41 protein-coding genes (1 of these 41 only partly in view) are annotated in these 44,491 nt (G+C 65.6%); 26 read left to right on the forward strand and 15 right to left on the reverse strand.

The window, feature by feature from the left end; translation table 11 throughout:
• A protein-coding gene (locus VSR34_RS19020) for a LysR family transcriptional regulator (protein WP_028209723.1) crosses the window boundary here: on the forward strand, positions 1–732 show its 3' portion. Its footprint begins 189 nt before the window's first position; the window shows 732 of its 921 coding nt (coding positions 190–921); its start codon lies off the left edge, out of view; its stop codon occupies positions 730–732.
• A 48-nt stretch (positions 733–780) separates the two neighbouring features.
• Here the strand turns inward: VSR34_RS19020 and VSR34_RS19025 are convergent, their stop codons facing one another.
• Positions 781–1,605 carry an IclR family transcriptional regulator gene (locus tag VSR34_RS19025; protein ID WP_036044736.1) on the reverse strand — a complete coding sequence of 275 codons (825 nt, stop codon included), beginning with the start codon at positions 1,603–1,605 and terminating at the stop codon, positions 781–783.
• A 628-nt stretch (positions 1,606–2,233) separates the two neighbouring features.
• Between VSR34_RS19025 and cyoA the strand changes: the two genes are divergently transcribed.
• From cyoA to pcaF, 5 genes are all read left to right on the forward strand, one after another.
• On the forward strand, positions 2,234–3,130 hold the full coding sequence (cyoA, locus tag VSR34_RS19030) for a ubiquinol oxidase subunit II (protein ID WP_042288435.1): 897 nt from the start codon (positions 2,234–2,236) through the stop codon (positions 3,128–3,130).
• Positions 3,131–3,135: 5 nt separating this feature from the next.
• Positions 3,136–5,145: a cytochrome o ubiquinol oxidase subunit I gene (cyoB, locus tag VSR34_RS19035; RefSeq protein ID WP_028209720.1), complete on the forward strand. Its 2,010-nt coding sequence runs from the start codon at positions 3,136–3,138 to the stop codon at positions 5,143–5,145.
• Positions 5,145–5,756, forward strand: coding sequence for a cytochrome o ubiquinol oxidase subunit III (gene cyoC / locus VSR34_RS19040; protein ID WP_036017683.1), 612 nt, complete (start codon positions 5,145–5,147; stop codon positions 5,754–5,756). The genes cyoB and cyoC overlap by 1 nt, the downstream gene beginning before the upstream one ends.
• On the forward strand, positions 5,757–6,077 hold the full coding sequence (cyoD, locus tag VSR34_RS19045; RefSeq protein WP_028209718.1) for a cytochrome o ubiquinol oxidase subunit IV: 321 nt from the start codon (positions 5,757–5,759) through the stop codon (positions 6,075–6,077).
• Between the two features lie 294 nt (positions 6,078–6,371).
• Entirely contained in the window at positions 6,372–7,574 is a 1,203-nt protein-coding gene (gene pcaF, locus VSR34_RS19050; RefSeq protein ID WP_342963196.1) for a 3-oxoadipyl-CoA thiolase, read from the forward strand.
• A gap of 81 nt (positions 7,575–7,655) precedes the next feature.
• Here pcaF and VSR34_RS19055 read toward each other — a convergent pair whose 3' ends face one another.
• The 3 genes from VSR34_RS19055 to gabT all read right to left on the reverse strand — a co-directional run bounded on the left by VSR34_RS19055 (position 7,656) and on the right by gabT (position 11,230).
• Complete coding sequence (locus tag VSR34_RS19055; RefSeq protein ID WP_342963197.1) at positions 7,656–8,138, reverse strand: hypothetical protein; 483 nt, start codon at positions 8,136–8,138, stop codon at positions 7,656–7,658.
• Positions 8,139–8,346: 208 nt separating this feature from the next.
• Complete coding sequence (gene gabD, locus VSR34_RS19060; protein ID WP_036044734.1) at positions 8,347–9,798, reverse strand: NADP-dependent succinate-semialdehyde dehydrogenase; 1,452 nt, start codon at positions 9,796–9,798, stop codon at positions 8,347–8,349.
• 139 nt (positions 9,799–9,937) lie between these two features.
• A complete protein-coding gene (gene gabT / locus VSR34_RS19065; protein WP_028209715.1) occupies positions 9,938–11,230 on the reverse strand; it encodes a 4-aminobutyrate--2-oxoglutarate transaminase in 1,293 nt (430 codons plus the stop codon).
• 127 nt (positions 11,231–11,357) lie between these two features.
• Here gabT and VSR34_RS19070 point away from each other — a divergent pair, with 127 nt between their 5' ends.
• Positions 11,358–12,995, forward strand: a complete 1,638-nt coding sequence (locus VSR34_RS19070) for a PLP-dependent aminotransferase family protein (RefSeq protein ID WP_028209714.1) — start codon at positions 11,358–11,360, stop codon at positions 12,993–12,995.
• Between the two features lie 4 nt (positions 12,996–12,999).
• Here VSR34_RS19070 and VSR34_RS19075 read toward each other — a convergent pair whose 3' ends face one another.
• The 4 genes from VSR34_RS19075 to phnC form a co-directional block, all read right to left on the reverse strand.
• Positions 13,000–13,836, reverse strand: a complete 837-nt coding sequence (locus tag VSR34_RS19075; protein ID WP_028209713.1) for an EamA family transporter — start codon at positions 13,834–13,836, stop codon at positions 13,000–13,002.
• Positions 13,837–14,002: 166 nt separating this feature from the next.
• Positions 14,003–14,890: a phosphonate ABC transporter, permease protein PhnE gene (phnE, locus tag VSR34_RS19080; RefSeq protein WP_342963198.1), complete on the reverse strand. Its 888-nt coding sequence runs from the start codon at positions 14,888–14,890 to the stop codon at positions 14,003–14,005.
• A gap of 8 nt (positions 14,891–14,898) precedes the next feature.
• Positions 14,899–15,885 carry a phosphonate ABC transporter substrate-binding protein gene (gene phnD / locus VSR34_RS19085; protein WP_028209711.1) on the reverse strand — a complete coding sequence of 329 codons (987 nt, stop codon included), beginning with the start codon at positions 15,883–15,885 and terminating at the stop codon, positions 14,899–14,901.
• Between the two features lie 55 nt (positions 15,886–15,940).
• Complete coding sequence (gene phnC / locus VSR34_RS19090) at positions 15,941–16,768, reverse strand: phosphonate ABC transporter ATP-binding protein (protein WP_342963199.1); 828 nt, start codon at positions 16,766–16,768, stop codon at positions 15,941–15,943.
• A gap of 341 nt (positions 16,769–17,109) precedes the next feature.
• On the opposite strand from phnC, the gene VSR34_RS19095 reads away from it, so the two are divergent.
• From VSR34_RS19095 to VSR34_RS19110, 4 genes are all read left to right on the forward strand, one after another.
• The gene (locus tag VSR34_RS19095) at positions 17,110–18,144 is read left to right on the forward strand and encodes a M14 family zinc carboxypeptidase (protein ID WP_028209710.1); all 1,035 of its coding nucleotides are present in this window, start codon (positions 17,110–17,112) and stop codon (positions 18,142–18,144) included.
• On the forward strand, positions 18,141–18,914 hold the full coding sequence (locus tag VSR34_RS19100) for an alpha/beta hydrolase (protein WP_036044731.1): 774 nt from the start codon (positions 18,141–18,143) through the stop codon (positions 18,912–18,914). Before VSR34_RS19095 ends, VSR34_RS19100 begins: the two co-directional genes overlap by 4 nt.
• Before the next feature lie 112 nt (positions 18,915–19,026).
• Positions 19,027–20,094, forward strand: a complete 1,068-nt coding sequence (selD, locus tag VSR34_RS19105) for a selenide, water dikinase SelD (RefSeq protein ID WP_028209709.1) — start codon at positions 19,027–19,029, stop codon at positions 20,092–20,094.
• A 7-nt stretch (positions 20,095–20,101) separates the two neighbouring features.
• Positions 20,102–21,007: a cation diffusion facilitator family transporter gene (locus VSR34_RS19110; protein WP_028209708.1), complete on the forward strand. Its 906-nt coding sequence runs from the start codon at positions 20,102–20,104 to the stop codon at positions 21,005–21,007.
• Positions 21,008–21,193: 186 nt separating this feature from the next.
• Here VSR34_RS19110 and VSR34_RS19115 read toward each other — a convergent pair whose 3' ends face one another.
• Complete coding sequence (locus tag VSR34_RS19115) at positions 21,194–21,466, reverse strand: DUF4148 domain-containing protein (protein WP_028209707.1); 273 nt, start codon at positions 21,464–21,466, stop codon at positions 21,194–21,196.
• 202 nt (positions 21,467–21,668) lie between these two features.
• A complete protein-coding gene (locus tag VSR34_RS19120; protein ID WP_028209706.1) occupies positions 21,669–22,673 on the reverse strand; it encodes a LysR family transcriptional regulator in 1,005 nt (334 codons plus the stop codon).
• A gap of 187 nt (positions 22,674–22,860) precedes the next feature.
• Between VSR34_RS19120 and VSR34_RS19125 the strand changes: the two genes are divergently transcribed.
• From VSR34_RS19125 to VSR34_RS19165, 9 genes are all read left to right on the forward strand, one after another.
• Complete coding sequence (locus tag VSR34_RS19125) at positions 22,861–23,754, forward strand: alpha/beta hydrolase (protein ID WP_028209705.1); 894 nt, start codon at positions 22,861–22,863, stop codon at positions 23,752–23,754.
• Positions 23,755–23,823: 69 nt separating this feature from the next.
• Positions 23,824–25,038: an efflux RND transporter periplasmic adaptor subunit gene (locus tag VSR34_RS19130; RefSeq protein ID WP_028230691.1), complete on the forward strand. Its 1,215-nt coding sequence runs from the start codon at positions 23,824–23,826 to the stop codon at positions 25,036–25,038.
• Between the two features lie 121 nt (positions 25,039–25,159).
• The gene (locus tag VSR34_RS19135) at positions 25,160–28,345 is read left to right on the forward strand and encodes an efflux RND transporter permease subunit (protein WP_028209703.1); all 3,186 of its coding nucleotides are present in this window, start codon (positions 25,160–25,162) and stop codon (positions 28,343–28,345) included.
• Positions 28,346–28,368: 23 nt separating this feature from the next.
• Positions 28,369–29,925: an efflux transporter outer membrane subunit gene (locus VSR34_RS19140; protein WP_342963200.1), complete on the forward strand. Its 1,557-nt coding sequence runs from the start codon at positions 28,369–28,371 to the stop codon at positions 29,923–29,925.
• 338 nt (positions 29,926–30,263) lie between these two features.
• The gene (locus tag VSR34_RS19145; protein ID WP_342963206.1) at positions 30,264–31,010 is read left to right on the forward strand and encodes a MetQ/NlpA family ABC transporter substrate-binding protein; all 747 of its coding nucleotides are present in this window, start codon (positions 30,264–30,266) and stop codon (positions 31,008–31,010) included.
• A gap of 32 nt (positions 31,011–31,042) precedes the next feature.
• Positions 31,043–32,155, forward strand: a complete 1,113-nt coding sequence (locus tag VSR34_RS19150) for an ATP-binding cassette domain-containing protein (protein ID WP_342963201.1) — start codon at positions 31,043–31,045, stop codon at positions 32,153–32,155.
• Entirely contained in the window at positions 32,148–32,804 is a 657-nt protein-coding gene (locus VSR34_RS19155; RefSeq protein ID WP_028209699.1) for a methionine ABC transporter permease, read from the forward strand. The genes VSR34_RS19150 and VSR34_RS19155 overlap by 8 nt, the downstream gene beginning before the upstream one ends.
• 85 nt (positions 32,805–32,889) lie before the next feature.
• Positions 32,890–34,083, forward strand: a complete 1,194-nt coding sequence (locus VSR34_RS19160; RefSeq protein WP_028209698.1) for an acyl-CoA dehydrogenase family protein — start codon at positions 32,890–32,892, stop codon at positions 34,081–34,083.
• 52 nt (positions 34,084–34,135) lie between these two features.
• Positions 34,136–35,461, forward strand: a complete 1,326-nt coding sequence (locus VSR34_RS19165; RefSeq protein WP_342963202.1) for an Nramp family divalent metal transporter — start codon at positions 34,136–34,138, stop codon at positions 35,459–35,461.
• A gap of 119 nt (positions 35,462–35,580) precedes the next feature.
• Here the strand turns inward: VSR34_RS19165 and flhC are convergent, their stop codons facing one another.
• Together flhC and flhD are read right to left on the reverse strand one after the other, a co-directional pair.
• Positions 35,581–36,183 (reverse strand): flagellar transcriptional regulator FlhC, encoded by a 603-nt coding sequence (gene flhC / locus VSR34_RS19170; protein WP_036017677.1) that lies wholly within the window; start codon positions 36,181–36,183, stop codon positions 35,581–35,583.
• Positions 36,184–36,194: 11 nt separating this feature from the next.
• On the reverse strand, positions 36,195–36,515 hold the full coding sequence (gene flhD, locus VSR34_RS19175; protein ID WP_028209695.1) for a flagellar transcriptional regulator FlhD: 321 nt from the start codon (positions 36,513–36,515) through the stop codon (positions 36,195–36,197).
• Positions 36,516–37,363: 848 nt separating this feature from the next.
• Between flhD and VSR34_RS19180 the strand changes: the two genes are divergently transcribed.
• The gene (locus tag VSR34_RS19180) at positions 37,364–37,828 is read left to right on the forward strand and encodes a universal stress protein (protein WP_028230686.1); all 465 of its coding nucleotides are present in this window, start codon (positions 37,364–37,366) and stop codon (positions 37,826–37,828) included.
• 241 nt (positions 37,829–38,069) lie between these two features.
• Here the strand turns inward: VSR34_RS19180 and VSR34_RS19185 are convergent, their stop codons facing one another.
• The gene (locus tag VSR34_RS19185; protein ID WP_342963203.1) at positions 38,070–38,900 is read right to left on the reverse strand and encodes a helix-turn-helix transcriptional regulator; all 831 of its coding nucleotides are present in this window, start codon (positions 38,898–38,900) and stop codon (positions 38,070–38,072) included.
• Here VSR34_RS19185 and VSR34_RS19190 point away from each other — a divergent pair.
• The 4 genes from VSR34_RS19190 (at position 38,899) to VSR34_RS19205 (ending at position 40,319) form a co-directional block, all read left to right on the forward strand.
• Positions 38,899–39,054: a hypothetical protein gene (locus tag VSR34_RS19190; protein ID WP_156123867.1), complete on the forward strand. Its 156-nt coding sequence runs from the start codon at positions 38,899–38,901 to the stop codon at positions 39,052–39,054. The two genes, VSR34_RS19185 and VSR34_RS19190, sit on opposite strands and share 2 nt — an antisense overlap.
• A gap of 45 nt (positions 39,055–39,099) precedes the next feature.
• Complete coding sequence (locus tag VSR34_RS19195) at positions 39,100–39,261, forward strand: hypothetical protein (protein ID WP_167334414.1); 162 nt, start codon at positions 39,100–39,102, stop codon at positions 39,259–39,261.
• Between the two features lie 266 nt (positions 39,262–39,527).
• Positions 39,528–39,962, forward strand: coding sequence for a DoxX family protein (locus VSR34_RS19200; RefSeq protein WP_028209692.1), 435 nt, complete (start codon positions 39,528–39,530; stop codon positions 39,960–39,962).
• Between the two features lie 87 nt (positions 39,963–40,049).
• Positions 40,050–40,319: a hypothetical protein gene (locus VSR34_RS19205; RefSeq protein WP_028209691.1), complete on the forward strand. Its 270-nt coding sequence runs from the start codon at positions 40,050–40,052 to the stop codon at positions 40,317–40,319.
• A 66-nt stretch (positions 40,320–40,385) separates the two neighbouring features.
• Here VSR34_RS19205 and VSR34_RS19210 read toward each other — a convergent pair whose 3' ends face one another.
• Both VSR34_RS19210 and VSR34_RS19215 read right to left on the reverse strand, forming a co-directional pair.
• Positions 40,386–41,858, reverse strand: coding sequence for an MFS transporter (locus VSR34_RS19210; protein WP_028230685.1), 1,473 nt, complete (start codon positions 41,856–41,858; stop codon positions 40,386–40,388).
• A gap of 137 nt (positions 41,859–41,995) precedes the next feature.
• The gene (locus VSR34_RS19215; RefSeq protein WP_342963204.1) at positions 41,996–43,297 is read right to left on the reverse strand and encodes an MFS transporter; all 1,302 of its coding nucleotides are present in this window, start codon (positions 43,295–43,297) and stop codon (positions 41,996–41,998) included.
• A 411-nt stretch (positions 43,298–43,708) separates the two neighbouring features.
• On the opposite strand from VSR34_RS19215, the gene VSR34_RS19220 reads away from it, so the two are divergent.
• Positions 43,709–44,443: a response regulator transcription factor gene (locus VSR34_RS19220; protein ID WP_028209688.1), complete on the forward strand. Its 735-nt coding sequence runs from the start codon at positions 43,709–43,711 to the stop codon at positions 44,441–44,443.
• The last annotated feature ends 48 nt before the right edge of the window (positions 44,444–44,491 follow it).

Raw genomic sequence — 44,491 nt, forward strand, 5'->3', positions numbered from 1 at the left:
GCCTACTACCAGCGTTGCACGCGCCTGCTCGCCGACCTCGAGGAAACCGAGGAGGCGTTTCGCGATACCGATCCGCAGGGCCGTCTGCGCGTGAACATGCAGGGCACGCTCACGCAGTATTTCGTGATGCCTCGCCTGCCCGAATTCCTCGCGCGCTATCCGCGCATCGAACTCTTCATCGGCTCGGGCGATCATTTCGTCGACCTCGTGGGCGAAGGTGTGGACTGCGTGCTGCGTGCGGGCGAACTGGCCGATTCCTCGATGATCGCTCGCCGCGTGGCGCTGCTGGAGCAGGTGACCTGCGCGAGCCCGGCGTATCTCGAACGGCACGGCGACCCGGAGTCGATCGAGGCGCTCGATGGTGCGCATGCGGGTGGCGCGGGACGCCTCGCCCATTGCGCAGTCAACTATGTTTCGCCTGCCACGGGCCGTGCGTTGCCGCTCGAATTCACGACACTCGATGGCGTTGTCGACGTGACGCTGCCGGGCCCGGTGGCCGTGAACAGTGCGGAGATCTACACGGCCGGCGCGCTGGCGGGGCTGGGCATCGTGCAGGTGCCGCGCTACCGCGTGCGCGAGCAGCTCGCCACGGGCGAGCTGTGCGTCGTGCTGCCTTCGCATCCTCCGCCACCATTGCCGGTTTCGCTGCTTTACCCGCAGAACCGCCAGTTGTCGCTGCGCGTGCGCGCTTTCGCAGACTGGCTCGTGCAGGTGTTCGCCGCTGCCGCGTGAGCCTGCCGGGCGGCGCGCTCAGTTCCTTCTCAGGTGCTCGCCTTGCCCTCAGGTACGCCGGGCGACCATGTCGGAGACGCGCGTCGCGGCTTGCTGAAGCGGTTCGAGAAAGGTCTTCACCATCTGCTTCGCCGACGTGCGCTGCGCATTGCCGCTGATGTTCATCGCGGCGATCACGCGGCCCTGCCGGTTGCGGATGGGCGCCGAGATCGAGATGAGGCCGCCTTCCAGTTCCTGGTCGACGATGGCCCAGCCTTGCTGGCGCACCTGAGCGATGATCTTCTTGAGCTCGCCGATGTCGGTGACCGTGCGCGCGGTATGCGCATAGAGCGGCGAGGAGCCGAGCGTTTCGTCGAGCGCGGCTTCGTCCAGCGAGGCGAGCAGCACGCGCCCCATCGACGTGCAATACGCGGGCAGGCGGCTGCCGATCGAAAGGTTGATCGTCATGATCTTGTGCGTGGGCACGCGCAGCACATAAACGATCTCGGTGCGGTCGAGCACGGCTGCCGAGCAGCTTTCGTGCACTTCCTGCGACAGTTCCTCCATCACCGGCTCGGCGAGATTCCAGAACGGCATCGACGTGAGATAGGCGAAGCCGAGATCGAGAATGCGCGGGGTGAGGCGAAAGAGCCGTCCGTCGGCCTCGACGTAGCCAAGCGTCTGCAGCGTGAGCAGGATGCGGCGCGCGCCCGCGCGCGTGAGGCCCGTGGCGGCGGCGACGTCCGTGAGGGTCTGCTCGGGATGCTCGGCGTTGAACGCGCGGATCACCGAAAGCCCGCGCGCGAATGACTGCACGTAGGAGTCGCCCGGCTTTTCGGGAATCTCCTGCTTTTCGGCGGAACGGTCTGGCGAGGCACTGGAAGCAGAATTCATGGATTGGCGGTTCGATCTTGCGGCGGCGCTTGGAAGAGACTATCAAGATAGCGCATGCGATCGGTTTTCGCCAACAGTGGACAGGGAAGGGCGGTGCCGAGCTTCGGCGACGAGCGCGCACGAAAAGCCGCTCGAGCGCCGCGTCGGGATATGCGGCATATGCGCGCAGCAGAGGAATTAGCAGCCGGTTATTTGATTGCAGTCAATTATTTCCCGTTGAAAAAGATAATTGGCCAATGCCAGGAATTTCGGTAAAAGCGAGATAAAAAACCGGTGTTGGGATTCGAATGAATCTGGACACTTTGTGACGTTTTTCGAAGCAGACTGCGCTCGCTCTTCGCTCGCTTTCATCGCCTGCCCGCTCGCCGTCCGCCGAGCGGGAGTCCGGCCCGGCCCGTGGCGGCTGTTCAGGATGCCGAAAGCCGATAGAAAGATAATTGCGGCCTTCCGTCGCGCTTGCCTGGGCGAGCTTTAACCGGCTCGCCACTCCTTAACAAAGATCAAATTTCGCGCATTGTCCTTTCCGTAGAATCGCGCTGAATACGATACGGGAGCATTTTGCGTGGCGAGTTTGCGATGCAAATGTGTTGGGTGTTAGGCGTTTTGGTGGACAACGGAACAGGCAAACATGAAAGACAGAAGAGTCTTTAAAAGGTGGTTAATCCCCCTCGGCAGCGGGCTGCTCGTTTCTCTTGCAGGGTGCAGCGGCAATTTTGCCCTGCTGGACCCGAAGGGCAGCGTGGGCGTGGCCGAAAGATCGCTCATCGCCACGGCCACATGGGCCATGCTGCTGGTCGTGGTGCCCGTCATCATCCTGACGCTCCTGTTCGCGTGGCGTTACCGGGCCTCCAACCGCAACGCGACCTACGCGCCGAAGTGGGCCCATTCCACGGCGATCGAAGTGGTGGTGTGGGCCATTCCCTCCGCCATCATCCTTTTCCTTGCGGTCCTCACCTGGCGCACCTGTCACGAGCTCGACCCGTACAAGCCGCTGGAGTCGAGCGTGAAGCCCATCAACGTCGAGGTCGTCGCGCTCGACTGGAAGTGGCTGTTCGTCTACCCGGACCTTGGCATTGCCTCGGTGAACCAGCTGGCCGTGCCGGTCGGCACGCCGGTCAACTTCCGCATCACGTCGGACTCGGTGATGAACTCGTTCTTCATCCCGCAGCTTGGCAGCCAGGTGTACGCCATGGCGGGCATGCAAACGCGCCTGCACCTGATCGCCGACGAAGCGGGCGATTTCGACGGCCTCTCGTCGAACTACAGCGGCAAGGGCTTTTCCGATATGAAGTTCCGCACGCTCGCCATGAGCCAGCAGGATTTCGACTCGTGGGTGCAGAAGGTGAAGGCGTCGTCGATCCAGCTGTCGATGGACAAGTACGCAACGGTCGCGCAGCCGCAGGAGAAGGCGCCCGTGCAGTACTTCTCGACGGTCGACCCGAAGCTCTTCAACAACATCATCGCGAAGTACAACAACGGCCACGTCACGAACTTCAGTGACCCGTCGTGCGTGACCAAGGGGTAAGCAGCATGTTCGGAAAACTCACATTAGAGGCGATCCCGTTCGATCAGCCCATCATCATGGGCGCGGCGGCGTTCATGGCGCTGATCGTTCTCGGCGTGCTCGGTCTCGTTACCGTGACCGGCAAGTGGAAGTACATCTGGACCGAGTGGCTCACGAGCGTGGACCACAAGCGTATCGGCGTGATGTACATGATCGTGGCGGTGCTCATGCTCGTGCGCGGCTTCGCCGACGCGGTCATGATGCGGATCCAGCAGGCCATGGCGTTCGGTTCGCCCGGCTATCTGCCGCCGCATCACTTCGACCAGATCTTCACGGCGCACGGCGTCATCATGATCTTCTTCATGGCGATGGCGCTCATGGTCGGTTTCTTCAACCTCGTCGTGCCCCTGCAGATCGGCGCGCGCGACGTGGCGTTCCCGTTCCTGAACTCGCTCTCGTTCTGGATGACGGCGATCAGCGCGATCCTCATCAACGTGTCGCTCGTGGTCGGCGAGTTCGCGAAGGTGGGCTGGCTCGCGTATCCGCCGCTTTCCGAACTGCAGTTCAGTCCGGACGTGGGGGTCGACTATTACATCTGGGCGGTCCAGCTTTCCGGCGTCGGTACCTTGATCACGGGCGTGAACTTCTTCGTCACGATCATCAAGATGCGCGCGCCGGGCATGACGCTCATGAAGATGCCGGTGTTCACGTGGACGGCGCTGTGCTCGAACGTGCTGATCATGGCAACGTTCCCGATCCTCACCATCGCGGTGGCGCTGCTCGGCCTCGACCGCTATGTCGGCACGCACTTCTTCACGAACGAGCTGGGCGGCAACGCCATGCTGTACCTGAATCTGATCTGGGCGTGGGGCCACCCCGAGGTGTACATCCTCGTGCTGCCGGCGTTCGGCATCTATTCGGAAGTGATGGCCACGTTCTGCAAGAAGCCGCTGTTCGGCTACAAGACGATGGTCTACGCCTCGTGCGCGATCATGGTGCTGGCGTTCCTCGTGTGGGCGCACCACTTCTTCACGATGGGCGCGGGCGCCGACGTCAACGCGTTCTTCGGCATCGCGACCATGATCATTGCGATCCCGACGGGCGTGAAGATCTTCAACTGGCTGTTCACGATGTATCGCGGCCGTGTTCACTTCACCGCGCCGGTGCTCTGGACGATCGGCTTCATGGTGACGTTCTCGATCGGCGGCATGACCGGCGTGATGATGGCGATCCCCGGCGCGGACTTCGTGCTGCACAACTCGCTCTTCCTCGTCGCCCACTTCCATAACGCCATCATCGGCGGCGTGGTGTTCGGCTACCTCGCGGGCCTGCAGTACTGGTTCCCGAAGGTGTTCGGCCTCAAGCCCAGCGAAAAGCTCGGGAAGGCGTCGTTCTGGTGCTGGCTCGTCGGCTTCTACGTGGCGTTCGTGCCCATCTACGTGCTCGGTTTCATGGGCGCAACGCGCCGGACGAACCACTACGACGTGGCCGAATGGCAGCCGTACTTCGTCGTCGCCGCGATCGGCGCAGCGATCATCGCGCTTGGCGTCGTGTTCCAGGTGCTGCTGTGGGTCATGGCCTTCGTGAACCGCAACAAGGCGGAATGCAAGGACGTGACAGGCGACCCGTGGGATGGCCGCACGCTCGAATGGGCAACCTCGTCGCCGCCGGCGGTCTACAACTTCGCCGTCATTCCGCACGTGGACGATATCGACGCCTTCGCGCACATGAAGGAAACGGGCCGCGGCCTGGGGCTCGCCACGAAGTACACCGACATCCATATGCCGTCCAACACGGCGGCGGGCTTGTTCGTCGGCCTGTTCAGCCTTGTGCTGGGTTTCGCGGCCGTGTGGCACATCACGTGGCTCGCGGTGCTCGGGTTGGTCGGCGCTGTCCTGACGGTCATCGTCAAGAGCTTTGGCAATAACGACGGTTACTACATTCCGGCCGCGAAGGTTCGCGAGATCGAAGAGCGGCGCTTCGGCACCGGCGTCGCCGCGAAGCAGCGCGACATTGTCGCTGAGGAGGCTTACTGATGTTGCAGAAAACCCATGCGGCAACCCTTGCCGAACTCGATCACCACGATCACCCGCAGTCGCACTCGGTATTCGGCTTCTGGATCTACCTGATGACCGACTGCGTGCTGTTCGCGGCGCTGTTCGCCACGTTCGGCGTCCTCAGCCACCAGTTCGCTGGCGGCCCCACGGGTAAGGACCTGTTCGACATTCCGGGCGTTGCCGTCGAAACGGCCGTGCTGCTGCTTTCCAGCATCACGTACGGCTTCGCGATGCTCGGCGCGCACCAGCGCAAGAACGGCGCCGTGCTCGGCTGGCTCGCCGTCACCTTCGTACTGGGTGCGTCGTTCCTCGTGCTCGAACTGCGCGAGTTCTCGCACCTGATCGCGGAAGGCGCCGGTCCGCAGCGCAGCGCGTTCCTCTCGTCGTTCTTCACGCTCGTCGCCACGCACGGCCTGCACGTGTTCTTCGGCCTCCTGTGGATGCTCGTGATGATGATCCAGGTGGTTCGCGCGCCGAAGCTCGGCGAGCAGGAAGTCCGCCGCCTGACGTGCCTGAGCCTCTTCTGGCACTTCCTCGACGTGGTGTGGATCTGCGTGTTTTCTTTTGTCTATCTGGGGAGCGTGCTCTAAATGGCTCATACTCATGCTCAGTCCCACGGCAGCTTCGGCAGCTATGTCGCGGGCTTCATCCTTGCGGTGCTGCTCACGGCGGGCGCATTCGGCGTTGCCCTGCATGGCTCGCTCGACGCCTCCACGGCCCTCATCGCGATCGCCGTGCTCGCCTTCGTGCAGGTGGTCGTGCACCTCGTGTTCTTCCTGCATCTGAACCTGAAGCCGGGGCAGGGCTGGAACGTGCTTTCGCTCGCGTACACGGTGCTGGCCGCCGCGTTCCTGATCTTCGGCACGATCTGGGTCATGCACAACGTCGGTATGCTCATGATGTCGCGTTGAGCGCATGCCTCACAGGCGGGCGCTATGCGCTCGCCTGAGCCTGCGAAGCCGCACGGACACTTGTCCTGTGCGGCTTTTTCGTTTCTGGCACCACGTCCGCACGCTTGACATGCGTCCCGCGAGACGCCTATTATGGCCGTCAAATTGTTCGATTAACGATCATACGTTCGATAGACGAACAAACCGCACGAGGACGTGCGCGCTCGATCTCCCGTTTTTCGCCCGCGCAGTCCGTCAATCTCAATCATCTTTGCATGGGATCGCATCAGTGCCTGCGATCGAAAGGAGACTCACATGACGGAAGCATTCATCTGCGACGCGATACGCACGCCGATCGGCCGCTACGCGGGCGCCCTGGCCCAGGTTCGCGCCGACGACCTCGGCGCTGTTCCCCTCAAGGCGCTGATGGCGCGCAACAAGGACGTGGACTGGACGGCGATCGACGACGTCATCTACGGCTGCGCGAACCAGGCGGGGGAGGACAACCGCAACGTCGCGCGCATGTCGGCGCTGCTGGCCGGACTGCCGCAGGCCGTGCCGGGCTCGACGGTGAATCGCCTGTGCGGCTCGGGTATGGATGCGGTGGGAATCGCCGCGCGCGCGATCAAGTCCGGCGAAACGGGGCTGATGATCGCAGGCGGCGTGGAGAGCATGAGCCGTGCGCCGTTCGTCATGGGCAAGTCGGCAAGCGCGTTCGCACGCGACGCCGCGATCCATGACACGACGATTGGCTGGCGCTTCGTCAATCCGCTGATGAAGCAGCAATACGGCGTCGATTCGATGCCGGAGACCGGCGAGAACGTCGCCGTCGATTACAACGTGAGCCGCGCCGACCAGGACGCATTCGCGCTGCGCAGCCAGCAGAAGGCCGCGCGTGCGCAGGCCGATGGCACGCTCGCCCAGGAGATCGTGGCGGTGACGATTGCGCAGAAGAAGGGCGATCCGATCGTCGTTTCGCGCGATGAACATCCGCGCGAGACCAGCCTCGAGGCGCTCGCCAAACTCAAGGGCGTCGTTCGCCCCGATGGTTCGGTCACGGCTGGCAATGCTTCGGGTGTGAATGATGGCGCCTGCGCCCTGTTGCTCGCCAACGAGGAAAACGCCCGTCGCTTTGGGCTCGTGCCGCGTGCCCGCGTGCTCGGTGTGGCCACTGCCGGCGTCGCGCCGCGTGTCATGGGTATCGGCCCCGGGCCGGCTACCCAGAAGCTCCTCGCTCGCCTGAACATGACCATCGATCAATTCGACGTGATCGAGCTGAACGAAGCGTTTGCCTCGCAGGGGCTAGCCGTGCTGCGCATGCTCGGCGTTGCCGACGACGATCCTCGTGTCAACCCGAACGGCGGGGCGATCGCGCTCGGCCATCCGCTCGGGATGAGCGGCGCGCGCCTCGTGACCACGGCTACGTATCAGCTCCATCGCACGCAAGGCCGGTTCGCGCTCTGCACGATGTGCATCGGCGTCGGGCAGGGAATCGCGATTGCCATCGAGCGTGTTTGATCGTTGTCCGTGTTGATTGGAAAAAGCCGCGAATCTCTCGATTCGCGGCTTTTCTGTATGGTCGAACGCTTTGGCGTTGGCCTAGCTCGGGTCGCCCAGATGCGATGGCGCCTGAAGCGCGGCACGGTCGCTTGCGCGGGCGAGTCCCTGGTCCCGGTCTGCCGAAACGTGGCTGTTGGTGTTGCTCAGGCCCACGCGGCTCATATGGGCGGACGACCTGCCGTCGGTGTGCGCGTGATGCGCCTGCGCGTGGAGCGCAGAACGGTCGGCGGCTCGCTCATGTCCCTTGTCGCGGTCCGCTGAAACGTGGCTGTTGGTATTGCTGAAGGCCGCCTTGCTCATATGGCCGAGCGACATGCCGTCCGCGTGGCCGAAGCTCGAGTGGCCAAGGCTTGCGCCCGTCGCGCCGGCGTGACCACCGCCATACCCGCCGCCGTTCCCGCCACCGCTGCCACCGCTTCCACCCCCGCCGCCACCATTGCCGCCGCCATGTGCGTACACCGAAGCAGATGCGCATGCCAGCAGACAGGCCGCCGCTGCAATGATCGTTCGTGCCTTTCTCACTTTCGTTTCCCCCATTTTTCAGTGCATCGATTGTATGGGGTGCCCAAATCGTAAGGGGCGCGCAATGTGTAATCGTGTGTAATTGCTGTTTCGGGTTTTTGGTATGACGATTTAGCGGGCGCCAGGCGGCTTTGGAGGTATGCGAGTCGCACGGGCGCCCGCGAAGGCGCCCGTCGTTCGTCTGCCCTGTGCGGTCCTGCCCGGCCGCTTACATGCCGGCCATGCACATGTACTTGATGACGACATAGTCGTCCACGCCGTAGTGCGAGCCTTCGCGGCCGAGGCCCGACTGCTTCACGCCGCCGAACGGCGCGACTTCGTTCGAGATCAGGCCGGTGTTGATGCCCACCATGCCGTATTCGAGCGCTTCGGCCACGCGCCACACGCGGCCGATGTCGCGGCTGTAGAAGTAGGCGGCGAGGCCGAACTCGGTATCGTTCGCCATCCTGATCACTTCTTCATCGGACGAGAAGCGGAACAGCGGCGCGAGCGGGCCGAAGGTTTCGTCGCGCGCGACCTTCATCGCGGGCGTCACACCCGTGAGGATGGTCGGCTCGAAAAAGCCGTGGCCGAGCGCATGGCGCTTGCCGCCCGCGATCACCTGGGCGCCTTTCGCGAGCGCGTCCTCGATGTGCGATTCCACCTTCAGCACGGCCGCTTCGTTGATGAGCGGGCCTTGCGTCACGCCCGCTTCGGTGCCGAGGCCGACCTTGAGCTTTTCCACCGCGTCGCGCAGTTTCGCGGCGAACGCGTCGTACACGGCGTCATGCACATAGAAGCGGTTCGTGCACACGCAGGTCTGCCCGCTATTGCGATATTTCGAGGCGATGGCGCCGGCCACCGCCGCATCGAGATCGGCGTCTTCGAACACGATGAACGGCGCGTTGCCGCCCAGTTCGAGCGAGACCTTCTTGACCGTCGAGGCGCACTGGCTCATGAGCAGGCGGCCCACGGGCGTCGAGCCCGTGAACGAGAGCTTGCGTACCGTCGGGTTGCTCGTGAGCTCGCCGCCAATCGCCTTCGGATCGCCCGTCACCACGCTGAAGATGCCGCGCGGCACGCCTGCACGTTCGGCCAGCACGGCCAGCGCGAGCGCCGAGAACGGCGTCGCTTCGGCGGGCTTGAGCACGATCGGGCAACCCGCGGCCAGCGCCGGGCCGACCTTGCGGGTGATCATCGCGGCGGGGAAGTTCCACGGCGTGATCGCGGCGCAAACGCCCACGGGTTCCTTCGTCACGACGATGCGCTTGTCGTTGGCGACGGTCGGAATCGTATCGCCGTAAATGCGCTTGCCTTCCTCCGCGAACCATTCGAGGAACGAAGCTGCATAGCCGATTTCGCCCTTCGCTTCGGCGAGCGGCTTGCCCTGTTCCGTGGTGAGGATGAGCGCGAGGTCGTCGGCGTTCTCCATCATCAGGTCGTGCCACTTGCGCAGGATGCCGCTGCGCTCCTTCGCGGTCTTCGCGCGCCATGCGGGCCATGCGGCGTTCGCGGCGGCGATCGCGCGGCGCGTTTCGGCAGCGCCCATGCGCGGCACCGTGCCGATCAGCGCGCCGGTCGCGGGGTTCCTCACTTCGAGCGTGGCGCCGTCTTCAGCGCCTTGCCATTCGCCGTTGATGAAGGCGTTGTGTTGCAGCAGCGATGCGTCTTTCAGGTTCATGTCTCTACTCCCGATAGCCGTGGATGCAATTCAGTTAGAACAACGAACGGCACAGCGGCAATCGCCGGTGTGCCGTTGCGTGGGTGGCCCGCTCGCGGCGGGCCAGGCGGGCTTTGCGGTGAAGCGGCGCGCTGCAGGCTTACGCCGGCACGCCCACCGCTTCCTTGATCGACTCTTCGAGAATCGCGAGCGCTTCGTCGAACACGTTGTCCTGGATCGTGAGCGGGAACAGGAAACGCACGACGTTCGAGTACACGCCGCACACGAGCAGCAGCAGGCCGCGGTTCAGCGCGGCGGTTTGCACGCGCTTCGTGAAGTCGGCGTCGGCTTCGCTCGTGCCCGGCTTGCAGAATTCCACGGCGTTCATCGCGCCCGGGCCGCGCACGTCGGCGATTTGCGGCACGTCGGCCTTCATCGCCTCGAGCTTCGCCTTGAGCTTGTCGCCGAGCTTCGTGCCACGCTCGCAGAGCTTCTCTTCTTCGATGATCTCGATCACGGCGTGGGCCGACGCCACGGCCAGCGGATTGCCCGCATAAGTGCCGCCCAAGCCGCCGGGCGCTGCCGCGTCCATGACATCGGCGCGGCCCACCACGCCCGACAGCGGCATGCCGCCCGCCAGGCTCTTGGCGATCGTCATGAGGTCCGGCGTGACGTCGTAGTGTTCCATCGCGAACAGCTTGCCGGTGCGAGCGAAGCCCGTTTGCACTTCGTCGGCGATCAGCAGGATGCCGTGCGTGTCGCAGATCTTGCGCAGGCCGCGCACGAAATCGGCGGGCGCCTGGTAGAAGCCGCCTTCGCCCTGAACCGGTTCGAAGATGATCGCGGCCACGCGCTTCGGATCGATGTCGGCCTTGAACAGCATCTCGATGTGCTTGAGCGAATCAGCCGTGCTGATGCCGTGGACCGAGTTGGGGTACGGGGCGTGGTAGACGTCGGCCGGGAACGGGCCGAACGCGAGCTTGTACGGGGCGACCTTGCCCGTGAGTGCCATGCCCATCAGCGTGCGGCCGTGAAAGCCGCCCGCGAAGGCGATCACGCCCGGCCGGCCGGTGTGGGCGCGCGCGATCTTGACGGCGTTCTCGACGGCTTCGGCGCCGGTCGTGAAGAACGCGGCCTTCTTCGCGAAGCTGCCCGGCGCGCGCTGTGCGACCTTCTCGGCCAGCGAGACATACGACTCGTAGGGGACGATCTGGTAGGCGGTGTGCGTGAAGTGGTCGAGCTGCGCCTTGATCGCGGCGACGATCTTCGGATGGCGGTGGCCCGTGTTGCACACGGCGATGCCCGCGGCAAAGTCGATGAAGCGGCGGCCTTCGACGTCCCACAGCTCGGCGTTCTCGGCGCGCTCGGCGTAGAAGTCGCACATCACGCCCACGCCACGCGGGGTGATAGCGTTCTTGCGGCTCTGCAGGTCGGCGTTCTTGCTCACGTTCATCTCCTTCGGAATCAGTGTCGGTTCTCTGGTTGGCTGGCGGACCAGCGGGTAATCCATGTCGCGACTATACTCACGTTTGGCTCTAAAATTCAGAGCCATTCGGTGCAATCTTTAGGAGCCAATTTCGATGCGCGCAAGTGTCCTGTCCGACTGGCTGGCCCAACGGCTCGATCGCGGGAGCGCCCAGCCCGTCTACAGGCAGCTCCACAAGCTGCTGCAGCAGGCGATCCTTTCGCGCGAGCTGCCCGCGGGGGCGCGCGTGCCGTCGTCGCGGCTGCTCGCGGCCGAGCTGGGCATTGCGCGCAATACCGTGACGCAGGTGTACGAGCAATTGGTGCTCGAAGGCTATGTGACGTCGGCGACGGGGCGCGGCACCTACGTGGCCGATACGTCGCCGGACGAGATCGTCGGGTCGGCGGAAATTGGCTCCATCGAAGCGTCAGGAAATAGCGGAATGTTTGGCGCGGCGGCGCGGGCGAGCGGCGTTGCAACTAACAGCCCCGCGCGCCTGCCCAGCACGGCAGCGCCCGGCGCGACGATGGGCAGCGGGCAGGGCGCGCTCGCGACAGACCACCCGCAGCGCTCCGCGGCCACGGCCCGCGCGCTCTCCGCACGCGGCGCGCGCCTGATCGCGAGCGCGGGGGTGTCGAAACGCCAGGGCGGCGCGTTCATGCCGGGCGTGCCCGACGTCTCGCGCTTCCCGGCGCGCATCTGGACGCGTCTGCACAACAAGTACTGGCGCAGCCTGCGCCCCGACCTGCTGACCTACGCGCCCGGCGGCGGGCTCGCGCTGCTGCGCCATGTGCTGGCCGACTATCTGCGCACCTCGCGTTCGGTGCGCTGCTCGCCGGAGCAGATCATCATAACGACGGGCATCCATCAGTCGATCGACCTGGCCGTTCGTCTGCTCTCCGACCCCGGCGACACGATCTGGACCGAAGATCCCTGCTACTGGGGCGTGCGCAGCGTGCTGCACGTCTCGGGCCTCAATACGCGGCCGATTGCCGTGGACAGCGAAGGTCTCAATCCTTCGCCCGCCGATTTCGCGGCGCCCCCGCCGCGGCTCATGCTGGTCACGCCCTCCCACCAATATCCGCTCGGCATGGTGATGAGCCTCGCGCGCCGGCGCATGCTGCTCGAGTACGCGCGCCAGCATCAGTGCTCGATCATCGAGGACGATTACGACAGCGAGTTCCGCTATGGCAGCCGCCCGCTCGCCTCCTTGCAGGGGCTCGATACGGCAGGCCAGGTGATTTACGTGGGGAGCTTCGGCAAGACGCTGTTTCCGGGGCTGCGCGTCGGCTATCTCGTCGCGCCGGAAGCGCTCGCGGAAAGCTTCGCGACCGCGAGCGCCGAGCTTTATCGCGAGGGGCAATTGCTGCAGCAGGCCGTGCTGGCCGAATTCATCGCCGAGGGGCACTTCACCTCGCACATCCGCAAGATGCGCGCACTGTATGGCCAGCGTCGCCAGGTGCTGCTCGACGCGCTCACGCGCCGCTACGGCGACGCTTTGCCCGCCATCGGCGGCGACGCGGGTCTGCACGTCGTCCTGCAGCTGCCCGAAGGCAGCGACGACCGCGCCGTGGCCGAAGCCGCGCTCGCGCGTAATATCGTGGTGCGGCCGCTTTCCGGGTATTACTCGTCGCGCGAGCGTGCGAACGCGGGATTGCTGATCGGCTACGCGTGCGTGCCCGACGAAGAGATCCCGCCGGCGTTTGAGACGCTCGCCGAGGCAATCGACACGACCTTGCCCGCGTTCGCGTGAACGGTCAGAGGCGAATCAGCACCGCCCCGCAGGTCACCAGCGCGCACGCCACCATGCGCCGCGCCGTGAGCTTCTCGTTCATGAAGAGCCAGCCGATCAGCACGGCGAAGATCGACGAGAGTTCGCGCAGCGCGGAAACCATCGCAATCGGTAGAAACCGGAACGCCTCGATCACGAGGCAGTATGCCGTCAGGGCGAGCACGCCCGCGAGCATGCCGCGCGCGACCGCGGACTTCGAAGTGAACATCTGCGCCGCGCCGCCGCGCAGCTTGCAGACCAGGAGAAACTGCGGGACGTTCCAGAGCAGATACACCCACATGATGTAGCTGAGCGCATTGCCGGCGAGGCGGGCGCCGAGTCCGTCGATGACCGAGTACATCGCGATGAAAAGGCCCGTGAGCAGCGCATAGGGCACGCTCTCGCCCGAAAAGCGCATGCCGCGCCGGAACGCGAGCGACATGATGCCGAGCGAGACGAACGCAACGCCTGTTGCGGCGAATGCGTGCAGCTGCTCGTGCGCGAATACCAGCGCGCCCACGAACACGAGCAGCGGCGAGAGCCCGCGCGCGATGGGGTAGATCTGCCCGAAGTCGCCGCTGCGATATGCGCGGATCAGCGTGAAGCAGTACGCGAACTCAAGCACCACCGAAGCCGCGATATACGGCCAGCTCGCCTGTGCGGGCAGCGGCAGCACGCACACGGCGACCGCGCTCACGGCGATGTACGGGATCGAGAACATGCCGAGCAGCCAGAGGCGGTCGCCCGAAAGATGAAGGAAGGCGTTCCAGCTCGCGTGCATGAGCGCCGAGAGCAGGACCAGCAGGACGACGAAACTGGCCATCGGGGTTTTGCGTATCGGTTGAAAGACGGGCGGGCCGTTGCGGCCGCAAGGAAACGATTATTTCACCGAATGCGGACGATTGCCACAAATCGCCACAAATTGACAGAAAACGGGTTGCGCGAGCCGTGTTGCGGCTCGCCCGGGGGATGCACAGTGAGGGGTAGCGTCAGATCACGCGCGCGCGCAGTCGCGCGGAGATGAGATCGATGGCCGTGACCACGGCGATCACCATGATGAGGACGGCACTGGTCTGCTGATAGTCGAACGAGCGGATTTCCTCATACAGCACGACGCCGATGCCGCCCGCGCCCACCATGCCCACCACCATTGCCGAGCGCACGTTCGACTCGAACCGGTAGAGCGCGTACGAGATCCACAGCGGCAGGACCTGGGGCAGCACGCCATAGATGATCTCGTCGAGCGGCGAGGCGCCCGTGGCGCGCACGCCTTCGACCGGGCGCGGGTCGATGGCTTCGACGGCTTCGGCGAAGAGCTTCGCGAGCACGCCCGTGGTGTGGACCCACAAGGCGAGCACGCCTGCGAACGGCCCGAGCCCCACGGCCACGATGAACAGCATGGCGAACACCATTTCGTTGATGGCGCGGCACGCGTCCATCAGGCGGCGCACGGGATGCAGCACCCAGTTGGGCGCGAGATTGTGCGCCGACATCAGCCCGAACGGCACCGCACAGACGATGGCGAGCGCCGTGCCCCACAGCGCGACGGCGAGCGTGACCCACATCTCGCCCACATAGGTGCGCCATTCCGTGAAATTCGGCGGGAAGAAGCCGCGCGCGAACGTGCCCATGTTCGCCGAATCGGAGAATAGGTCGAGCGGGCGCATGTCGGCACCGCGCCAGGTCACGCCCAGCAGCACGAACACGATGGCCCAGAGCAGGAGCGAGGACCAGCTGCGCTTGCCGGCCGCCGCCGTTGTCGCTGCGGCCCGCGCGGGGCGTTGCGCCTCCCCGTGTGATGCGGCGGCAGGCGAAGCCGCGGGTACGTGCCCCGTGGCTTCGCCCTGCGGCGCGACGCGTGAGCTGTCGAAATCCATCGCGCCCATTACTGCTTCGCAGATGCGGCGAGCGCGCCGATCTTCGCGTCGATGGCCGCGAGCTGGCTCTTGCGGTCTTCGTCGGAGAGATGCGTGTCGGCGTTGATCTTCTCCTTCTGCTGGAACAGCGCGACCTGGCGGATCGGCAGCAGCTGCGCGTCGGTGGAGGGCGCGAAGCCGGCGAAGCCCGTGATATCAGCCATGATCTTCTTCTCGCGCGGATCCGTCTTCGCGTAGTGGTAGAAGAAGTCGCGCAGCTTTTGCTTCGTCGCTTCGGGCAGATCCTTGCGGTAGACGAGCGGATCGGACGGGATGAGCGGCGACGTCCACAGCACGCGCACCTGGGCGAAACCGTCCGGGTTCTTCTTCTGGAGCGTGGCGAGCTCGATGGTGTTGTTGGTGGCGATATCAACCTTGTTGTTCACCACGGCGAGCACGTTCGCTTCGTGGCTCGACGGCAAGACCGTCTTGAAGTTCGACGCATTCACCGAAACGCCGTGCTTTGCGAACAGGTAGTAACCCGGAATCAGCGTGCCCGACGTCGAATTGGGATCGCCCCAGCCGAGCGTGAGATCCTTTGTATTCCTGAACACATCGTCGATCGACTTCACGCGGCTGTTCACGTTCGTGATCAGCACCGACTTGTAGCCCGTGTCGCCGTTCGCGTAGAGCACCTTCGCGAAGATCTCGCCGTTCGAGCGGTCCACGGCTTCCATGGCCGAAGCATTGCCGAAGTAGCCGATCTGCACCTTGTTGAAGCGCATCGCCTCGATGATGCCCGAATAGTCAGTGGCGAAGAACGCCTTCACGCTCAAACCCGTCTGCTTGTTCAGGTCGTCGATGAACGGTTGCCAGCGTTGCTTGAGCACCGCCGAAGAATCCGTCGAGATGATGCCGAAGTTGAGGTCTTCCGCGTGGGCGGCCGCGCTGCCGAGTGAGGCGAACGCGACGGCGCCGGCGGCGCACCAGGAGAGCATCGAGCGGAGCAGTGTCATGGGAGCGGTCAGTGGTGAGAGAAAAATGTAACGGGTTGAAGAATGCGTGGTGTTATCAGGCCGCGCGCGGTTGCGCGCCGAAGCGCCGGGCAGCCGAAGGGGCAGCATGCGGTTCGAGCAGTTCGCGCGCGGCGCTGCCGTAAAGCTGTTGCAGCAAGGCGGGCGTGAGCGAGCCCGAAGCGCCGTCGTACACCACGCGTCCGTCGCGCAGCGCCACGGTGCGCGGGCAGTACTCCATGGCGATATCCACCTGATGCAGCGAGACGAGCACCGTAAGGCCGTGTTCGCGGTTCAGCATGCGCAGCATGTCCATCACGCGGCGCGACGATTCGGGGTCGAGCGAGGCGATCGGCTCGTCGGCGAGGATGAGGCGCGCGCGCTGCACGAGCGCGCGTGCGAGCGCCGCGCGCTGCTGCTGCCCGCCCGAGAGATTCGCGGCGCGTTCGGCGGCCTTGTGCGCGATGCCCACTTCGCCGAGCGCGGCAAGCATCAGCTCGCGCTCGGCGCGCGGAAAGCGGCCCGTGAGGCGGCGCCACAGCGGCAGTCGCGCAAGCGCGCCGATCAACACATTCGTTTCGACCGTGAGGCGATGCACGAGATTGAACTGCTGGAACACGAAGCCGATGTCGCGGCGAATGCGGCGCACTTCCCGCACGATCCGTCCGTCCTGCTGAATAGGACGACCAAGGATTTCGATGCGCGAAGGCTGCGGGTCGGAAGCCGTGAAGCCCGCAATATGACGCAGCAAGGTCGATTTACCCGAACCCGACGCGCCGATCAACGCGACCATCTCGCCCTCGCCGACGCGCAGGTTGATTTCGTCGAGCGCCTTGCGGCCACTGTCGAAGCTTTTCGAGAGGCGTTCGATGCGTATGGCGTCCATAACGAACCATCACTGTGTAGTCGAGGGCTCATTCTAGGAAGCGACTGTGACGGTTGAGTGAAGGTGTCGCGACGTCTAGACGACTATACGTATCGAGGTCTTCTGAGGGAGCGATAAATTTGACACCATGTGACAGCCACATGACGCCAAACATCTGTCATGCTCAACATCGAGGGAAGCGGCTATATTGTTGGGCAACGCACATGCTGTCCCTGGTTTTGCCGACTCGTCTTTGACTCATGATTGACACATCGTCGACAAGAACCGCAAGCACAAAGCAGTTGTAGACAATGCGGCCGCGCATCCCGGCCCTGATCCGAACGAGCGACGAAACCGGCGCCATGCAGGCACTGAGCTTCCTACCCGACAGCTTCGCGGAATACGAGGAACTCAAGGAGATTCTCGATGCCGGCGCACGCTGGTTCGATATTCGCAGCGCGGGCGAAGTCGAGGTGCGGGGGCGCACTTTTTCGCTCTACGTGGCGGCGATCGGCTCGCGCGATCCGGCTGCGCCCGCCATCGGGTTCTTCGGCGGCATTCATGGTCTCGAGCGCATCGGCTCGCAACTGGTGCTCGATTACATGCGGGCATTGGTCGGGCGTCTGGCGTGGGACGACCTGCTCGCGCGGCAGCTCGAATCGGTGCGCATCGTCTTCGCCCCGATCTTCAACCCCGGCGGCATGTGGCTCGCCACGCGCGCCAACCCGAATGGCGTGGACCTCATGCGCAACGGGCCGCAAGACGCCGATGGACGCGTGCCCTTTCTAGCGGGCGGCCAGCGCGTCGGCTCGTGGTTGCCCTGGTATCGCGGCAGGCGCGGCGCGCCGATGGAGGTGGAGGCGGCGGCGCTCCTCGAGATCGTCGGCGAAGAGCTCACGAGCCGGCCGCTTTCGTTCGCGCTCGACTGCCATTCGGGCTACGGCTGGAGCGACAGTATCTGGTTTCCGTACGCGCGCACGCGCCGCCTCATGCGCCACTTGCCCGAGATGTACGTGCTCAAGACGATGTTCGAGCGCGCGCATCCGCACCACGGCTACACCTTCGAGCCGCAGAGCCATCAATATCTGCTGCACGGCGACCTCTGGGATTGCGCGTACGACCGCGCGCCCGCGAGCAATGTCTTCCTGCCGCTCACGCTCGAACTGGGCTCGTGGTTGTGGATCAAGAAGAACCCGCGCCAGATCTTCTCCCGGCAAGGCATGTTCAATCCGCTCATGGCGCATCGTACCGCGCGCGTGCTGCGCCGCCACGCGAACCTGTTCGAGTTCCTCACGCGCGCGGCATATTCGGCGCCGCGCTGGCTGCCCGAGGGCGTGACGCGCGACCAGGTGCTGCAAAGCGCGATCGGGCACTGGTACAAAAGGCCGGGCGCATGAGCGGACCGTGGATCCTGCTGCGCGGCCTCACGCGCGAATCGCGCCACTGGGGGGCGTTCGCCACGCTCCTCGCCGCGAAAGGCGGCGGGCTGCCCATCGATCTGCCCGGCAACGGCGCACTGGCGAGCCAACGCTCGCCCTTCGCGGTCGAGGCCTACGTGGACGCGTTGCGTGCCGAGGCGCGGCGGCGCGGCGCACACGCGCCCTACCGCGTGCTCGCGATGTCGCTGGGTGGCATGGTGGCCACGGCGTGGGCGCTGCGCTACCCCGAAGAGATCGCGAGGCTTGCGCTCGTCAACACGAGCATGCGGCCATATAGCCGACCGTACGAGCGCTTGCGGCCCGCCGCATGGCCCGCGCTCGTGCGCGTGGCGCGTCATTGGAGCGGCCGCGACCGCGAGAGCATTGCCGAGACGCTGATACACGGCCTGACCTGCGCGCGCCGCGACACGCTCGCCGCCGACCTCGAAGCATGGCGTGCGATTCGTGCCAGCGCGGGCGTGAGCCGTGCAAACGCGCTGCGCCAGCTAGCCGCTGCCGCGCGTTTCGAGGCGCGCGGCGTGCCGCGTTGTGCGGTGCTCGTCGTGTCGTCACGCGGTGACAGGCTCGTGAATCCGGTTTGCTCGGAGCGCCTCGCGAGGGCCTGGTGCGCGCCGCACGTCGAGCATCCGTGGGCGGGGCACGATCTGCCGCACGACGACCCGCACTGGCTCGCCGACGCGCTCCATGCCGTCGACGTCGCCGGCGCCGCCGCGGCCGGGCCGGCCTGAGCCGGCCAGGCCAAGCCAGGCCGGGGCCGCCGCGCGCCCGCACGGATCGTCCGTCCGACGATTGCCCCATAATACGAAGCTCAATCCGGCACTTTCAGGACGATTTCCAGACATGAACGAGAAACCCGCCATCGGCGCCGCCGTGCCGCGCCTCACGAGCCTTTCGCACGGCGGCGGCTGCGGCTGCAAGATCGCGCCGGGCGTGCTTTCCGCGCTGCTCGCCCGCAGCACGCCGCTGACCGCCGCGTTTCCGAACCTGCTGGTCGGCACCGAGACCGCCGACGACGCCGCCGTCTACAAGCTCAACGACGAGCAGGCGATCGTCGCGACCACGGACTTCTTCATGCCGATTGTCGACGACCCGTACGACTTCGGCCGCATCGCCGCGACCAACGCGCTGTCGGACGTCTACGCGATGGGCGGCAAGCCGATTCTCGCGCTCGCGCTGGTCGGCATGCCCATCAACGTGCTGCCGCACGACGTGATCGCGCAGGTGCTGCGCGGCGGCGAGGATGTCTGCGCGGCAGCGGGCATTCCCGTGGCGGGCGGCCATTCGATCGATTCCGTCGAGCCCATCTACGGGCTCGCGGCGCTCGGCGTGGTGCATCCCCAGCGCGTGAAGCGCAACGCATCGGCGCGCGCGGGCGACGTGCTCGTGCTGGGCAAGCCGCTCGGCGTGGGCGTGCTGTCGGCCGCGCTCAAGAAGGAGCTGCTCGACGCCGCCGGCTACGAGGCCATGGTGGCCGCGGCGACCCAGCTCAACAAGCCCGGCGCGACGCTGGCGGAACTGCCCGGCGTCCACGCCATGACCGATGTGACCGGCTTCGGGCTGCTTGGCCACACGCTCGAAATCGCGCGCGGCGCGAACCTCACGGCGCACGTGCGCTATGCCGACCTGCCGTGGCTGCCGGGCGTGCAGAAGTTCGTGGATCAGGGCGTATTCACGGGCGCGTCCGGGCGCAACTGGGCCTCGTACGGCGAGGCCGTCACGCTCGCGCCCAGCCTGCCCGAAAGCGCGCGCACGCTGCTCACCGACCCGCAAACCTCGGGCGGCCTGCTCGTGGCGTGCGCGCCCGAAAGCGTGGACGAAGTGCTGGCGATTTTCCGCGCAGACGGCTTCGACGAGGCGCGCGTGATCGGGGAAATGCGCGAAGGCCCGGCCCGCGTGGAAGCGGCATGAGGGCGCGATGAGCGGAGAATCGCCGAAAGCCATCTTCTACGCGCTCGCTGCGAATTTCGGCATCGCCGTCTGCAAGTATGCCGCCGCGGCGTTCACGGGTTCGGGATCGATGTTCGCGGAAGCGATTCACTCGACGGCCGATTGCGGCAATCAGCTGCTGCTGCTCTTCGGCCTGCGCCAGTCGCGCGAGCCGGCTACGCCGCTGCACCCGATGGGCACGGGCCGCGCGATCAACTTCTACTCGCTGCTCGTCGCGCTGCTGCTGTTCTTCGTGGGTGGCGCGTTCTCGGTGTACGAGGGCGTTCACCGGCTGATCCTTCGCGAACCGTTGCGCTTCGTGTACGTGGCGCTCGTCGTGCTCGGCATTTCGGTGGTGCTCGAAGCGTTTTCGCTTTACGGCGCGATCCGCGAGATCCGCAAGGGCGCGCCCACGAAATCGCTGTGGCGCTGGGCGCGCGAAACCCGTGACTCGGACCTGCTCGTCGTGGCCGGCGAAGATATCGCCGCGCTGGCAGGTCTCGCCATTGCGTTCGCGGCGGTGCTGCTCACGGTCGTGACAGGCAATCCCGTATGGGACGCGTGCGGCTCGATCGGCGTGGGCATTTTGCTCATGCTGATCGCCTGGTTCATCGCGCGCGAGGTGAAGTCGATGATCGTGGGCGAATCGGCGAGTCCGGAAATGCGGCGGGAGATCGAAACGTTCCTGCGCTCGCGCCCCGAGATTCGCAGCATCATCAGCCTCATTACCCTGCAATGGGGCAAGGAGGTGATGGTGGCCGTGCAGTGCGAAATGCTCGACTACGAGCACAGCCGCACCATGGTCGAGGCGATCAACGAAATCGAAGCCGCTTTGCAGGCGCGCTTTCCCGTCGTGCGCTGGGTGTTCTTCGAGCCGGATTTCGTGCAGCGGTAATGCCATGGCCCACCGGTCGCTGAACCGGCGGGCCTTTTCAGACCTACACGTGGCGCACTAGTGGCGAAACGGCATCCACACGGGCGTCGTGTTGTCCCACTGTTCGAGTTCGGACGGTACGGTCGAATTCATATCGGACTCCTCTATTCCTGGCCTTGCGATTGAATGTCGATGCGCTTTGCGGCGTTATTCGCCAGCCTGCGCGACGCGAGCGGGGCCGTTTGCGCGGCCTTCCTGCAGCGCGATGCGTTGCGCTTGCGTGCGGCCGATCAGGCTTTGCTCGGGGTAGGTCGTCTTGTTGAGCGAGGGCAGGGTGCCGTCGCGATACGCGGCGACGATTTCGGCTTTCACTTCGGCGCGCGTTTTCGGGGCGCTGTTGTCCTGGGCGAAGGCCGAAGCGCTCGCGGCGAGCGAGAGAGCGAGCGTGGCGCCAATGGCGGTAGCGAGAGTGCGTGTCATGATCTGCTCCTGTTATATCGATGCCGCGAGGGCTGCGGCGACAGGAGCAAATGTAGTTGCGCGGCCGTTCGCGATAAACGGCCGGAACGCGAAAGCAATTGTCGAGAATCCGGAACAATCGCTGCGCCGCGCCCGCGCAAGCCTTTGCGGACGCGGCTTCGACGGCGGGCGCAGCGCTACGCCGTCCAACTTACGCGGGCAACTACGCGGCCCATTCCGAAACGACCGGCGTTTCGAGCGCCGGCGCGTTTTCGCGCTCTTCGATCGTTCGCATCGTGCAGGCCTTGTCGAGCGAGGCGCGGCCGCTCAGGAGCGGGCAACGGTCGAACACTTCGGCGATCCAGTCCACGAACACGCGCACTTTCGGCGACAGATGGCGGCTGTGAGGATACACGGCCGAAATCGGCATGGGCAGCGGCTTGAAATCGGGCAGCACTTCGACGAGCGCCCCCGACTTCAGATGCGGCAGCACCATGTAGCGCGGCGCCTGGATCAGGCCGAAGCCCTCGATGCCGCAGGTCACATAGGCATCCGCATCGTTGACCGAGACCATGCTCTTGAGCTTGACCTCCACTTCCTTGCCGTCGACGAGGAAGGCCCAGTCGATGACGCGCCCCGTGCGCGATGAAAAGTAATTCACGGCGCGATGCTCGGCCAGTTCCTCGAGCGTTTGCGGCGTGCCGTGGCGCTCGAGATACGCGGGCGCCGCGCACGACACGCCTTCGAAGATGCCGATGCGCCGGGCCACCAGCGACGAATCCTGGAGCGCGCCCACGCGCACCACGCAATCCACGCCTTCCTGAAGCAGGTCGACCGGGCGGTCGGAGAGCCCGAGCTGCAGATCGATGTCCGGATAGCGCCCGTGGAATTCGCACAGCGATGGAATCACGATGAGCCGCCCGATCGAACCGGGCATGTCGATGCGCAGCTTGCCGTGCGGCTTGCGGTTGCGATCCTGGAATGTGGTTTCCGTTTCCTCGACGTCGGCGAGAATGCGCACGCAGCGCTCGTAATACGCGGCGCCGTCGGGCGTGAGCGAGAGGCGCCGCGTCGTGCGGTGCATGAGGCGCACGCCGAGAAACGCTTCGAGGTTCTGAATGATCGTCGTGACCGATGCGCGCGGCATGTCGAGCGTCTCGGCTGCGCGCGTGAAGCTGTTGGTATCGACGACGCGGGTGAACACCTGCATGGCCTGAAGGCGGTCCATTGCCACTCTCCGAAAGTGTTCGGACGCACGCCGCGCGGTGCTTGAATGAACGCTCGCGCGAAAAGAAGAGACAGATTGTTCAGGTGCGCCGAATTGTGTTGCCGGATTATAGGCATTTATTTGCAAGTCTGCCGAACCCACAATTCGCTGCATCTGAAGCTACTCTCGCGCATTGCGCCGATTCGACATGGATGTCTTTAAACGCCCGGCGTCCTGGATTCCCGCGGAAGACGCATCGCTCGCCGAAGTGCCGGCGGCTGTGCCTCTTTCCGCGCCCGCCAGGCCCAGCAAGGCACACACGCTGCTCACGACCGACGTGGCGATCGAAGGTTATGCGCAGCAGATCCCGCTGCGCCTGTATCGCCCCGAAGGCGCGAACGGCCTGCCGGTGCTGCTGTATTTCCACGGCGGCGGCTTCGTGCGCGGGTCGATCGACGAAGCGGACGCCGTCGGGCGTTTTCTCGCAGAACGCTTACCCGCGCTCGTAGTGAGCGTGGGTTACTCGCTTGCGCCGAAGCACCCGTTTCCCGCCGCGCCTGAAGACGCGCATCGCGCGGCGCTCTGGGCGCTCACGCGGGCCCGCGCCTTCGGCGGCAACCCGAAGCGCGTGCTTGCGGCGGGCCACGACGCGGGCGGCCAGATCGCCAATGTGCTCGCCTTCATGGGTCGAGATCGCGGCGACGTGAAGCTCGCGGCCCAGGCGCTGTTCGCGCCGATGCTGGACCCGAGCCTCACGCGCCTCGGCGACGAAGCGCGGCTCGGTTCGGACATCACCGCAAGCGAATGCGCGGCGTGCTATCGGGCCTATCTGCCCGATGCCGCGCAGCGCATGCATCCATACGCGGCGCCGCTCGAATCGCTGCGGCTCGGCGGGCTGCCACCCACGCTCATCGTGACCGCACAGAACGACGTGCTGCACATCGAAGCGGAGAAGTACGCGAGCCGCCTGATCGATGCCGGCGTGCGCACCCAGGTGGTGCGTTACCCGAGCGTCTCGCACGCGAACCTCGCGGCGCATCCGGCCGCGCTCAGCGAAGCGCTGCGGTTTTTCCAATGTTGCTTCGACGCAGGCGCCTCGTAGGCGAAGCGCCGGCGCCGCGGTGATGCCGAACCAGTCAAGAACAATCAACCATTATTTCTGGAGTCCGACATGTCACTCTTTTCGCAATCCCGTACCCGCATCGCGCTGGCGGTCATTGGCGTGCTCGTGGTCGCGGGGCTGGGCACGCTCGGGGCCGTGCGCCTCGACTCCCATCCCGCCGTGGCCGCCGAAGCGCCGCCCGCGCCCGAAGTCGATGTCGCGGCCGTGGTCAACCGCACGATCACCGACTGGCAGACCTACTCCGGCCGCATGGCCGCCGTCGAAAAAGTGGAGATCCGTCCGCAGGTGTCGGGCACGATCGTCTCCGTGAACTTCCGCGACGGTGCGCTCGTGAAGCAGGGCGACACGCTCTTCGTGATCGATCCGCGTCCGTACCAGGCGGCCGTCGATCAAGCGGCGGCGCAACTCGCGGCCGCGCAGGCGCGCACGGGCTACGCCCAAAGCGACTGGGAGCGCGCGCAGCGACTCATCGGCGACAACGCCATTGCGAAGCGCGACTACGACGAGAAGCAGAACGCCTCGCGCGAAGCGAGCGCCAATCTCAAGGCGGCGCAGGCCGCGCTCGAAGCCGCGCAGATCAATCTGGGCTATACGCGCATCGTCGCGCCCGTTGCGGGGCGCGTGTCGCGCGCCGAGATCACGGTGGGCAACGTCGTTTCGGCGGGGGCGAGCGCCGCGCCGCTCACGACGCTCGTTTCCGTATCGCCCATCTACGCCGAGTTCGACGCCGACGAGCAGACCTACCTCGACTACATCAGCCGCATGAAGGACGGCTCGAAGGTGCCTGTCGAACTGGGTCTTGCGAACGAAACCGGCTATTCGCGCAAGGGCACGATCGAGTCGGTGGACAACCGGCTCGACACCACGTCGGGCACGATCCGCGTGCGCGCGCGCTTCGACAACGCCGATGGCGCGCTCGTCCCGGGGCTTTATGCACGCATCAAGGTGGGCGGCAGCGCGCCCCATCCGGCGCTGCTCGTCGACGATGCCGCCATCGGCACGGACCAGGACAAGAAGTTCGTCTACGTCGTGGACGGCAGCGGCAAGATCGCCTACCGCAACGTGCAGACGGGCGGCCAGCAGGGCAACCTGCGCGTGATCGTGAGCGGCCTGAACGCCGGCGACCACGTGGTGGTGAACGGCACGCAGCGCGTGCGGCCCGGCGAGACGGTGCGTTCGCACATGGTGCCGATGAACGGCGACCCCGACGCCGACTCGACCCATACCGCGGCGAACGCCGGCAAGACGGCAAAGACGTCCTGACGAGCGGCGGGCGTATGCGATCCCGGCATTCGCCTCGAAGCCAATCAGGAACCCTAATCGTCTGAAGACGCGCGCGTATCGTTGCGCGTTCAAAGATGAGCGTCATGAAAAAGAGCAACCTATGAACATATCGAAATTCTTCATCGACCGGCCGATCTTCGCGGGCGTGCTGTCCGTGCTGATCCTGCTGGCCGGCGTGATCGCGCTGTTCCAGTTGCCGATCTCCGAGTACCCGGAAGTCGTGCCGCCTTCGGTGGTCGTCCACGCGCAGTATCCGGGCGCGAACCCGAAGGTGATTGCGGAAGCCGTGGCGGCGCCGCTCGAAGAGCAGATCAACGGCGTGGAGAACATGCTGTACATGCAGTCGCAGGCCAATAGCGACGGCAATCTCACGCTCACGGTCACGTTCCGCCTCGGCACCGACCCGGACAAGGCCACGCAGCTCGTGCAGAACCGCGTGAACCAGGCGCTGCCGCGCCTGCCGGAGGATGTGCAGCGTCTCGGTATCACGACCATCAAGAGCTCGCCCACGCTCACGATGGTGGTGCACCTGATCTCGCCGAACAATCAGTACGACATGACGTACCTGCGCAACTACGCGCTGCTCAACGTGAAGGACCGGCTCTCGAATATCCAGGGCGTGGGCGAAGTGCAGCTGTGGGGTGCGGGCGACTATGCCATGCGCATCTGGCTCGATCCGCAGAAGGTCGCGCAGCGCAATCTCACGGCCAACGACGTCGTGAACGCGATTCGCGAGCAGAACGTGCAGGTGGCGGCGGGCGTGATCGGCGCCTCGCCCAGCGTGCCCGGCACGCCGTTTCAGCTGAGCGTGAATGCGCGCGGCCGGCTGCGCACGGAAAGCGAGTTCGGCAACATCATCGTCAAGACGAATCCCGATGGCGGCGTGACGTATCTGCGCGATATCGCGCGCATCGAGCTGGCGGCCTCCGAATACGGCCTGCGTTCGCTGCTCGACAACAAGCCCGCCGTCGCGCTCGCGATCAACCAGGCGCCGGGCGCGAACTCGCTCGCCATCTCCGACCAGGTGCGCGCGGCGATGAAGGATCTGAAGCAGGACATGCCCGCGGGCGTGGACTACCGTATCGTCTACGACCCCACGCAGTTCGTGCGCTCGAGCATCGAAGCCGTCGTGCATACGCTGCTCGAAGCGATCGCGCTCGTGGTGATCGTCGTGATCGTGTTCCTGCAAACGTGGCGCGCTTCGATCATTCCGCTCATCGCCGTGCCCGTGTCGATCGTCGGGACCTTCTCGCTGCTGCTTGCGTTCGGGTTCTCCATCAACGCCCTGTCGCTGTTCGGCATGGTGCTTGCCATCGGTATCGTCGTTGACGACGCGATCGTGGTCGTGGAAAACGTGGAGCGCAACATCGCCAGCGGGTTGTCCGCACGCGATGCGACATACAAGGCCATGCAGGAAGTGAGCGGGCCGATCATCGCCATTGCGCTCACGCTCGTGGCCGTGTTCGTGCCGCTCGCTTTCATGAGCGGTCTCACGGGCCAGTTCTACAAGCAGTTCGCGATGACCATCGCGATCTCCACGGTGATCTCGGCGTTCAATTCGCTCACGCTTTCGCCCGCGCTTTCGGCACTCCTGCTGCGCGGCCATGGCGAGAAGGAGGACTGGCTCACACGTGCGATGAACCTCGTGCTCGGCGGCTTCTTCCGTCGCTTCAACAAGGTATTCCAGCGCGGCTCCGAAAGCTATGGGCGCGGCGTGAACGGCGTGCTGCATCACAAGGGCGCGATGCTCGCGATCTACGTGGTGTTGCTCGGCGCCACCGTGCTGATGGCGCGTATCGTGCCGGGCGGCTTCGTGCCCGCGCAGGACAAGGAGTATCTGATCGCGTTCGCGCAACTGCCCAACGGCGCGTCGCTCGACCGCACGGAGAACGTGATTCGCGATATGAGCGCCATTGCGCTCAAGCAGCCCGGCGTGGAAAGCGCGGTGGCGTTCCCGGGCCTTTCGGTGAACGGCTTTACCAATAGCTCGAGCGCGGGCATCGTGTTCGTCACGCTCAAGCCGTTCAAGGACCGCAAGGGCAAGGCCCTTTCGGCAGGGGCGATCGCGGGCGCGCTGAACCAGCAGTACGCGGCGATCAAGGATTCGTTCGTCGCCGTGTTCCCGCCGCCGCCGGTGCTGGGCCTCGGCACGCTGGGCGGCTTCAAGATGCAGCTGGAGGATCACAGTGCGCTGGGTTACGAGGCGCTCAATCGCGCCACTCAGGACTTCGTCAAGCGTGCGTCGCAAACGAAGGAACTGGGTCCGACGTTCTCGAACTATCAGATCAACGTGCCGCAGCTGAACGTCGATCTCGACCGCACGAAGGCGAAGCAGCTTGGCGTGCCGGTCACGGACGTGTTCGATACGATGCAGATCTATCTCGGCTCGCTCTACGTGAACGACTTCAACCGCTTCGGGCGCGTGTACCAGGTGCGGGTGCAGGCCGATGCACCGTTCCGCCAGAAGGCCGACGACATCCTGCAGCTGAAAACGCGCAATGCCGCTGGCGAGATGGTGCCGCTCTCGTCGCTCATCACGGTCACGCCCACGTACGGCCCCGAAATGGTGGTGCGCTACAACGGCTACACCGCCGCCGACATCAACGGCGGCCCCGCGCCCGGTTACTCGTCGGGCCAGGCGCAGGCGGCGGCGGAACGCATCGCTGCCGAGGTGCTGCCGCATGGCGTGAAGTTCGAATGGACCGATCTCACGTATCAGCAGGTGCTGGCGGGGAATGCGGGCATCTGGGTGTTCCCGATCAGCGTGCTGCTCGTGTTCCTCGTGCTGGCCGCGCTGTATGAAAGCCTCACCCTGCCGCTCGCGGTGATCCTGATCGTGCCGATGAGCGTGCTGTGCGCGCTGACCGGCGTGTGGCTCACGCAGGGCGACAACAACATCTTCACGCAGATCGGCTTGATGGTGCTCGTCGGCCTCGCGTCGAAGAACGCCATCCTGATCGTGGAATTTGCGCGCGAACTGGAGCACGACGGACACACGCCGCTCACCGCCGCCATCGAGGCGAGCCGCCTGCGCTTGCGCCCGATCCTGATGACGTCCATCGCGTTCATCATGGGCGTGGTGCCGCTCGTGCTCTCCAGCGGCGCGGGTTCGGAGATGCGTCATGCGATGGGCGTGGCGGTGTTTTTCGGCATGCTGGGCGTGACGGCTTTCGGTCTGCTGCTCACGCCGGTGTTCTACGTGGTGCTGCGTACGCTCGCGGGCGGCAAGATTCACGTCGCGCAGAAGGACAACGCGCGCAAGCCCCAGTCGATGGTCGACGCTTGAGGCGCCAAGGGAGAATGATAAACATGACTAACGAATCGAACTTGCGCTATAGCGGCAACGTTGTGCCGGGAGGCTGGCGCCTCGCGCGAATCGCGGCGAGCGTTGCGCTCTTTGCCTGGCTCGCGGCATGCTCGGTCGAGCCGACCTACAAGGTGCCCGACGCGGCTGTGCCCGCAGCGTACAAGGAAGCGCCGCAGCAGACGCAGCACGCCGATCCGCACGACGTGGGTACGTGGAAGCCGGCGCAGCCCGCCGACGCCGCGCACCGCGGCGATTGGTGGACCGTATTCGGCGACCCGACGCTCGACAAGCTCGAACAGCAGGCGCTCGAAGCGAACCAGGACCTGAAGGCGGCGGCCGCGCGCGTGCAGCAGGCGCGCGCCGTCACGCAGGCCGCGCGCGCCTCGTGGTTCCCGTCGATCGATGCGGGCTTCGGCCCGACGCGCGAGCGTGTCTCGCCGGCTTCGCTCTATCTGCCGCAGAACGCCAACGTGCCCGCGCAAACGCTGTGGCGCGCGCAGGCCACGGCGAGCTACGAGGTCGACCTGTTCGGCCGCGTGAGTTCGAACGTCCACGCCGCGCAGGCGGACGCCGAGCAGAGCGAAGCCTTGTTCCGCTCGGTCCAGCTCGCGTTGCAGGCCGACGTCGCGCAAAACTACTTCCAGCTGCGCCAGTTCGACTCCGACGTCGACCTGTACCGCCGCACGGTGGCGCTGCGCGAAGACGCGCTCAAGCTCGTCGAGCGGCGCTTCAAGGAAGGCGACATCAGCGCGCTCGACGTGGCGCAGGCGCGCAACGAGCTTGCGAGCGCGCGCGCCGATGCGGTGGGCGTGGCGCGCCAGCGCGCGGCCTCGGAGCACAGCTTGGCGATCCTGCTGGGCAAGGCGCCGGCGGACTTCACGTTCCCCGAAACGCCGCTCGCGCCCGTGGTCGTGCAAGTGCCGCCCGGTCTGCCTTCCGCACTGCTGGAGCGCCGGCCCGACGTCGCCGCGGCCGAGCGCGCGATGGCGGCCGCGAACGCGCGCGTGGGTCTCGCCAAATCAGCGTTCTTCCCGCAGCTCAACATCACGGGTGCGGCTGGCTTCGAGTCGGCCACGCTCGGCGACCTGTTTATGTGGTCGAGCCGCGCGTTCCTGCTCGGGCCGCTCGCGGGGACGGCGCTCACGCTGCCGCTCTTCGACGGCGGCAGACGCAAGGCGAATCTCGCACAGTCGCGCGCGAAGTATGAGGAAGATGTCGCGCAGTACCGCCAGCAGGTGCTCGTGGCCTTCCGCGATGTGGAGGACAATCTCTCCGACCTGCGTTTGCTCGACGACCAGATTCGCCAGCAGAACGACGCGGTGAGCGCCTCGCAGCAGTCCGCGCATCTTTCGCGCACGCAATACGAGGAAGGCGAGGTGAGCTATCTGAACGTGATCGACAGCGAACGGTCGGTGCTCGTTTCGCAATTGCAGGCCAGCCATCTCCAGGGCTCGCAGGCGGTGGCGACCGTGAACCTGATCCGCGCGCTGGGCGGCGGCTGGGGGGATGCCAAGCCCGGCGATGGCGCGCCGCCGCCCGCCCCACTGGCTTCGCGCTGAGTCCTGCGGGAGAAGCTCAAAGGCGCGCGCCGGTCCGCCGCCGGCGCGCATATCGCAGACTGCGATTTCCTTTGCGAAATCGCTTCGTAGACCCCGCCGCACCGCGCCCCTATCATCGCCTGAACGCATCTGGAGCCGATGCGATGGGCGGCGCGCCTCCCGCGCGCAGGCGATTTTCCCGCTGACCCCGTCGCGTCGCTCCTCACTGAACGAACAACTTCTCTTCGAGGACTGCGATGAGCCGAGCCGTGCGCGCCGTATGGCGCCCTTCCTTTTTTCAGCGTGTTTTCCAGCGTTCGGCTTTGCTGACGGCCCTGGCCTTGTCGCTCTCGGCGGCGATGGCGACTGCGCATGCGGACACGCCCACGCTCAAGATCGGCATCGCCACCACGCCGCAAACACCCGCGCTCCAGGAAGCGGCGCGCGAGGCCAAGGCGCAGGGCGTCGACGTGAAGATCATCGAGTTCACGGACTGGAATACGCCCAACGCCGCGCTCGCGAACAAGGACATCGACGTCAACTACTTCCAGCACACGCCGTTTCTGGAGAACGCCGAAAAGCAGGGCGGCTATAAATTCGTCGCCATCGCGCCAGGAACGATCATGAAGATCGGCCTCTATTCGAAGAAGGTGAAACGCTTCGAAGACCTGAAGGATGGTGCGACCGTGGCCATCGCGAACGATCCCGTGAACGGCGGGCGCGGCCTCTTGCTGCTGCAGCGCGCAGGGCTCATCCAGCTCAAGCCGGGAGTGGACTATCGCGCCACGACGCTCGACATCATCTTCAATCCCAAGCACATCAAGATCGTTCAGCTCGAAGCGTCGCAACTCGCGCGTTCGCTCGACGACGTCGATCTCGCGCAGGGCTACCCGAGTTTCATCAAGCTCGCGGGCACGATCGATCCGAATAGCGCGCTGCTTTTTGACGGCGTCGAAAACAAGGCGTTCGCGCTTCAGTTCGTCGTGCGCCCCGAAAGCGTGAACGATCCGCGCATCCGCAGGTTCATCGACATCTATCAGCATTCGCCGGCCGTGCGCAAGGAACTCGACAAGGCCTTCGGCAGCCTGTACGCGGTCGCCTGGTAGTGCGCGCGACCCACGAAGAGGAGAGAGCGAAGATGAAATGGTTCGGGACGGCGCGCTTTATCGAGGCGGGGCCGGCGGCGGGCGAGGCGGCGCGTCGTGCCGACGCGTCGCAACCCGCAGTGGTGTTCGACAAAGTCGGCAAGACCTATGCAGGCAGCGCGCAAGCGGCGCTCGCAGGTGTCGACTTGCAGGTGGCGCGCGGCGACGTGTTCGGCATCATCGGGCGCAGCGGCGCGGGCAAATCCACGCTGCTGCGGCTCGTGAACGGGCTCGAAAAGCCCACCAGCGGGAGCGTGCGCGTGAATGGCGTCGACGTGGGTGCACTCGACGAGCGCGGGCTGGTCGCACTGCGCCGGCGCATCGGCATGATTTTCCAGCACTTCAATCTGCTTTCGGCGAAGACGGTGCATGACAATATCGCGCTGCCGCTGAAGATCGCGGGCGTTCCGAAAGCCTCCATCGAAGCGCGCGTGAACGCGCTGCTCGACCTCGTGGGCCTGAGCGAGCGCCGCGACGCGTGGCCCGCGCGCTTGTCGGGCGGGCAGAAGCAACGCGTCGGCATTGCACGTGCGCTCGTGCACGAGCCCGATATCCTGCTGTGCGATGAGGCGACGTCGGCGCTCGATCCGGAAACCACGCGCGCCATTCTCGCGCTGCTGCGCGACATCAATCGGCGCCTTGGCGTCACCATCGTGCTGATCACGCACGAAATGGAAGTGATTCGCGACGTCTGCGATACGGTTGCGGTCGTCGAGCGCGGCGAGGTGGTCGAGCACGGTCCCGTTTGGCGCGTGTTTGGCGATCCGCAACACGAGGCGACGCGCGCGCTGCTGCACTCGCCTCGTCACGAACTGCCCGACGACATCGCCGCGCGCATTCAAGTTTCGCCGCAAGCGGGCGCCCACGCGCTGTTCGACGTGCGCTTCACGGGCGAGGCGGCAGAAGAGCCCGAACTTGCCGCGCTTGCACAGGCGTTCGGCGCGCAGGGCGTGCAATTCGTACACGGCGGCATCGAGCGGATTCAAGGCCGCGCGCAAGGTCGGATCGTCGTGTCGGCGCCTGCACGCACCGCCGACGAAGCGGCCACGCTGGCCGCGCAGGCACGGCGCTACGCTAGCCGTGTGGAGGTGCTCGGCTATGTCTGAAATCTGGATCACGGAACTTCTCGAAGGCATCCGCGACACCTTGTTGATGGTCGGCGTATCGGCAATATTCGCACTCCTGATCGGTGTTCCGATCGCCCTGCTGCTGGTCACGACCGCGCGCGGCGGCATCTTCGAGCGGCCCGCGCTCAACACCACGCTGGGCGCGCTCGTCAACGCGTTCCGCTCGACGCCGTTCATCATCCTGCTCGTCGCGCTGCTTCCGTTCACGCGTCTTGTCGTCGGTACGACCATCGGCGTGTGGGCCGCCGTGGTGCCGCTCTCCATCGCGGCGATTCCGTTCTTCGCGCGCGTGGCCGAAGTGAGCCTGCGTGAAGTCGATCGCGGCCTGATCGAGGCCGCCCTGGCCATGGGCGCGCAACGCCGCCATATCGTGTGGCATGTGCTGCTGCCCGAGGCGCTGCCCGGTATGCTGGGCGGATTCACGATCACCGTGGTGGCCATGATCGGCTCTTCGGCGATGGCGGGCGCCGTCGGCGCGGGCGGCCTTGGCGATCTCGCGATACGCTACGGGTATCAACGCTTCGACACCACGGTCATGGTCACCGTGATCGTGCTGCTGATCGCGATCGTCGCGGCCGTGCAGTTCACGGGCGACGTGCTGGTGCGGCGCCTCTTGCGGCGAACCTGAGCGACGCAGCCGTTCGTCCTGACGCGCAAAGCGCCCTTGCCGGGCGCTTTGCCTGTTTTGAGCCTCTCATTCGGGGAATATCGGTATGAACAATGCACTGCGCCCTCGCGGGCAGGAACAGGAGGACGCGCGCTTCGCCGCGCTGCTCGAAGCGCTGCGCGCGAACGCCGCGCAACGCGATCTCGCGGGCGGCCACGCCGCGGCCGAAAAGCAACGCATCGCCGACGCCGGGCTGCTCACGCTGGCGGTGCCGCGCGAATTCGGCGGCCGCTTCGGCGAGGGCGGCATGCGCTGGAGCGATATCTACGCAACGATTCGCGCACTGGCGCGCGTCGACAGTGCGCTCGCGCATCTGCTGGGCTTCCAGTGCCTCCAGGTGGCGAGCGTCGACTTGTGGGGCAGCGCCACGCAGCGCGCGAACTGGCTGCAAGGCACCGTCGAGCACCGCTGGTGGTGGGGCAATGCCGTGAATCCCATCGATACGCGGCTCGTCGCGCAGCCCGATGGCGCGGGCGGCTGGCGCCTGCACGGCAAGAAGGGATTTTGTTCGGGCACCTACGGTTCGCAGATGATGACCGTGAGCGCCCATGATCCCGTCAGCGGCAACCCGATGTTTGCCGTGCTGCCCACCACGCGTGCCGGGATCACGGTGCACGACGACTGGGATCCGATCGGGCAGCGTCAGACCGATAGCGGCACCGTGTCGTTCGAAAACGTGGAAGTCCGCGCAGGGGAAGTGCTGCAGCGCCCCGATACGCCGCGCGCCACGCTGCGCACGCTGGTTTCTCAAGGTGTGCTTACGAATCTCTTCGTGGGCCTCGCTGAGGGCGCGCTGGAGGAAGCGCGCGCCTACGTGCTCGCAAATGGCCGGCCGTGGGTGAATTCGGGCGTGCAGCAGGTGGCCGACGATCCCTATTTGCAGCAGCGCTTTGGCGAGATGCGCGTGCAGTCGCTGGCGGCAGCCGTGCTGGCGGATCGCGCGGGCGCGCTGCTCGACTCGGCCTGGGACGAAGGCGAGGCGCTCGTCGCGGCCACGCGCGCCGAAGTCTCGCTCGCGATTTCGGAGGCGAAGATCGTCGCGCACCGCGCCGCGCTCGCAGCCGGCGAGCAGCTTTTCGAGGCGTGCGGCGCGCGCGCCACGGGCGCGGCGCTCGCGCTCGACCGCTTCTGGCGCAACGCGCGCGTGCATACGCTGCACGATCCGCTCGACTATCGACTGCGCGACGTGGGCCGCTTCACGCTCTTGAGAGAGCTGCCGCAGCCGACGCTGTACACTTGAGGGCCCGATCGCGGCATGCGCCGCGACGCGTCAACCCTTGAGGATCGAACCGTTGGAGTTCCGCCTACCGACCACGGCGACGGCGCCGTTTTGCCCTTCGGAAGTGCAGGGCAGCATCGAGGTTTCGCCGGGCGCGCCGTTCTGGAAGAAGTTCTGGCAGTTCGCGGGCCCCGGCCTGCTGGTGTCGATCGGCTACATGGACCCCGGCAACTGGGCCACCGACATCGAGGCGGGCTCGCGCTACGGCTACAGCCTGCTGTTCGTGGTCGTGCTGTCGAGCCTCGCGGCAATCGTGCTCCAATGCCTCTCCATGCGCCTTGGCATCGTCACGCAACGCGATCTCGCGGCGCTTTCGCGCGAGCGCTATTCGAGGCCCGTGGCGCTCGGGCAGTGGCTGCTCGCCGAGTTGTCGATCATCGCCTGCGATCTCGCCGAGGTGCTGGGCGGCGCGCTGGCGTTCCACTTGTTGCTGGGCTGTTCGCTGATGGTGGGCGTGGTGCTCACCGCGTTCGACACGCTCATCGTGCTCGGCCTGAAGGGCAAGAACTTCCGCTCGCTCGAGGCGATCATGGCCGGGCTCATCGCCACGATCGGCCTCGGCTATGTCATTCAGCTCGCGCTCGTGAAACCGCACTGGGCCTCCGTTTTCGCGGGCGCGGTGCCGTCGTGGCACGCCATATCGTCGGCGGAGCCGCTTTATCTGGCGATCGGCATTCTCGGCGCGACCGTCATGCCGCACAACCTCTATCTGCATTCGTCGATCGTGCAGACGCGCGCCGTCAAGCGCGACCGCAAGAGTCTCGCGCAAGCCATCGGCCTGTCGCGTCTCGACACGATCGTCTCGCTCTTGCTCGCGTTGCTCATCAACGCGGCGATCCTGATCCTGGCCGCGGCGGCGTTCCATGCCAACGGACACACCGAGGTCACCGATATCGAAGAGGCCTACAGGCTGCTTGCGCCGATCGTCGGCACGGGCGCGGCGGCGGTGCTGTTCGCGATCACGCTGCTCGCTTCCGGTCAAAGCTCGACGTTCACGGGCACCGTGGCTGGCCAGGTCATCATGGAAGGCTTCCTGCAGATGAAGATTCCGTGCTACCAGCGCAGGCTGATCACGCGCGTGCTCGCGCTGATCCCCGCCTTTGCGGGCGTGGCGCTGCTTGGCAACGGCGCGGTGAGCAAACTACTGGTGGCGAGCCAGGTGGTGCTGAGTCTGCAGCTGCCGTTCGCGCTCTGGCCGCTCATCCGCATGACGAACGACCGTGCGCTGATGGGCGAGTTCGTGAACCGGCTACACACGCGCCTGATCGCGTGGTTCCTGTTCGTCGCGATTTCGGCGGCGAACCTGTGGCTCGTTTGGCAGACCTTCAGCGGGAATTGAAAGAGGGGGAAGGGCGCTGCGGGGAAAAAGAAAGCGCTTCGCCGTCCGATGCGCGCAGGCACCGGACGGTTTCGCGTCTTGGTCTCACGTCCGGTTGACCCGGATCTGTTCTCCTACGCTTATGCAGCCTCGGCAATGCCATCCGACATGACTTCTGCCGGAAGGTCGCTCTCGGTCTGCTCGGCGCCCCGTCGCGCTGCAGCCGCCTTCTTCGTCTTGCCGGCCCGCGATGGGGGCTGGCACGCGCCACACACGACGTTGTGCTGAAGGTCGTGGCGATGCGCGACGAATTTACCGCCGCAACGGCAGCAAGGCGTCATCTGCAGAATATCGGCATCGAAAAACCGCACCAGGGTCCACGCACGCGTGAGGTCGAGCACCGGCTCGGCCCCGCTGTGGCGGCAGTGTTCCAGATACAGCCGGAACCCCTTGGTGAGCGCGTCGAGATGCGAGCAACGCGCTTCGTTCTTGAGGAACAGGTAGGTGTTATAGAACAGCGAGGCGTGGATGTTGGCCAGCCACGTCATGTACCAGTCCGCCGAGAACGGCAGCATACCTTTGGGCGGCGACACGCCGCGGATCTCGCGATACAGGCGGATCATGCGGTCGCGCGAGAGCGAGAGTTCGCTTTCGAGCACCTGCATGCGCGCACCCAGTTCGATCAGCGCGATCGCACGAAACACTTCCTGGGCGTCTTCGGTGAGGCTGCGTCGCGTGGTCATGGACGTCACCCTCAGGCGAATTGGCCGGCCGGCTGTCCCGCAAGCAGGATGGCCGCATGGGTAGCCGCCACGTCGGCATGCTTGCTGGTCTGCGTGAGCGCGGACAACATCGCATGATCGTCGAAGCGGAAGAAACAGAGAAGCTGGTCGGAAGAGGCCAGCCTGACGATCTGCGCGAGCGACAGACCGCCAAGCAAATCGGCCAGTTCCGACGACAGTCCCAGTCGGAACATGCCGACCGGCTTGTCCTCGCGCAGCATGCGCTGCGCGAGCATCAGATACGACAAATTAATTTCGCGGATAGATTCCAGCGTCTCGCTGCTGCGGTCCATTTCTGTAGTTTCCGAAGCCCCGAATTTAACCCCCCGGCTTTTTTCGCCGTTGTATCTTTTCTGGTCTTGTGGTCGATCTTCGCTCTGTGGCTCGACACGACTCTTTGATACAGGTTGTTACATCTCGTAACAACCTTGAGGGAATTGTATGAGGGCTAATCTCAGAAATCAATCCCTCGGATCAAAAATAATCCGACTGTTGTAATTTATTTTCGGTAATTTTTTCTGCTATTCGCGAGGGGCCTTGCGACAATGCGTCGCGCATTGAGTTTCCCCGACGGAATAGCCGCAGGGCCTTGCCTATAAGGGTTTTCCAGCAAAGCCGCAGGGAATGCGAAACACATAAAGCGAACATGAAAAACGTCGTAAGCCTGGATAAAGGTTTCGAAAGGAATCTTGCTGACAGGTAAAAAATGCGAGGCCTGCGATTAAACGGTATGACGATACAAATGTAACGAATGTTTCAGGCTGGGCGCCCTTATACCAGTGAATTGTGTAACTGAGATGTTACGAGTTCGGGCCGTGCAGGCCGCGTTGGATGGGGAGACGGATGCTCGGTGCATATCAGGTCCACTATGCGCGTGTGGAACGTTTGGCTGTTGTGATTTGCAGGCAGCATCGGCGTTCGTTTGTGGCGGCTCCGGCGGCGGCCCGATTCGGCACAGGCTGAAGTGACGCCGATCTTGCCCCGAGCGACTCGGGTGCGTGCAGAGGCGCCGTTTCTGCCTTATTTATATCAAGACGTGACGTAAAGGCCATAATGAAGGCAACGTCCCGGATACGGCGCGGCCCGCGCGTGTTCGGAATCTCACCACCGGCAGTACCGGAAATTCGGGGGGAGACAGATCATGACCGCGTTCAACAGGATTCTGCTGTGCTATGACGCAACGCGCGAAGGGCGCCGGGCGCTGCGCGAGGGCGCCGACCTCGCCCGCGAGTGCCGCGCGCAGACGCATTTGCTGGCGGTGCTGGATCAGGCGCCGCTGCAATGGGGCACGGACATCGCGTCGGCCGTCCCATTCGAAGCCGCCGAGGAGGCGGCGCGCGAAATCTTGCGTGACGGGGTGGCCTGTCTGCAGGAAAAGGGGCTCGCGGCGACAGGGCATTTCGTCGTAGGAAGGCCGATCGACGTGATTGCGAGCTATTGCGAGGAACTGCATCCCGATCTCATCGTGCTGGGCCACCATCGGCGGGGGCCGCTCAAGCGGTGGTGGGAAGGTCGCGACGATCGCCGGTTGCTCGACCGCGTGTCGTGCAGCGTGCTGGTCGTCACCGCGCCCGAGGCGGAGCAGGCGACAGCGGCGGCTGCCTGAGCGGCGCGACGCGAAGCGCATTCACTTAAGGTCACATAAATTCGTACACCGAAATAAACGTATTGACGTGCCAGGAACACGCCTTCTTGCGTCAATAGGTCGATTGCCACGGTGCGCAAGTGGCTTGCTGAGTGGCGGAACGAAATGCTTGTCGCATGCGCACGGTCTTCAATTTTTTTTTAGTTCGTTTCGCACAAGCCCGACAAAATCCAAACGCGCCGTGTGCCTGAAGGCCCGCTCGTCACGCCGCGTTCTGGCGCAACGCCTTAGACGTTTGCGGATCGGCGGGAAAGAACGCTTCGATCGCCAGCTCGGAAAGCGTGATGTCGACCGGCGTGCCGAACACGGTCGTCGTGCTGTAGAACGCCAGCTCGCCAAGCGCGGTGCGCACGCGCAGCGGCACGGCGATGTGATGTGCGATCGGCTCGGCACTCGCGTTCGCCACGCCGGCCGGCGTGGGATACGCTGCGAGTTCTTCGTGGAGTGCGGCGAGCACGGGATCGCCGCTCGCCTCGATCTGGCGTTGCAGGCGCGTGAGCAGATGCGCGCGCCATGCGTGCCAGTTGACGATGCGCGGCGCGATGCCCTCGGGATGCAGCGAAAGCCGCAGCGCGTTGATGGGCGCGGAGAGCAAGGCGGGCGAAGCGTCGCCGATGAGCGGCGCGAGCGCACCGTTCGCGGCGACGATATTCCAGTGGCGGTCCACCGCCACGGCGGGATAGGGTTCGTGCCCGCGCAACACGAGATCGACCGCCTCGCGCGCGGCGGCGAGCTGTGGGTCGTCGAGGGCGCGCTCGCGATAGAGCGGCGCGTATCCGGCAGCCACGAGCAGTGCATTGCGTTCGCGTAGCGGCACATCGAGCTGCTCCGCGAGATGCATGACCATCTCGCGGCTCGGCAGCGCGCGGCCCGACTCGACGAAGCTCAGATGGCGCGTCGAAATCTCGGCCTCTGTCGCGAGCAGCAACTGACTCATGCGCCGGCGCATGCGCCAGTCGCGCAGCATCTCGCCGACGCTGCGGCGCCCGGTGCCGATCGGCACCGCAGTAACAGGGGAAGCGAGCGTGTCCATGACGTCGATTCTAGACAAAGACGTGCATCAGACGATTACGTCTGAGGTAATGCACCGGCTGTGCGCTGCCGATATCGCATACATGAAAACCCTGGGAATGGGCAGCCGCCGCGTGTTTTCGTCGGCGTTTACCGTGGGCGACGCTATCGCCTAAAATGAAAAAACATCTGTTCTGTGGCGTCGCGTTGAGGAGACTGCCATGAGGGAAACTGTCGTTGCTTATCTGCTCGGACCCGGCGTCATGCTGCTGGTGTGCGCGGTCATGTGGGCCGTGTCGCGACGCAGCAGGGGCACGCTCGAAGCGCGCCTGACCCGTTGGCTCGACGCGCATCGGCCGCGCGGCATGCATCATAAGCATTGAGTGTGCCAACGCCGCGGCGGCTTGCGCCATTGCGCAGACGTTTCGCCACGCGTTCGCCGCCCGGCACCCTATGCATGTTTGATAGCATTCCGAATCAATTTCCGGGGTAGTTTTTCCCGCGTCTCCCTCGGACGGTGCTGCTTTGGCCTGCGGACCGGCTCATAGCCCGTGGTTCTGCGTGCAGCCTTGCGCGCCATTCCGCGTCGCGTAAGGGGAACTGCGCGCGCGCGTCATGGTCATTCCGTTACTGCATACCGGAGCCCTCCATGACCCGTCCCGCCGATTCCTTCATCATCTTCATTGCCCGTCTCGCTCTAGCCATCCTGTTTCTGTGGGGCGGTGCCATGAAGCTGCTGGGATACGCGGGGTTCGTCGGCTACCTGAACGCGAAGGGGGTGCCTTATGCCTCGTATGCCGCCATACTCGCCACGGTCATCGAGCTGCTTGGCGGCCTGGCGCTCGTGTTGGGCGTGCGCGCGCGTGCCGTCGGGTTCCTGCTGGCCGGGTACGCCATCGTCACGGCGGTGTTCGGCCACGACTTCTGGAACATGACACAGGCGGCGGCGCAGCAGGAGGCGGTCATCCACTTCTGGAAGAACGTCGCCATCGCGGGCGGTTTCCTGCTGCTGACCGTGACGGGAGCGGGACGTGCTTCCATTGATGGCTTGCGCGCACCGCGCGGCGGCGGCCTGCGAGGCTAGTGAGGCTGTCGCGATTGACGCAGCCCGGCGCGCGTATCGGACAATCGAACGAAACCACCGGGCGACCGGGTGAGGAAGGAGCGGGCCTTGATACAGAACTTCGACTTCAACGTGGCAGGCAAGACCGAGCACTTCTGCGCGAGTCTTGCGGAAGACGGCACGCGGCGCGTCTTCATCAGCTACGCGGATACCGCGAAGACGCTGGTGATCCTCGACGCGTCCGGACTCCTCGGCGCCCTCAAGGCGGAACTCGAAGAGCCGGACCAGCTGATCGAGCATGCCATCCGCAAGGCGCAAAGCGAAGGCTTGATCAGCCGGGCGATCGACTCGGGCGCCATCCAGGAAGCATCGCTGTAGCGCGCCGAGAGCATCGCAGCCGGAACGATCGGCCGTCGATAGCGGAGGCCGCGATGCGGCGCAGAATCAGCGCGACGCCTTCACGCGCGCCTGGGCGGCCTGGCGCGCCCCCGCATGCGCCGGATCCGTCTTCACGAACCACGCAAGACCCGCTGCCGTGAGCAGGATCGCCGTAGAAACGGCGGCCTCCGCGCGCAAACCGGCCACCACCTGCGCCGCGAGCGCGCCGCCTGCGAGCGCGCCGAACGCCGCCACCCCCACCGCACCGCCTGCCTGACGCGCCGTATTGAGCAGCGCCGAGGCCGTGCCCGCGCGTGCCGGGTCGACCGAGGAGAGCACGGCGGTCGTCATCGCCGGCACGGCGAGACCCATTCCCGAGGGGATCAGTAAAAAGGCGAGCAGCACGAAGGCGAGCGGCGTCGCGGCGTCCACGGCCGTGAGGAGCGCGTAGCCCGCGCCCGCGATCAGCGCGCCGATGACCATCGGCCGGCGCGTGCCATAGTGCGCCACCACATGGCCGCTCACGATGTTCGATAGCAGGAAGCCGCCGGTGAGAGGAATGAACGCGAGGCCTGCCTGCAACGGCGTTTCGCCGCGCGCATGCTGCAGATACAGCGCGAGCACGAACACGGTGCCGTAATAGGTGAGATTCACGCAGATGCCGAACAGCACCGCCGCGCTGAACGCGCGGTTGCGCAGCATGGCGAGCGGCAGCATGGGGTCGCGTACGCGGGCTTCGAGCGATACGAACGCGAAACCCGCGGCGAGCGCGAGCGCAAAGCCGCCCGCCACGGCCCAGTGCGCGAAGCCGAGCGGACGCCATTCGATCACAGCGCCCGTGAACGCCGTGAGCGCGACGATGGCGAGCAACTGGCCGCGCACGTCGAGGCTGCGCGCGGCGGGCGCACCGGCGGCCTTGCGCGCGTGCGCTTCGCGGCGCGGTGCGGGAATCCACGCGAGCGCGGCCCAGAAACCGGCCGCGCACAGCGGCAGGTTGACGAGGAAGATGCTGCGCCAGCCGAACGCCGCGATCAGCAGGCCGCCCGCCACCGGGCCGGCAGCGATCGAGATGGCGCCGGCGGCGGTCCACAAGCCCACGGCGCGCGCCCGCAGCGCGCGATCGTGTCGGCAGGCCTCGTTGAGCAGCGCGAGCGAGTTGGGCAGCATGGCCGCCGCGCCCGCGCCCTGCAGCGCGCGGGCGGCGATCAGCACGGCTGCATTGGCGGCGAGCCCGCAGGCCAGCGAAGCGAGCGCGAACACCACGAGGCCGGCAGCGTAGAGGCGGCGCGCGCCATAGCGGTCGCCGAGGACGCCGCCCGAAAGCATCAGCACCGCGAAGGCGAGCGTGTAGGCATCGACGATCCACTGCAGGCCCGCAACGCTCGCATGGAGGTCGGTCGCGATGCGCGCGAGCGCGATGTTGACGATGGTGACGTCGAGCTGCGTGACGACGAATCCCACGCTGACGGTCGCGACGATGCGCGCAAGCGCGGGCGTGAACCGGAGGTGGCGGACTGGGGTGGGGTGTGAGGTATTCATGCGCCCATGTTAGGGCGGGTGCCGGCTTCGACGTTTCAGCGCGAGGTGAAGCGTCGAAGCCGCCGGCGAATCGGCATCAAAGGTGCCGGATCAGCGGTGCTCGCCTGGTGTGCGTTCCGTGCGCACCCGGCGCGCCCTCACTGCTCGCGATGCGGGTCCTTGAAGAACAGCGTCGTGATCGCGCCGAGTACGCAGATCGCGGCCACATACCACGCAGGCGCGAGCGATTCCGATTTCATCAGCAGCGCGACGACGATCGGCGTGAGGCCGCCGAATACGGCGTACGCCACGTTGTACGAGAACGAGATGCCCGAGAATCGCACCACGGGCGGGAACGCATTCACCATCACATAAGGCACCGCGCCGATCGTGCCCACCAGCAACCCGCAGAGCGCGTAGAGCGGCATGAGCATCGAGCTGTCCACGGCCATCTGGCGGAACAACACGTAATAGGAGATGGCGAGCGCGATGCCGCCGATCGCCAGCACGCGGCGCGCGCCGAAGCGGTCGGCGAGCGCGCCCGCGCTCACGCAGCCCACCGTGAGGAATAGCGTCGCGACACAGTTGGCAAGCAGCGAGGTGGTGGCGTCGAGATGGAACTGCTTCTGCAGCAGCGGCGGCGTCATCAGGATCACGACGACGATGGCCGCCGACAGCATCCACGTGAGCAGCATCGAGACCACCACGGCGCGGCCGTGGTCGCGCAGCACGGCCTTGAGCGGAATTTCGCCGGCGAGCGCCTTGCGCGCCTGCATCTCCGCGAACACGGGCGTTTCGTGCAGCCACTGGCGCAGGTACACCGAGAACATGCCGAACAGGCCGCCGATCAGGAACGGAATGCGCCAGGCATAGGCGGCAATGTCGCCTGGCGCGTAGTGGTGATTGATCGCCGCGGCGATCAGCGAGCCGAGCAGGATGCCGAACGTGAGGCCCGCCGTGAGCGTGCCGCAGGCGTAGCCAATATGGCGGCGCGGCACGTGCTCGGAGACGAACACCCATGCGCCCGGCACCTCGCCGCCCACGGCAGCGCCTTGCAGCACGCGCAGCGTGAGCAGCAGCAGCGGCGCGAGCGCGCCGATGGTCGCGTAGGTGGGCAGACAGCCCATCGCGAGCGTGGGCAGCGCCATGAGCAGCACGGAGAGCGTGAACATGCGCTTGCGGCCGAGCAGGTCGCCGAAGTGCGCCATGACGATGCCGCCGAGCGGCCGCGCGAGGTAGCCCGCCGCGAAGATGCCGAAGGTCTGGAGTTGACGCAGCCAGTCGGGAATCGTTGCGGGGAAGAACAACTGGCCGATGGCCGGCGCGAAGAACACGAAGATGATGAAGTCGTAGAACTCGAGCGCGCCGCCGAGTGCGGCGAGGCCGAGCGTCTTGTAGTCGCCGCGTGTGAGCGCGCGCGCTGCGGCAGGCGCGCGCACGCCAATTTCTGTTGCTTGCATTTCCGGTAAACCTGGGGATGTTGTTATGTGCGATCTTTTGCAAAACGCATGGGCGAAACGCGTGTGGGCGTCCGTGATGGCCGAATTTGCCTGGTGCGCGCGTGGCGCGGGGGCGGCGGTCGTCGGAAAGCAGGCGCGAGGGTGGGGCACGGCAGCCGCGCGTCCGTACGGGTGGGCGGACGCGCCGACGAGTTCAGGCCAGCCCGCGATTCTACAGGATGCGCGCAGGGCGCCTGACGCGTGCCCATGCGCGCTGGATGAGCGAGCGCAGCGTCGTCCTCGGCCCGATGCGCCCATCGCCTTGTGGCAAGACGGCGCGGCGGACCGCATTTCGGACTCGTCCGATGGGCAGTCTTTGCACAAATCCACAAAATTGCGCGGCCTGAATTTCGATCCACGAGAGGAGCACCCATGCGCATTGCGATTTATCAGCCCAACGCTGTCCATCGGCAGTTGATCGAGCGCGTGCTGACGCAGTCCGGCCACGTGTGCATCCCGTTCAGCGACTCGCCGGCGCTTGCCAGGACGCTGACCGCATCGACCGTCGATATGCTCGTGTTCGACTGGCAGGGCTCGCTGCTGGCGGGCTCCGAGTTGCTGAAAACGTTGCGCGCGGTCAACGGCAGCGAGATTCCGGTGCTGTTCGTTTCGGAGGATGCGTCGGACGAGAGCGTGGTGCGGGCATTTTCCATCGGCGCGGACGACTGCGTGGGGCTGCCGGTGTGCCCGGCGGTATTGCGTGCGCGCGTGAACGCGCTCCTGCGCCGGGCCTTCCACGACCGTTACGACGACATGACGATCGACGCCGGCCCCTATCACTTCGACGTGCGGCGCCAGGGGGTCAGCGTGCACGGCAAGCCGGTGCTGCTCTCGACCACGCAATACCGGCTCGCATCGCTCTTTTTCTCGAACATCGGGCGCGTGCTCTCGCGCGATCACATCTACGCGATGGTGTGGGGGCGCGAACTGCAGACGCACACGCGCACGATCGACAGCCATGTGTCGCGCCTGCGCCTGTTGCTGGACATCGATGCGCGAAACGGCTTCCGGCTGCAACCGGTTTACAAGAGCGGCTACCGGTTGCTGCAACTTCGCGATGAGGATACGGCGCTAGCCGACGAAGACGAAGCGCTCGAGCCTGCCTGAGGCGAACCGCCGGCACGCGCCGGCAGCGGGATACAAAAAGGCGGCGGC

Source organism: Paraburkholderia sp. JHI2823 (assembly GCF_038900695.1).
GTDB lineage: Bacteria > Pseudomonadota > Gammaproteobacteria > Burkholderiales > Burkholderiaceae > Paraburkholderia > Paraburkholderia mimosarum.

Excerpts from the sequence above, each read along its gene's own strand:
- VSR34_RS19025 (WP_036044736.1), bottom strand. The coding sequence starts at position 1,605 with ATGAATTCTGCTTCCAGTGCCTCGCCAGACCGTTCCGCCGAAAAGCAG.
- cyoA (WP_042288435.1), top strand. The coding sequence starts at position 2,234 with ATGAAAGACAGAAGAGTCTTTAAAAGGTGGTTAATCCCCCTCGGCAGC.
- cyoB (WP_028209720.1), top strand. The coding sequence starts at position 3,136 with ATGTTCGGAAAACTCACATTAGAGGCGATCCCGTTCGATCAGCCCATC.
- cyoC (WP_036017683.1), top strand. The coding sequence starts at position 5,145 with ATGTTGCAGAAAACCCATGCGGCAACCCTTGCCGAACTCGATCACCAC.
- cyoD (WP_028209718.1), top strand. The coding sequence starts at position 5,757 with ATGGCTCATACTCATGCTCAGTCCCACGGCAGCTTCGGCAGCTATGTC.
- pcaF (WP_342963196.1), top strand. The coding sequence starts at position 6,372 with ATGACGGAAGCATTCATCTGCGACGCGATACGCACGCCGATCGGCCGC.
- gabD (WP_036044734.1), bottom strand. The coding sequence starts at position 9,798 with ATGAACCTGAAAGACGCATCGCTGCTGCAACACAACGCCTTCATCAAC.
- gabT (WP_028209715.1), bottom strand. The coding sequence starts at position 11,230 with ATGAACGTGAGCAAGAACGCCGACCTGCAGAGCCGCAAGAACGCTATC.
- VSR34_RS19070 (WP_028209714.1), top strand. The coding sequence starts at position 11,358 with ATGCGCGCAAGTGTCCTGTCCGACTGGCTGGCCCAACGGCTCGATCGC.
- VSR34_RS19075 (WP_028209713.1), bottom strand. The coding sequence starts at position 13,836 with ATGGCCAGTTTCGTCGTCCTGCTGGTCCTGCTCTCGGCGCTCATGCAC.
- phnE (WP_342963198.1), bottom strand. The coding sequence starts at position 14,890 with ATGGATTTCGACAGCTCACGCGTCGCGCCGCAGGGCGAAGCCACGGGG.
- phnD (WP_028209711.1), bottom strand. The coding sequence starts at position 15,885 with ATGACACTGCTCCGCTCGATGCTCTCCTGGTGCGCCGCCGGCGCCGTC.
- phnC (WP_342963199.1), bottom strand. The coding sequence starts at position 16,768 with ATGGACGCCATACGCATCGAACGCCTCTCGAAAAGCTTCGACAGTGGC.
- VSR34_RS19095 (WP_028209710.1), top strand. The coding sequence starts at position 17,110 with ATGCAGGCACTGAGCTTCCTACCCGACAGCTTCGCGGAATACGAGGAA.
- VSR34_RS19100 (WP_036044731.1), top strand. The coding sequence starts at position 18,141 with ATGAGCGGACCGTGGATCCTGCTGCGCGGCCTCACGCGCGAATCGCGC.
- selD (WP_028209709.1), top strand. The coding sequence starts at position 19,027 with ATGAACGAGAAACCCGCCATCGGCGCCGCCGTGCCGCGCCTCACGAGC.
- VSR34_RS19110 (WP_028209708.1), top strand. The coding sequence starts at position 20,102 with ATGAGCGGAGAATCGCCGAAAGCCATCTTCTACGCGCTCGCTGCGAAT.
- VSR34_RS19115 (WP_028209707.1), bottom strand. The coding sequence starts at position 21,466 with ATGACACGCACTCTCGCTACCGCCATTGGCGCCACGCTCGCTCTCTCG.
- VSR34_RS19120 (WP_028209706.1), bottom strand. The coding sequence starts at position 22,673 with ATGGACCGCCTTCAGGCCATGCAGGTGTTCACCCGCGTCGTCGATACC.
- VSR34_RS19125 (WP_028209705.1), top strand. The coding sequence starts at position 22,861 with ATGGATGTCTTTAAACGCCCGGCGTCCTGGATTCCCGCGGAAGACGCA.
- VSR34_RS19130 (WP_028230691.1), top strand. The coding sequence starts at position 23,824 with ATGTCACTCTTTTCGCAATCCCGTACCCGCATCGCGCTGGCGGTCATT.
- VSR34_RS19135 (WP_028209703.1), top strand. The coding sequence starts at position 25,160 with ATGAACATATCGAAATTCTTCATCGACCGGCCGATCTTCGCGGGCGTG.
- VSR34_RS19140 (WP_342963200.1), top strand. The coding sequence starts at position 28,369 with ATGACTAACGAATCGAACTTGCGCTATAGCGGCAACGTTGTGCCGGGA.
- VSR34_RS19145 (WP_342963206.1), top strand. The coding sequence starts at position 30,264 with ATGGCGACTGCGCATGCGGACACGCCCACGCTCAAGATCGGCATCGCC.
- VSR34_RS19150 (WP_342963201.1), top strand. The coding sequence starts at position 31,043 with ATGAAATGGTTCGGGACGGCGCGCTTTATCGAGGCGGGGCCGGCGGCG.
- VSR34_RS19155 (WP_028209699.1), top strand. The coding sequence starts at position 32,148 with ATGTCTGAAATCTGGATCACGGAACTTCTCGAAGGCATCCGCGACACC.
- VSR34_RS19160 (WP_028209698.1), top strand. The coding sequence starts at position 32,890 with ATGAACAATGCACTGCGCCCTCGCGGGCAGGAACAGGAGGACGCGCGC.
- flhC (WP_036017677.1), bottom strand. The coding sequence starts at position 36,183 with ATGACCACGCGACGCAGCCTCACCGAAGACGCCCAGGAAGTGTTTCGT.
- flhD (WP_028209695.1), bottom strand. The coding sequence starts at position 36,515 with ATGGACCGCAGCAGCGAGACGCTGGAATCTATCCGCGAAATTAATTTG.
- VSR34_RS19180 (WP_028230686.1), top strand. The coding sequence starts at position 37,364 with ATGACCGCGTTCAACAGGATTCTGCTGTGCTATGACGCAACGCGCGAA.
- VSR34_RS19190 (WP_156123867.1), top strand. The coding sequence starts at position 38,899 with ATGACGTCGATTCTAGACAAAGACGTGCATCAGACGATTACGTCTGAG.
- VSR34_RS19185 (WP_342963203.1), bottom strand. The coding sequence starts at position 38,900 with ATGGACACGCTCGCTTCCCCTGTTACTGCGGTGCCGATCGGCACCGGG.
- VSR34_RS19195 (WP_167334414.1), top strand. The coding sequence starts at position 39,100 with ATGAGGGAAACTGTCGTTGCTTATCTGCTCGGACCCGGCGTCATGCTG.
- VSR34_RS19200 (WP_028209692.1), top strand. The coding sequence starts at position 39,528 with ATGACCCGTCCCGCCGATTCCTTCATCATCTTCATTGCCCGTCTCGCT.
- VSR34_RS19210 (WP_028230685.1), bottom strand. The coding sequence starts at position 41,858 with ATGAATACCTCACACCCCACCCCAGTCCGCCACCTCCGGTTCACGCCC.
- VSR34_RS19215 (WP_342963204.1), bottom strand. The coding sequence starts at position 43,297 with ATGCAAGCAACAGAAATTGGCGTGCGCGCGCCTGCCGCAGCGCGCGCG.
- VSR34_RS19220 (WP_028209688.1), top strand. The coding sequence starts at position 43,709 with ATGCGCATTGCGATTTATCAGCCCAACGCTGTCCATCGGCAGTTGATC.